Here is a 57,671-nt window from a genome sequence, read left to right as displayed (position 1 = left end):
TCCTTGGATACGCGAAGGATTTCGTCAGGGTCAAAGGGCTTGGTCATGTACATCATGGCTCCGAGCTCCAACCCCTGCTTGCGGTCGACCTCCTGTCCCTTGGCGGTGAGCAGGATGATCTTGGTGTCAACGAGTTCCTCGTCGTCCTTGACCACGCGGCACACCTCATACCCGTTCATCTTGGGCATCATGATATCGAGAAAGACCAAGTCAGGACGCTTGCTCCTGATGAATTCCAAACCTTCCTCACCGTCGGAAGCCGTGTACAGGACCACTTCAAATTCGTCCTCAAGCTCCTCGAGCGTCTGCTCGAGCAGCATCTTGATGTGAACTTCGTCATCCACGATGAGGATCTTCTTGGCCATTGGAAACTCCTTACCAATTCAATATCATACAGTTCGCCGTCGCAACGGCTGTCACATGCCATTCATGACACAAACGCATGGTCGCCGCAATTATTATAATGCGCTGATTTCCTTATTGACAACTATACACGGGCAGGATGACCACGGAAATGCCGGGCACTCGTATCAGCTGCCTCAAACGGACGTTCTCCACCTCTTCGGCCGGGATGAAAACCACGCCGAGGAATCCTTGGTCGAGGTGGTCCCAGACATCCTCGACCCCGGCGAATATCATCTCGCCCGTGCACAGGACCGACAGCCCGTCCAGATCGCACTTCTCCGGGGTGCCGAGCAGCATGCAGCCGGTCTTCACCGACCTCCTGCCGATCAGCGCCTTGGCCGATCGGACCAGGCTCTCCTCGTCCACGGGCTTGGCCAAAGCCATGTCGCCCCGCTCCGTTTCGTCGGTCAGCGCCGAAAGGACGAGGATGGGGATATCGCGGGTGGCAGGACTGGAACGCAGGCAGCCGATGGCCTCGTTGCCGTCCATGCCGGGCATCATGATGTCCATGGTGATCAGGTCCGGCTTCAGGACCTGGGCCCTGACGACCGCGTCGTGCCCGTTGTCGGCGACCTTGACCCGGAACCCCTGATCGCTGAAGACCTGGCTCAGATAGTTGGTCAGGGACGGGTCATCGTCCACCACCAGGACGAGCGGCGCCTCGAGCTGCTCAAGCTGCACGCCGGTATCGGCCTCCGGCTCGGGGCATTCGAACCGGGGGCCGCCGTCCGCGCCCTTCGCGCCGCGAGCCACAGGGATGGAAAAAGTGAACGTACTGCCATGGCCCGGCTTGCTCTCGACCCAGATGCTGCCGCCGTGCCGCTCCACGATCTGGCGGCAGATGGGCAGCCCAAGGCCGGTTCCGGCGGGCTTTGAGGTCAGGGTGTCCCCCGCCTGCTTGAACTTGTCGAACACGTGTCTCAGATCCTGTGACCTGATGCCCGCCCCCTTGTCCTCCACCGAGACCACGACCATGCCGTTCCCGGCCCGCGCCCGGCAGACGATGGGACTCGTCTCGGTGAACTTGACCGCATTGGAGATGAGGTTGACCACCACCTGGACCAGCCGGTCGAAGTCGCCGAACACGGGCGGCAGGTTCTCCTGGATGTCCACTTCCAGGGCAAGCCTGTTGTTCTTCCACAACCCCATGGTGGAGTTGCGCGAATGGGCGATCACGTCGGCCATGGAAATGCGCCTGTCGCGCCACTGGACCTTGCCCGCCTCCATCCTGGCGATGTCGAGCACGTCGTTGATCAAATCCGTCAGCCTTTCGGCCTCGGACACGATGATGTCCAGGTTGTTGCGCACCTGGGCGATGGGCCTGGCCGCCTCCTCACTGTCCGCCAGGGAGGGGAACACGCTGTTTTCCAGCTTCTTGCGGATGATCTTCGAAAATCCGAGCACCGAGGTCATGGGCGTGCGCAATTCGTGGGACACGGTGGAGATGAAATCGGTCTTGAGCCTGTCCAGTTCCTTCTCCCGGGTGATGTCCCGGACAAGGATGACCCCGCCGAGGCATTTCGGTGCCGCGTCCCCCGCCAGGATCGGCGAGGCCACGGCCTTGCCCGTCCGGTCCCGGGACAGGGCGATGTCCGCTGACAGTACACCCCGGGCGCACTGCCGGACCTCGGCCGCCAGGCCTGCGACCTCATCGGGGAAAACATCGCCCACCGGCACCCTTTCAACGGACTCGTCCCCGAGATCGAAAAACTCCCGCATGGCCGGATTGACGACCGATATCTGCCCCATGGGGTTGACCACGAGCAACCCGTCCACCAGGTTGTCGATGATGGACGACAGATAGGCCATGTGGTCGCGCAATTCCCCCGAGGCCTTGTTCACCTCGCTCTCCATCTCGGAAAAGAGCATGGCCAGCTCCCGGCCCATGGACCGCATTGCCCGCCCCAGCACCTCCATTTCATCGTTGGTGCGGATGTCGATGGTCGCGGAAAAGTCGTGGGCCTCCAATCTCCGGGCGTGCTCGGTGAGCTGGTGCAGCGGACGCGAAATGTGCCGCGTGACCAGATAGAGAATGCCCACGCAGGCCCAGAAACAGATGAAAAGCATGGTCTGCATCTTGATCACGGCTTCCCAGAAGTAATCCATGATCACGCCCTTATCCATGCCCACGTGGACGTATCCCGCCACCCCGGCGAGCACGGGCTTGCAGATGTCGATGACCTGCCCGATCTGCTCGACTTCCAGTTGGCAGACCCGGCTCGTCTTGTCCTGCTTCAGCTCCACCAGGGGCTTGGGCATTTCCGGCACAAAGGTATGGGAGACCACCAGCCTGTCGGCGTCCACGACGAATACGTAGGCCACGCCCTCGATGTCGAGATACTGGTCGACCATGGACTGGATGGTGGACACGTCGCGGGCCAGCAGGATTTCCTGGCTGCCCCGGGCGATGGAGGCGGCGATGGCCGAGCCCTTGCTGACGTATTCCTCGGTCATGCGGTTGTAGAGGGTCCAGGCCGCGAGACCGGAGGCCATGGCCGAGATGATCCCGAACAGGCAGAAAGCGAGCAGCCCCGTCTTCTGGAACAGGGACAATCCTCTTACTTTTGCCATGACCGCCAATGCTCCTCGTCGATGGGCACGAACTTGCCGCCCCGAACCGTGGTGAAATAGACGCGGTCGAGCCCCTGATGCCTGGACGGGTTGAGATTCACCGGCGCATCGATGCCGATATCCAGGTCCTTGACGGACTCGGCTGCCCTCCCCAGTCCCATGCCCGGATTCTTGCCATAAATCTCAAGAATATGGGCCATAACCTTGGCGTTGAGGTATCCCTCGAATCCGGTGAAACTATAGGGAAGCGGCCTATAGCCGGGATCGGCCATATCCGGCGGGGCCGGACGGATCGAATCCATGCGCTCCCGGTATTCCCGGACGGCGGGCAGGCTCAGGTCCTCGTAGCTGGGGACCACCTGGGTGTTGATGAGGTCGCGCGTGTAATCCCGGCCCTGCTCGCGCCCCGCCCCTTCCAGCAGGGCCAGCAGGTGCTCGCTGCCCACGAACGAGACATTGGCGATGGGCACGTCGAGCCCGAGATCACGGGCATCGCGGATGAAGGCGGCGCAGGCCGCATAGGAGCCGACGGACAGGATGACATCCGGTTCGGCCTGCTTGAGAATCTCCACCTGCCGGGCCATGGAATCCTCGAACCGGGCACCGCGCCGGTAGGTCGCTTCGCAGGCCAGCTTGGACCCCTTGGCCTCCAGGGCGCGTCGCGCTCCTTCCCATCCCCCGCGTCCATAGGCGTCGGCCTGATAGAAGACGGCCATCCGGGACCTGTTCAGGGACACGAACCGCTCCACCAGCCCGGCCAGCTCCTGCAGGTAGGAGGCCCGGAGGTTGAAAACGAACGGTTTGTAAGGCGGTTGGCGCTGCGGCTCGGCCCCGGTAAAGGGGAAGAAGAGGAGCTTCCGCCCCCCCTTGTACCCGTTGAGCAGCGGCAGGATACGGGTGACGGTGGGCGTGCCCACATAGTTGAACAGGCACCGGATGTCCTCGGCATTGAGGAACTCGATGGTATTCTCCACCACCGGATCGGGCTGGTAGCCGTCGTCCATGGTGACGATTTCCACGGTCCTCCCTCCGATGCCGCCATCGGCGTTCAGGGGGATGAAATAAGCCATGGAACCTCGGTACAGCTCGATGCCCAGGCCGCCGCTGGGACCGGTGAAGGCTGCGGACATGCCCAGAACATACCGGTCAGTTGCCCGGGCCGGGCTCGCGCACGACAGTGCGCAGGTCAGGACGAAGATAATAAGGATAATCCGGCGGCCGGGACCGCAATTGCCGTCTTTCACCGATACTCCTGCAGGTGGGTGATTTGCCATATCAATACCAACGATTGCCTCGACATTACCGCCATGTCAATGGTTTCTAAAGACACCCGTCTCCCCGGGGCATGCATTTCCCGACTGGTGCGCGGGGCTTGCCAAGGGCTGTCATGTGAAGTAATTCAACTACCGCGCGAACTATCCGAGGGGCCGGTTGAATCGGTCGCCCGGAGACGCGCCACACGAACACCCCCACCAGGAGCAATCAAGCGCCATGTGCGGCATCGCAAGCTTTCTCAGCAATACCAATTGGCAGACAATCCCGGACACCGACTGGCTCATCGAGCTTGAAGCCGGTTTCACCGACATCGCCGAAAGCGATCTGGCCAAGGCGGCAGGCCCGCTCAAGGACCTGGCCGACCGCTTCTACGACCTGATGTCCTTCGGCCTGCATATGCGGCTGGTGGCCGACCCGGCCGCCCGGGACGCGCTCACGTCCATCCGCGACACCGTGCGCTCCTTGCGCAATGCAGCCGCCGTGAAGTTGGAACAGGGCCCGCGAACGGACGAGCTGGAATCCCTGCGCGAGTCCCTGGACGACTACCTCTGGCAGATCGACCGGGAGGTCCTCGACAACGTGGACCGCACCCTGGCCGTCATGCCCGGCAACCTGCGCGGGGACACCGCTTCCCGCGACCGCCACTTTCTGGCCTGGGCAACGGAACAGGTGCTGGAGTCCATCGACAAGCTCGAAGTGCGCGGCCGCGACTCGGCCGGGGTGGCCGTGGCCTTCATCCTGCCTGCGGACCGCGACCCGGAACTCGCTCTTTCCGAAGCGCAGAAGGCGCAGCTGTGCGACCGCTGCTCCATCTCCAACGCCGACACCCGGCAGGTGCTGGTGCGCAAGCTGGACGACGGCCGCACCGCCTGCCGTTTCCTGTACAAGGTGGCGCAGCTGGTGGGCCAGCTCGGCGACAACGGTGCCGCCCTGCGCGCGTCCATCGTGAACGACGAGCTGCTCTGGTCCATGGCCGAAGGGCTGACCAGCCTGAACATCATGGCCCACACCCGCTGGGCTTCCAACGGCATCATCTCCGTGCCCAACTGCCACCCGGTGGACGGCCTGGTCGAGGGCGACATGTCCACGGGCCTGGAAAAGACCATGTTCGTGCTCAACGGCGACGTGGACAACTACCGGACCCTGGTGGAGGAGACCGTCTTGTCCAAGGGCGCGCACATCCCGCCCGCCATCTCCACCGACGCCAAGATTCTGCCCGTGCTCTTCCACCTGGGCGTGGACGAGGACGGCGGCGCCGAGGAGCGGTTCCGGTCCGTGCTCAAGCAGTGCGAGGGGTCCCTGGCCGTGGTCATGCAGAACCTGTCCGACTTCGACTCCCAGTTCCTGGCCCAGAAAGGGTCGGGCCAGTCCTTCTACATCGGCCTGACCGTTGACGGCTGGCTGGTGGCCAGCGAGGCTTACGGCATGGCCGCCCGCGCCCGCTCCTCCTACCCCATCGCGGTACACCGCCAGGGCGGCGTGTCCGTGGTCCTCAGGGAGTCCGACCCGGCGAACACAGCGCCCGTGGCCCGCTTCCTGGACACCGGGGAGACCGTGGAGCTGGCCGAGGAAAAGATAGAGATTTTCTCCCGCGACATCTTCCGCGGCAAGTACGCCCACTACATCGAAAAGGAAATCCACGAGGCGTCCGGCTCGGTGCGCAACACCCTGCACGGCAAATACGCCAAGAAATCCGGCAAGGTAACGTTCCTGCCCGAGGGCTTCGGCAACGGCCCGGCCCTGATCAAACGATTCCAGAACACCGGGACCCCCATAAAACGGATCATCTGCGTGGGCCAGGGCACCGCCGCCGTGGCCGCCATGGCCGTGGCCCAGTTGCTGCGCCGCACCCTGGCCCCCGTGCGCGGTTCAGGCGAACTGTCCATCGAGTCCTACACCGGCTCCGAGCTGATCGGCTTCATGGGCGACGAGCGCATGGACGACGTGTTCCTGATCCCGGTGTCGCAGTCGGGCACCACCACGGACACCAACCGGGTGGTGGACCTGTGCCGCGACCGGGGCGCGTGGGTCAACTGCATCGTCAACCGGCGCAACTCCCCGCTGGTCAAGAAGTCCGACTCCTACATCTATACCTCCAACGGTCGCGACGTGGAGATGGCCGTGGCCTCCACCAAGGCGTTCTACTCCCAGGTGGCCGCAGGCAAGCTGCTCTCCCTGTGGCTGGCCGACGTGCTCTCGACCATGAGCAGCGACGAAATCCTGACCGAGATCGAGGCCCTGGAGAACCTGCCGGGCATGATCGACAAGGTGCTGGAAGGCAAGGACGCCATCGCCGAGGTGGCCAGGAAGTACGCCCCCGTGCACCGCTACTGGGCGCTGGTGGGCAACGGGGCCAACTGCATCGCGGCCCAGGAGGTGCGCATCAAGCTGTCCGAGCTGTGCTACAAGTCCATCCCCTGCGACGTGACCGAGGACAAGAAGCACATCGACCTGTCCACCGAGCCGCTGACCCTGGTCATGGCCTCCGACCTCCCCGAAATGGTCGTCATGGACACGGTCAAGGAGACGACCATTTTCAAGGCCCACAACGGCTCGCCCATCGTGTTCTGCGCCGAGGACGAAACCCGCTTCGACTCCGTGGCCGAGGCCACCATCAAGGTGCCCCGCGTTGGCGGCGGCCTGGACTTTGTGCTGGAGACCGTGGCCGGTCACTGGTGGGGCGTCAGCGCGGCCCTGGCCATCGACTCCCACGCCGAGCCCTTCCGCAAGGCCCGCGTGCTCATCGGCGAGATGCTCGAGGACACGGCCCGCTGGGACCGCAAGAAGCTGCTGGAGGCCCTCAACGGCTGCATCGACCGCATAGCGTCCGGGGCCACGGACTCCGCCCTGCCTGCGCGGCTGGCCTCGCAGCTCGCCAACTACATGCTCTGGCTGGTCAACCAGTCCACTGAAATCTGCGCCACCGAGGCCCGGTTGGCCGACATCCTGACCACCCTGAACAAGGCCATCGAAGAGATGACCCGGCCCATCGACACCATCCGTCACCAGGCCAAGACGGTCACGGTCGGGATTAGCCGTCCGCAGGGGTAACAATCTGAAATTACGATCCATTGATTAGGCCCGCCGCATAATTTGCGGCGGGCCTTTTCTGTGGTGATTGAGGTGCTCTTCATGCAGCAAGCACCGCTGGTGGCGGAGGATTCAGGGCGTCAGGACTGCTGGTTGGATGTAAGTTAGATTTAGATAAAATATTCTCCAAATTTTCACATTATACTCAACAGATTTAAATTCACCAATCCTCTACACCACAAAATCGCTCACATCTGGCCCTTAATCTCTTCCAACAATTCTGATGGACTGAGCACTTTAACTGTTGGGATATTATTTTTTAACGATTTGATAACCTTAATTAGCTTATAGTCCATAGTAAGGAAATGATCGCATTGATTGTGTTCTGCGCACCAGATATGAAATGCATCTAGCAACTGATTAATGTTTTTCGGATTTTTACCTTGATAAGCTCCTGTTGCTTTTTGCAATTGTAAAAATCTTTTTTGATTTAAATTTAACAAAAATTTTTCTTGCAGTTCTTTGGCTGACGATCCGAACCCTACGACTATCCTTCCGTAAACAAAAGGAGCGTCTACCATACTCACAGGAGCACCATAAAACATTCCTGATTGACTATCCATTTTTGGAAGCCCCCAACTTTCAAAGATTATTTCATCCTGCATTACGATCTCAATCAGGCCGTCCTTCGCCATTTTTGCGATTTCAGGCAACGAATCTGCATCTTTTTTTTGCCGTAAATTATTGATTTTATCATTCGGATTTATTTCACGGAAATCATGAACAATGCATTCGTGGTTTATCCCTCCCCAATTTATTGTCTGATTTCTAGGAATTAAGCGGTTAAGGCTAGTTGCAGAGAATTTCAAAATACACGTGTCAATGTAGACCTTAATTAATTTCATTCTTTTCAGTCTCCCGTCACGCCTGATTAATTTATCCGAATATCTCCCAATTATGAAAACGAGGGGGCAAGTCTTGATAGATAGTAATATAAAGCCGTGGCCAAGTCTTGCTCTTGACCTCAGTCCGCGAGACTGGGAGATTAAGGGGACACCATACCTATTTTCCCTGAGCATAAGAAACAAGCCCCTTAATTCAGAAACGGTCGGCTTGACACGAACCACATATCTTCACTAAATCATCTGCATGGATTCGGTGCGGCCAATGGAGGGCCGACGCGGATCTGTATGGTTATGCCAGGCCAAAGGCCATCCCGACCTCAGTCGGGATGGCCTTTTTTATTAACCGCTACACAGGTGAAGCCCCATGATGATCAAAATTCTCGTTCTTGCCGCCTACATCGTCGCAGTGCTCGCGCTGGGAATGCTCATACGCGGGCGGGTCAAGGATTCCCCGAGCGAGTATTTCCTGGCCGGGAGAAAGCTCGGTTTCTTCGTTCTCTTCGGCTCCATGGCCGCCACCAATTTCAGCGCTTTCACCGTGTTCGGCGCGTCCGGGGCAGGCTACCTGCACGGGCTCTCCTTCTTTCCCATCATGGGATTCGGCACCGGGTTCATGGCCCTGACCTTCTGGCTCATCGGGTCGCGGGTGAACCGGCTGGGCAAACTCCACGGGCTGGTCACCCCTGCGGAGCTGATCCAAAACCTGTACAACAACCGATTCCTGTCCGGACTCTTCGCCCTGATCATGATCGTCTTCACCATCCCCTATCTCGCCCTGCAACCCATGGCGGGCGGATACGTGCTCAACCAGCTGATCGGCCTGCCCCAGGCGTGGGGCGCGGGCATCGTCACCCTGGTCATCCTGCTGTACACCCTGCGCGGCGGCATGCGCACTGTGGCCTGGACCGACACCCTGCAGGGGCTGATCATGGTCGTCATGCTGGTCCTCGCTCTGTCCATGGCCGTCTCGCACCACGGGGGATTCGGCGCGGCCATGTCCAAGGCGCTCCAGGCCGACCCCGCGCTCTTCTCCCGCCCCGGCCCCGCAGGCCGGTTCGGACCGGGAATCTGGCTCTCCTACATCCTGCTCTGGTTCTTCTGCGACCCCATGTTTCCCCAGCTGTTCCAGCGTTTCTACACGGCCAGGGACGAAAAATCGCTGGAGCGGACCATGCTCCTCTACCCCCTAACATGCACGGTGGTATTCGCCATCCCCGTGCTCCTCGGGGTCATCGGGCGGCTGGACTTCCCCGGCCTGACGGGCAAGGAGGCCGACGCCATCGTGCCCCTGCTCATGACCAGCATCGGCGGCGACTTCATGGGAGCCCTGGTCCTGGCCGCGGGGCTGGCCGCGCTCATGTCCACCATGGACTCGCAACTGCTCACCCTCTCCTCCATCTTCACCAGGGACGTGTACCCCCTCCTGCCCGGCAAAAAGACCGGAACAACAACGGTGGGCCGCATCTTCGTCTGCTGCCTGGCCCTGGCCGGATACGCCATGGCCGTGAACCCGCCCACGAGCATCCTGCAGATCGCCACCCAGACGTTCACCGGGCTGGCCGTGCTCTTCCCGGCCGTCTTCTTCGGGGTGTACCTGAAACGCCCCCGCCCCCGGCCCGCCATCGCCTCCATCCTCGCTGGCGAAGCCGTCATGCTGTATTTCGCCCTGGCCGCCCCGGCCATGCCCGTCCTGCCTGTGGTCCCGGTCATGGCCGCGACCATCGGCACCTACCTCCTGGTCCACCTGGCCTCGGGAGCGGGCTTCTCCCTGCTCCGGTCTTCGACCTCCCGCAAATGGTGGCCCGCCTTCGGGCTTCTGTTCCTGGCCGCCTACGATTTCTGGATGTGGGATGACGACCGGCCGTTCCTCCTTGGCCTGCCCCTGTGGGTCTGGTATTTCGTGGCCCTGAGCGGGGCGCAGACCGCCCTAATGTGGTTCATGAACCGATCGCGGCACGAGGAAAAGACACCGAGCGGAGCAACCCGGGCGACCAAAGGATAACCCAACGCCCCGGCCAAGGTCGGCCGGTCCGTTGACATCGCTATTGTTCAGCGGTCGCTTTTTTGTTAAAAGCACATATGCCTGCACGGCATGGATTGATAATTTACTTGTTTCGATATCCAATTGAAATAACGTGATATTGATTCATTTCACGCTAAAAATTCGACCCGGCCGCCCCACGGGAGGAGCCCCATGCAGATAACCACCACCACTCCCGCGCTGCTGTTTCCGGCGATCTCGCTGTTCATGCTCGCCTTCACCAACCGCTTCCTGTCCCTGGCCGGGCGCATCCGCAGTCTGCACGACCAGCACCGGGACGCCATGGACGATTCGGTCCGGGCCCAGATCGAAAACCTGCGCAGACGGGTCAACATGATCCGCTCCATGCAGGGCTACGGGGTCCTGTCCATGCTGGCCTGCATCTTCTCCATGATCGCCCTGTTCGAAGAGTTCCTGGTCGCCAGCCAGATCCTGTTCGGGTTCAGCCTGCTCTTCCTGGTCATCTCGCTCGTCTATTCGTTCATGGAAATCCGCATCTCCATCCAGGCCCTGGACATCCTGCTCAAGGACCTGGAGCAGAAATAAAAAAGCCCCGGATCGAAATCCGGGGCTTCTGTGTTCCGTTGCCTGGACGCTAGATGTAGAGCGTCTTGAAATTCTTCTTCACGTCCGGGAACTTCTGAAATTCCTCATACTCCGTGGCCGCCTTGCGCAGGTAGTCCACGAACTGGGCGACCAGCAGCTTCCGCTCGAGCTTGCGGCTCCAGGACTTGACCTCGAGGTTGCCGCTGGTCTTCAGGGACACGGCGAAAACCAGCACCGTATCGTCTTTGATTTCGTCAACGTGGCCGACCGCGTCCACGATCATGTCCACCTTGGTGAAGGTCTTCCTGTGGGAATTGACCACGTTGTTGATGGCCTGTATTTCCTGCTGGGAAAAATGAAGCTGCTCCAGGGAGACGGCGCCCCTGACGGAAACCAGGCCGGACACTCCCTCGGGCTTCTCGGCCACGACGTGCAGCAGGTCCGTCTTGAAATAGACCAGGCCGAACCCGGCAAGGAGAAATAGAATGACTGCCAACAGGCTGACCTTGGAATACCTGTTTGCTCGACTGCCTTGCTTCACCATTCAATTACCACCTAAAAAGTCAATATTCCCGAATAGAAAGAATGTGGAAAAATCCACAGCTGTGTTTCAGTTAATCCAATTGCCGCCGATTGGCAACGAAAAACAGGCGGTACGACACTTTCGGGATACCTTTTCATGAAAAAATCCAGATTTCAACTAGAACATTATGCGTTGCAGTGTCGCATATGCGGGACGCATGAATTCCTTATTAATCGAGAGGTTGCAAAAATCCGACCCTCCAAGGCTATTGTCGGCGGCCACTCGATGCTGTATGATGTTCTCCATGGCGAACAGCGACACGGCAGAATACCGCATTCAGGTTGACCAGCTCCGGCCCGGTGTTTTCATCAGGCTGGAAAGGACGAGCTGGTTCGACCACCCCTTCCTGTTCTCCAACTTCAAGATCAAGGACGATGAGCAGATCGCGCTCATCAAGAAGCTGGGCATCACCCACGTGGTCTGCATTCCCGAGAAGTGCGACGTGCTCCCCGCAAGCCCTGCGGAGACGAAGGACGAGGCCGAAAAGCAGCGCACCGACCCCGACAAGGAGCTCTCCCAGGAGGTCATTGACCATCTGTGGGAAATCAAGATGGAGCGCGCCAAGCGCCTTCGGGAGAAGAAGGACCACATCGCCCGCTGCGAGGAACGGTTCAACGCCTGCATCAAGATGTTCGACTCCATACTGAAGAACATTCTGGGCGGCAGCATCGAGTCCCTGGGCGAGGCCGTCGCCTTTGTGGACAGGCTGTCGGACTACTTCGTGGCCGACCGGGAATCGACCCTGCACCTGATGAACGTCATGGAAAAGGGCGAGGCCACCTATTCCCACCCCATGAACGTGGCCGTGCTGTCCATGATGGTGGGCCGCGAAGCCGGGATGTCCGCCGACGAGATGACCGCCCTCGGCCTGGGCGCGCTCTTCCACGACATCGGCAAGGAGCAGATCGACAAACGGCTGCTCAAGAAACGCGACCTGAACAAGACGGAGCTGGGGGTCGTCCGGCAGCATCCTGTGCTCGGCGCCAAGCTCCTCCTTGAGGTGGACGTTTTTCCCAAGACCGTGGCCCGCATCGTGGCCCAACACCATGAGCGCATGGACGGCTCCGGCTACCCGTCCGGACTCAAGGGCGACGCCATCGACAGGCTGGCCCGCATCGTGGCCGTGGCCGACGCCTACGACAACCACTGCAACCATGCGGACCCCATGGAGTCGCTGACCCCCTACCTGGCGCTCTCCTACATGTTCGGCCAGCAAAAAACCGTGTTCGACGTGGAGATACTGGCCCTGTTCATCCGGTGCCTGGGCGTCTATCCACCCGGCACCGTGGTCGAGCTCAGCAACGGCGAAGTGGGCATGGTCATGGCCGTGAACCCCAAGAACCAGCTCAATCCCAGCGTCATGCTCTACGACCCGGCGGTCCCCAAAAAGGAAGCCCTCATCGTGGACCTGGCCGACGAGCCCGACCTGCGCGTGGAAAAATCCATCCGCCTGGCCCAGCTCTCCAAAGAGGCCTACGACTACCTCTCGCCCCGGGCGCGGATCACCTACTACGTCGATCCCAGTTAGGCCTCCGGCGGCCCTCTCCTTTGTTGCTGTTGCGCTTCATTTTCCACACTTCAGAGCATGCTGGTTTAGGTGCTGAACACATTGATTGTCCTGTGTCGCCCTTCGTGGGAAATGAGGACTGGCAGTTATGCTTTAGATGTGGAGCGCATTCGCGTCATGCTTCTTTCGTTATCCCTTTTGAGTGTTCCGCCCCCCGGCGGCCCTATTTTTGGCTGGCGCCCCAAAAATAGGGGAAAAAGGTCGCTTTTGCGGGGTAGCTCGCGCTGACAGGCCCAAGAGCCTGTAGGCGACTTTGCTAACCGTCTGCAAACTTGCCGATGGCAAGGTCGACGGGCTGCGCAAGTCGCCCGGAACAGGCTCTAGGGTCTGCCAGCGAATTGTCTTCGGCAACCGCCCGTCTCTGCCATCTCCAACAGGCGCAGCTCAGGAAGCACGCCCGCTCGGACAATCATTGTATGCACCCGCCTTGATCGCGGCCTAGAAGTCGACAGCGAGGGACGGCGGCTCCCAAAGAGCGATACGCGCGCCCTATCAGGGCCAACACCTCCCCGCACAAGCAACGCCAGCCATCCCCCAAGGATGGGAGCCGTTCCGAGTTGATCGGATTCTCGCCACGATCTTGGGGCGGACGCGCTACCAAAGCGCACTTTTTGCTTACTTTTTGGGGCGCCAGCCACAAATCCGCAGGACAGCGGATTTGGAGCGCGCCTGGCAAGGCGCGACCCCGAAGGGGTGAGGGCCATGGACGGCCCGAATCAAAAAGTCAGCCGCTGTAAAAGCGGAACACAAAGCAGGGATAACGAAAGAAGTAAAACGCGAATGCGCGCTAAATTGAATAACGAGGCGATCAAACCCGCCTACGGCGGGGTTAGAGCCCACCATTCCCCCGATCAGGCCTTGACCAGCAACCGGCTGATGGACGCGACCAGGTCATGCTTCAAAATAGGCTTCATGATGAAATCGCCGATGCCCACGTCCCGCAAGCGGTCATAGGACACGGCATCGGAAAACCCGGTGCACAGGATGATGGGCATGTCGGGCCGGATCTTGAGAACCTCGCGAGCAAACTCCATGCCGGTCATGTTGGGCATGGTCTGGTCGGTGATGACCAGATCGAAGTCGGTCGCCCGGAACTTGAATGCTTCCAGGGCCTCCACCGACGAGGTGCGGGTGACCACCTCGAAACCGCAGGATTCGAGCATCTCCCGACCGATGTCCGTGAGCGGCTTCTCGTCGTCCACGAACAGGATGCGGCCCTGACGGAAGATCAGGTCGGCGGGGATGTCCGTTTCCGGGCGCTCCGTCTCCGAGGTCTTGGGCAGGAAGACATGAAAGGCCGCGCCCTGGCCGGGACGGTTTTCCAGTTCCAGGTAGCCGTCGTGCCGCTTGACGATGCCGTGGACCATGGCCAGCCCCATGCCCGTGCCCTCGCCCTGCGGCTTGGTGGTGAAGAAGGGATCGAACACCCGGTCCGCCACCTCCGGGTCGATGCCGGGGCCGGTGTCGGCCACGGTCAGGCGCACGAACCGTTCGGGCTTGCCCAGGTCCTCGGGCGGGACGACCGGGTCGTCGTTGCCCACGTCGGCCAGGGTCACGGTCAAGGTGCCGCCCGTCTCCTGCATGGCATGGGATGCGTTGCCGCACAGGTTGAGCATGATCTGATGCATCTGGGTGGGGTCGGCCATGACGCTGTCCCGGTCGGTCTCGATGCGGGAAATGATCTCCACATTGGCGGGCACCGAGGACCGCAACAGCTTGAGCGCCTCCTTGATGAGCGGCGCCATGGTCATGGCGTGCCGTTCCTGCGGGCCCTGGCGGGAGAAATTCAGTATCTGGGTGACCAGGTCCCTGGCCCGCCTGCCTGCCCGGGATATCTCCTTGATGCGCCGATCCAGGCCGGACTCGGGCTCCGCGCCCGACTCGATGATCTCGGCATAGCCGAGGATGACGCCGAGGATATTGTTGAAGTCGTGGGCGATGCCGCCGGCCAGGGTGCCCAGCGCCTCCATTTTCTGGGACTGGCGGAGCTGCTCCTCAAGCCGCTTGGGCTCGGAGATGTCGAAGATGTAGCCGCGCAGCTCCTCGACCGCGCCGTCGGCGTCGATCACGCTGTCGCAGCTCAGCAACAGGTGGCGGGTCACGAAACCACGGCGGATGGACACCTCGTGGTTGACCACCTTGCCCTCGCCGACAACGAGATCGCGCAGGGTGCCCGGGACGCCCGCCTTTTCCCAGAGGTCGAAGATGTTCACGCCGCGCGCGTCCCCGGGAGCGGGAAAATCAAACAACTCGGCAAAGGCCACGTTGCAGTCCAGGATCAGGCCGTCCCGATCGGCCGCGAAGTTGCCCGTGACGTCGCGCTCGAACAGGAGCCGATACCGCTGTTCCGACACCTGAAGCTCCCGCAGCACGGCGGCGCGCTTGACGATATCGCGGCGCAACCTCCGGTTGACCGTGTTCAGTTCGGCGGTCCGGGCCTCGACCTTCGAGGCCAGGGTCTCGTTGAGTTCGCGCAGCCGGTTCTCGGCATCCCACTTGGCTGCCAGCGAGGTGACGATCTGCTTGAGTTCCGGCGACCTGAAAGGCTTCTGGAGGAAAAGAAGCTTCTCGGGCGGCTGGACCCGCCTGTTGATCTCCTTGAGCGGCACGTCGTGCCGGGCCGACAGGAGCACGATTTCCACATTGGGGTCCAGGCCCCGAAGCTTTTCGGCCAGTTCGAGCCCGGCCCGGTTGGCCTCGGTGGCCGAGAGATGGATGTCCACCAGGGCCACTGAAAACGGTGCCCCCCGCTTCAGGGAACGCTTGACGGCGTCGAGCCCGTCCCTGCCTGAAGCGACGGGCTCGATGTCGAAGACCGGCCTGCTCTCGTCCTCGACGATCTCCTCCCTGGAAGGCAGGCGCGGCTTGTCGCCGAACAACGCCTCAAGGGATGACGGCTCCTCGCTTTCGAAGCAGAGGACGTCGCGGTACAGGGTGAGCATGTCCTCGTCATGGTCCACGGCGAGGACGCGAAAGCGCTTGGTTGTGTCTTGGGCCAAAAAGATTCTCTCCAGGGGAACCGTAGTGTGTCCGACAGACTTCGTATTGGAGGAAATATACGGAAATTCGAAAGAAAAGTGAAGGTCGCGTTCAAAGAAAGACACCCCGGAACCAGCGCGGGAAGGCTGGTTGTCCGGGGTGTCCTGTACGGTCTTCTTCACGATGCGGGCAACAGGGCGTGCGCCTTAGAGAAGGGACCCGTCGAGCCTGGGGTCGACCTTGCGGAAGATGGGCGCGCGGTCGAGTTCCAGGACGGCCAGCACGTCGGGGCGTCCGGCCTTGGCTTCCGCGATGGAGGCGAAATCGCCCACCAGGACGCGGTACCAGATGCCCTTCTCGCCGAGGTCGACCTGGTTGATCCAGGTTTCGAACCCCTGCCCGCGCAGCTTGGCGCAATGGTTGAAAGCCCATTCATGGTCACGCCAGGAGCTGACGTGCAGCCCGTAGGACTTGTCCTTCTCACTTATATCGACCGCCCCGGAACCCGGCTGCACGTAGGATATCTTCTGGACATCCGCAGGGGGGGATGGCGAGCCTACGGACGCGGGAGATGCCGTAGGCTCGCCGGGGTTCTGCTTCGCGTCGGGGAAAGACTGACGAAGCAGAGGGTTCGGGGTGGAACCACTCACTTTGGTTTCGGCCTTCTGAAAGCGTGCGGCCAGCTTGGCCCGCTTCAGGTTGTCGGCCGCCTTGACGTAGTAGCTGGGAGAAAGCTCGATGGCCTTCTCGAAATAGGGCACGGCTTCGGCGGGACGGTTGTCCGTCATGAGCACGTAGCCGAGGTTGTTGTACGCCTTGGCCTCGCCGCCCGCGTACTTGAAGGATTCGAGCGCCTCGTCCAGGCGTCCCAGCCGGGTCAGGGCCAGGCCGAGGTTGTTGTAGGTGCGGGAGGACACGCCGCCGCTCTTGAGCGCCAGGCGGAAGGATTCAAGGGCCTCGGAATATTCCTTGCGCGCGATGCGCACCACGCCGAGGTTGTTGTAAATCTCGTCCACGCCGCCGCCCTTGTGCAGCTCCAGGGCCAGGGAGAAGTGCTCTGCGGCCTTGTCGTAGCGGTGCTCGCGGTCATGGAGGATGCCCAGATAGTTGTGTGCCTTCCAGAGCAGCGGGTTGAGTTCTGCGGCGCGCTCGAGGTGAGCGGCGGCCTCGTCGTACAGCCCGGCGCGGAAGTAGACGCCGCCCGCCGCCTCGTTGGCGATGGCGTGGTCCGGGGCCGCCTTGAGCACGGCGTTGTATTCGGCCAGGGCCTGCTCTTCCAGTCCCTGGGAGACCAGCAGGTCGCCGCGCTTGACGCGGGCGTCCAGGTTGTTCTCGTCCAGGGTGATGGCCTTGTTGTAATGCATGAGCGCCATTTCAGGGTTGTTGCGGCGGACGTAGCCGTCGCCCACCTGCTCATGCTGTTCGCTGGAAAAATTGATAGGGGATTCGTCGCCGTAGGCGAACTCCTTGAAGGTCTGATCCTTATGGGTCATGCCCATGCAACCGGACAGCAAGACTCCCCCGACCAGGGCCATGGTGACAATCAACATCTTCTTGTACATCGTATTTTCTCCTTGGCCGAAGCCTACTTGCTCATCGCCGTGAACATATCCATGGACATGATTACCGCCGGGCCGAGAATGACCACGAACAGGGCCGGCAAAATGAACGCAACAAGGGGAAGAAGCAGCAGAACCGGCATCCGCGCGGCCTTTTCCTCGGCGCGCTGGGAGCGCTTGACGCGCATGGCGTCCGAGTAGACGCGCAGGGTGCGACCGACGCTGATGCCGAAGGCGTCGGCCTGTATGAGCAGGGAAGTCAGGCTGTTGAGGTCGTCCAGCCCGGCCCGTTCGGCCAGGGACCGAAGGGCCTCGGTGCGCGCCTTGCCTGCCCGGAGTTCCAGGGTGAGCAGCTTGAATTCGGAGCTGATGATGGGACCGGACGTCCGCAGCTCATGACAGACCCGGTCAACGGCCTGGTCGAGACCCATGCCCGCTTCCACGCAGACGACCAGCAGGTCGAGGGCGTCGGGCAGTTCGTCGCTCAGGGCCAGCTTGCGCTTGGCGACCTTCTTGGACAGCCAGTATTCCGGGCCGTACACGCCGACTGCGGCCAGGCCCACGAAGCCGAAGGCGGTGACCGCGATGGACATGTCGGTGAAGACGAGATAGCGCGCGGCCAGGAATCCGCCGGCCAGGAACAGGGCCAGGCAGCCCTTGAGGCCCTGGAAGACCTTGTAGGAGTCGGGCTTGCGCAGTCCGGCCTGGATCAGGCGGAGGCGGTTCTTGTCGATCTCCTCGGTCTCGGTGGGGCCGATCCTGGTGCCCAGGCGGCCGAAAAAGGCGAGCATGTTGCCGAAGGCCGAGGTCAGCGGCGCGGCCAGGGCTTCGGAACGCTTGATCGTGGTCCCGGACACCCGCTCCTTGAGACGCGCGGAGTCGCTGGCGCCGCCCAGGTAGCCCATCAGGCCGTATCCGGCCAGAAGCACGGAGACAAAACCGACGGCAGCGGCGATCAGGGGAATCATCTGTTCACTCATGTCCGCCTCCTAGACCTTGATCTTGATGATCTTGCGGATGACGATCCATCCGATGACCATGGAAAAGCCCGCGCTGTAGACCATGGACAGCCCAAGCTCCCTGGTCCACAGCAGACCGATGTAGTCGGGGTTGACCAGATACAGGATGACGCCCAGCAGGAACGGCAGGCCGATGAGGATGTAGGCGGACACGCGGCCCTCGGCGGACAGGACGCGGATCTTGCCGAACAGGGCGAACCGGTCCCGCACCAGGGTGGAAATCTTGGCGATGATCTCGGCCAGGTTGCCGCCGGTCTCGCGCTGGATGTTGATGGACACCACGAAGAACTTGAGGTCCGGGCATTCCACCCTTTCCTGAAGGTTCGCCAGCGCCCGGTCCACGTCCATGCCGTAGTTGATCTCGTCCAGGGTCTTGCCGAACTCGGGGCCGATGGGCTTGTCGAATTCGTCGGCCACCATGCGCATGCCGCCGCCGAAGGTGTGTCCGGCCTTGAGTGCGCGGGCCATGAGATCCAGGGCCTCGGGCAGCTGCTGCTGGAACTTGTCCATGCGCTTGCGCTGCTTGCCCCTGAGCCGCCAGATGGGGATATAGCCGAGCATGCCGCCGGTCAGGGCGATGACCCACAGCCGACCAGAGAAGCTGCCCGCATATGCGCCGATCACGCCCAGCACGGCGCAGGCCAGCAAATAGACGCCCGCCGATCCCTTTGCCTCGGCCTGGTAGATGAGCTTCTCCAGGCTGGCGGCCCAGCGCATGTTCTCGAGCAGGCGGTTGAACCACGGGACATCGCTCATGGAGTTTTCGCGCAGCACCAGATCGATGGCCTTCTCTTCGACGCCGGTCACGGCCATGGCCCGGAGGCGTTCCCTGACACGGCGCTCGGCCTTGTCCGAGCCGGACTGCATGAGCGAGCTGATGCCCATGAGGAGCAGGAAGACGACCAGAACGGCCACACCGGCGATGATGATGTTCATGATCATGCCCGCGCCTCCTTCCTGGAAATGGGAGAGACCTGGAACATGTCCGTCGGGAAGGGGCAGCCCATGCGTTCCAGCTTCTCGGCGAACTTCGGGCGGATGCCGCGGGCCGTGTGATAGCCCTCGACCTTGCCGTCGGAATCCACACCGGTCTGCTCGAAGGCGAAAATTTCCTGCATGGTGATCATCTCCCCTTCCATGCCGGTCACTTCCGAGATGGAGATGACCTTCCTGGTGCCGTCCACCAGACGGGTGGCCTGGATGATGACGTCGATGGCCGAGGAGATGTACCGCTTCATGGAAATAGGCGACAGGTTCAACCCGGCCATGGAGATCATGGTCTCCAGGCGCATCAGGGCGTCGCGCGGGGTGTTGGCGTGGATGGTGGTCAGGGAACCGTCATGGCCGGTGTTCATGGCCTGGAGCATGTCCAGGGCCTCGGAGGAACGGACCTCGCCGACGATGATGCGGTCAGGGCGCATGCGCAGGCAGTTCTTGACCAGATCGCGCATGGTGATCTCGCCCTTGCCCTCGATGTTGGCCGGGCGGGTCTCCAGCCGGACCACGTGGTCCTGCTTGAGCTGCAGCTCCGCGGCGTCCTCGATGGTCACGATGCGTTCGTCCTCGGGCACGTTGCGGGACAGGCAGTTCAGCAGCGTGGTCTTGCCCGAACCGGTACCGCCGGAGATGAGCACGTTGAGCTGCGAGCGCACGATGCCTTCCATGAGCTGGGCCATCTGGGGGGTCAGGGAGTTGAAGCCGATGAGGTCGGCCACTTCCAGCGGGTCCTTGGAAAACTTACGAATGGACAGCGACGGGCCGTCGATGGCCAGGGGCGGGATGACCGCGTTGACGCGCGAACCGTCCAGCAGGCGGGCGTCGCACAAGGGCTGGGATTCGTCGATGCGGCGGCCGACCATGGACACGATGCGGTCGATGATCTTGCGCAGGTGGTTGTCGTCCTTGAACCGGGCCGGGGTCAGTTCCAGGAGGCCGGACCGCTCCACGTAGACCTGCTTGTGGCCGTTGACCAGGATATCGTTGACCGAGGGGTCCTTGATGAAGGGTTCCAGCGGTCCCAGGCCGATGACCTCGTCCTGGATCTCGGACAACATGCGCTTGCGTTCGGCCATGTTCAGCGGCGCGTTCTGGAATTCCTCCCAGAGCAGCCCTTCCGCCACCTTGGCGATCTCGGTGCGCATCTCGGACTCGGACAGCTTGTCCAGGAGCGACAGGTCGATCATGTCGATGAGACGGCCGTGGATGCGGGTCTTGACGTCGAAATAGTGTTCCTGCGCCTCGTTCTGCGTCCTGGTGGGAACCGCCTTGACCTTGGCCTTGCCCGCAGAAGCGGGAGTACGCCTGGCCGCGCTCTTGTTCAGTCTTTCTGCGAGGTTCATAAGGTGGCTCCGGCGAGGCTGTCGTTACCGTCGGTTCCCTTGCCCTTCTTCCTGAACAGGGAGGAGAACGGCAGGGAAAGGCCCTTCCTGGCCTTGGCGGGCCGGGGAGCCAGATCCGAGACCAGGCCCATGATGGCCTTGGTCGCGGGCGACTTGGGGTAGGCCGTGACCAGGGGGGTTCCCTGATTGATGGCGGCCAGGGAGGAATCGGGGTCCTCGGGGATGACCCAGCGAATCTCGCGGTTCAGGACGTCGGCGGCTTCGCTCACGCCGATGGTGGAATTCTTGGCGACCCGGTTGGCGACCAGCTTCATGCGGCGGTCGGCGTCCGGGTCCTGGCTCCTGACGGCCTCCACCAGGCCGGAGGTCCGGGCCAGGCACGGCAGGGAGAGCTGCGTGGCGATGAGGATGGCGTCGGCAAGCTCGATCTCCTTGGGCAGGTCCTCGTCCAGGGGATGGGCGGTGTCCACGACCACGAAATCGTAGTTGTGCCGCAGCTGCTCGATGATCAGGAACAGGGCGTGGGGGTCGGGCCGGTCGCCGTTTGCCGGGCCGGGCAGGACATGCAGTCCGGAGGAGTGCTCGGCCATGGCGGAACGCAGGTAGGTGGCGTCCAGGCGGGAGATGTCGTCGGCCAGGTCGGCCCAGGTGTACTCAAAGGAGAGGTCCAGGAAATAGTGGCTTTCGCCGAAGGGGCGGCGCAGGTCCAGCAGCGCGGTCCTGCCGGGCTCGCGCTCGTTCAGGGCGCAGGCCATGTTGACGGCCAGGGTGGACGCGCCGAGACCGGACTTGGCCCCGAGCACGGTGAATATCTTGCCCTTCTCCCCTTCGTCCTCGCCCAGGCTCATGCGCATGGCCGTGCGCATGACGGCGGACCGGAAATCGTTTTCCTCGACCGGGTACTGGATGAATTCGCGGATGCCGCTGCGCATGGCCCGGATAAGGATGTCGGGATCGGCGTTGTTGCCGGCCAGGTAGACGTCCTCGGCCTGGCCCGTCTCCAGGGCCTGGATGATGTACGGGAGATCCTCGTCCACGTTCCGGCCGGGCTCGTAGATCAGCACGCCCATCTCGTCGGCCTCTTCCTCGGCCAGACGGACCATGGTGTTGGCCGTGATCATCCGCTCCAGACGCTTCTTCTGTTCCTTGTCGCTGACGACCAGCGTGATCGGAATGATTCTGTTGTTCATGGTTCCCCCTTATCCCCTTGTCTGCCTATTCGACCGTCATGACGGAGGGTGTTTCCCCACCGTTTTCCCCATACGGCCAAAGGCTTTCGAACAATGCCAGGTCGAGCAGCAGGACGGTCAGCATCAGGAGCACGAGTACCAGCTCGCGCCAGTATTCAAACCGTCCGAGGCCGCTCATAACTTCGTATCCACCACGCCGAACATGGACGGCCTGTTCCGTTCAGTCTTGTCCCTCGGGCCGTTGTTGTAATTCTCGGCGACCTTGGCGGCATACCGCCCGTCCAACCCGACCACGGGAGCGTCGTCCTGACCGGCTTCGGGAAAGGCGGTCTGGCTTTTCACGGCCATGCGCACGGAGCTGCCGAAAGGCGGCGTGGTCTCCACCGTCTCGGTGGACATGTTCAGGCTTTCCGGCAACAGGGAGGTACAGCCGCCTGCCTGGAGCATGATTGCCACCATCGCGAGATAAATCAGAATATTCTGCATGATTCCTCCTGTTGCTTAAGTGCTACTTGGGCCAGGAATGACCCAGTTCGCCGTCAAACCCGCTTTCGGGCCGGACCACGGTCGAGGGGCCGGCAGTGCTGCCGGTCGCGGCCGAAGCCTGGCTCGAAGTCTTGCCTTTGCCTTCCATCAAACCCATGAGATAGAATTCCATGTCGTCAGGTTCCTGGAAATCATCCGTGGGCAGGGTCTGGTTCTGCATGTCCACGGGCTTGGCCAGATGGGCGGTCACCAGGACGACCAGTTCGGTCTTCTTGGAAGCGAAATCCTTGGAACTGAACAGGCTTCCCAGGATGGGAACATCACCCAGGACCGGGAACTTGCTGACGTTTTCCTTCAGGGAGTCGCTGATCAAACCCGCGACGACAAAGCTCTGCCCGTCGCCCAGCTCGATCACGGTGTTGGCCCGGCGGGTGGTCAGGCTGGGAATTTCATACCCGCCGACACTCAGGACCTTGGAATAGTCCAACTCCGAGACCTCGGGATTGACCTGGAGATTGATGCGCCCGGAACCCATGACCGTGGCCGTGAACTTGAGGCCGACACCGAAGGGCTTGAAGACGATGCCCACGGTTCCCAGGGAGCCGGGCATGGGCAGCGGGATTTCACCACCGACCAGGAACTCGGCGGATTCGCCGGAAACGCAGGTCAGGTTCGGTTCGGCCAGCACGCGGACAAGGCCGTGCGCCTTGAGGGCGTCGATCATGCCCAGAACCGATGTCCCGCCCATGTTGAACGAGCCGGTGAGATTGATGTTGTCGGTCAACTCGTAGATGTTGTCGCTGGCATTGTACTGGGTCAGGTTGTTGATGATGGAGTAGATGGCGAAATTGGAACCGATGGCCGCGAAGTTGACGCCCAGCCGCTTGGTCACGGAGCGCGACATCTCGGCCACGCGGACCTCCAGCATGACCTGCTGGATGCCGTCCACGGTCAGGAGGTTGACCACCTTTTCCGGGGCTGCCGCTTCGGCCAGGGCGAGCACCGAAGACAGGTTCGCCGTATTGGACACATAGCCGGACAGGGTAATGGTATCGCCGGAGGTCAGGACCTTGATGTTCTTTTCATCGGGCATGAGCTCGTGGATCATCCGCTTGAGGCGGGAGGTGTCCGGATCGACTATGACGTCATAGATATCGGTGACTTCCTTGCCCGACCACAGGGTCAGGGTGGTGGAACCGATGGCGTTGCCGGTCAGGTATATCTGGCGGGGCGAGATGACCACGATGGCGGCCACGGTGTCGGATGCCAGGGAGATGCGGCTGACGTCGGCCTCGGTGTTGATGATGGTGGATTCGCCCACGATCATGCGGATGACGTCGGGCCTGCTGGCCTTCAGGATCTTGGCTTCCGCGACAGAGGCGAACAGGAGAATCAGGCACACTGTCAGCAGGATCACGGTTCCTTGTCTGGAGCGGGTATTCATCATGACCATACTCCTAGAACCTGACCGACGATCTGGACACGCCGGTAATGATTTCGATGTCGATCTTGCGGCTCTTGTGCACCGGCTTCTTCCGTGCGGGCTGGAGCGCTGCCAGGGTCTTGGGCACGTCCACGCCGGTGGTCAGGGTCTGCTCGTCGTCCTGCTCGTTGCGCAGTGCGAAATGCAGGGTCCCCTGGGTGGCCGCCAGGGCCAGCCGCTCGCTTTCCACGGGCGTGAGTTCCAGGGTGTAGACGTCCACGGAAGCGGTCTTGCCGTCCTCGTCGGGCGGAACCAGCTCGGTGCCGGTGGCGATGACCTTGACCCGTTCCAGGACCACCTTGGTCTTGGGGTCGTCGTTCTTGCCCACGGTCAGTGAGACGATGACGTCCACCTTGTCGCCGGGGCGGACAAAACCGGCCAGCCCCATGACGGCGTTGCCCTTGACGGCCATGGCCCGCTTGCCGGGCGTGATCAGGGCGGATACGCCGCCGCCGAGCACGGACTCGTCGGCCAGCTTGAGGCCGGTGACGGCCTCGTTGACGCCCACGGCCTGGTTCAGGACCCGGCCTTCGAGCTTGGAAATTTCGGAAAACGCTCCCGAGGGACGGGAGTCGGCGGTGAACTTGCGGACCTCGACCATCTCGGCGGTCAGCCTGACGCCGCGCTTCATGTCCACCTTGGCCACGACCACGGGCACCGTGTTGGCCACCTGGGCCACAGGGGCCTTCTTCACGCCGCTGGTCCAATTGAAAATCAGGACGCCGGCCACGATGGCCAGCAACAGGGACAATGTGATCTGGATGAGGGCTCTCTTGGACTTGCTCATGACATCCCTCCTTTAGTAGCCGCTGTACACGGAACCGGTCAGCCAGGCGTGCATGCCCATGGCTGCGGAGGTTCCCACGGCGATGGCCACGCCGTAGCAGAGCTTCGGCAGGGCCTTTTCCGTTGCAACGGGAGTGAAATTGAACTTTCGGGTAGCCATGAACACGGCAAAGGTGTTCCGGATATTGATCAGGACGCCCTTGAGCACCTTCGGGTCCAGGGCGAGCACGGCCAGGCCGTAGACGCCGCCCGCGATGCAGGTGAACAGGAAGGCGGTGAAGGTGGATTCGAGACCGAGCCATGCGCCGATGCCGGCCATGAGCTTGACATCGCCCGCGCCCATGACGCCCATGAAATACGGAATGACCATGACCACGAAGCCGAGGCCGAATCCGGAGGCGGCGAACTTCAACCCTTCCATGCCGCCGAAAACGGTGTGCGTGGCGAAACCCGCGATGATGAGCGGGAAGGTGAGCCAGTTGTAGATGCGCTGGTCCCTGAGGTCGGTGACCGAGGCCGTGACGAGTGCCACTGCGAGCGCTGTGGTGACGAGAATATCCATGGTTCCCCCGATGTGCCTTTGAGCCGACTTGGTTGTCTCCGCTTTCCCCCGAAGACAAAACCGGGGCTGGCGGGCCCATCCCGCGAGCCCCGGTTCGGCTGCTCTGGCTGCTTCCGTTAAACGGTTAGCTTTGCTTTCTTCCTGTCTAGGTGGCGGAGGTGGCGCCAGCCATTTCGTTGGTGATGTATTCGAAGGTGGAAACAACCTGCTCGCCCAGGGCGGTGGTTGCGGCCACGATACCGGCGGCGATCAGGGCGGCGATCAGGCCGTATTCGATAGCGGTTGCGCCTTCTTCATCACGGATCAAATTGATAAGCTTGGTCATTGTCTTTCTCCTTAGGTTTCCTAAAAATTTCAAAATTTGTTTTTTGCGTGTTCAGCACCAGCCACGACCAGCATAGAGCAACCCGTGTGCCACAACGAAAACCATTTTCTATTTTTTGTTTTTAATTTATTGAAATAACATGATAAAAAAAATGAAGTGAGCCGAAAGAACTCACCTCACCCAGATCTCGAACCAAGAAAAATCAATTATTAATAGACTAATTGTCGACCACTTTACTCTGGATTATCTAAAATTATACCGCAATTACAGTGTATTAAAGACATCTATTAAAAATGGACTTTTCATCGATCATCAAGAATTGGGATGGAAATGAACGATGACGGTGGGTGTTTTGCATGGAAACCGGGTCGCCGGGGACCACAAAAGATGGAATCCCCCCCCAAGGGGACGGCACGGAAAGGCTGCGGGGAACCGGAGAGGCTAGAGCTTGAAGGCTGCGGGGTCGATGCTGTGCTTTTTGAGCTTGTTCCAGAGGTTCTTGGCGGACACGCCCAGGGCCCGGGCCGCTTCGGTCTGGGTGCCGCCGCAAGCGCGCAGGGCATTTTCGATGAGCATCTTCTCATAGTCGATGAGCGCCTGCTTGAGCGGCAACCCCTCGCCCGTGGGCAGGGTCATCATGGCGTCGGCAGCAGGCCGGGTGTTGGAAAAGGCCTGGTCCACGTCCGCCGGGGAGATCGTGGTGGAGGTGCAGAAGATGGCGGCACGCTCGACGGCATTGGCGAACTGGCGCACGTTGCCCGGCCAATCGTAGTTGAAGAATATCTCCATGGCCGCAGCGGTCACCCCGACGATGTCCGTGCCCAGCCGCCGGTTGGCGCGATCCAGGAAGAACTCGGCCAGTTGCGGCAGATCGGACTTGCGCTCCCTCAGCGGCGGCAGGATCAGGGTGGCCACGTTCAGTCTATAGTATAGGTCGCTGCGGAACTGGCCCTCCTGCACCCGCTGCTCCAGCTCCTGGTTGGTGGCCGCGATGATGCGCACGTCGTACTTGATGGGCTTTGCCCCGCCCACGCGCTCGGCCTGCTTCTGTTCCACGGCGCGCAACAGCTTGGGCTGAAGGTGGAGCGGCATGTCGCCGATTTCGTCGAGCATGACCGAGCCGGTCTTGGCCAGCTCGAACTTGCCCTGCTTCATGGTGTTGGCGCCGGTGAAGGCCCCCTTCTCGTGGCCGAACAGCTCGGACTCGATGAGATTTTCGGGAATGGCCGCACAGTTGATCTTGACGAACGGGCCCTTGGCCCGGCCGCTCAGTGCATGGATGGTGTCGGAGACCAGCTCCTTGCCGGTGCCGGTCTCGCCCATGATCAAGACGTCGGTGTTCAGCCCGGCGATGCGGGCGATGCGCTCCTTCACGGCCATCATGGGCGCGGATTGCCCGATGATGTTGTTCAGCGGGCTCGCCCCGCCCCGCCGCTTGAGCTCCTGGAGCTCCACCTGCATGCGGCGCTTTTCCATGGCCCGGCGGACCACCACTTCCATCTCGCTCAGGGAAAACGGCTTGGTGAAGTAGTCGTAAGCCCCGCGCTGCATGGCCACCACGCCCGAATCCTTGGAGGCATAGCCGGTCATGACGATGACGTCCACGCCGGGCGCTGCGTCGGACAGGTGCGGCAGGGCGTCGAGCCCGGACATGCCGGGCAGCTTGATGTCGTGGAGAATGAGATCGAAATCCCCGGCCCCGGCCTTCTTGATGCCGTCCTCGGCCGTGGACGCGGTATCCACTTCGTACCCCTTGTCGGTCAACGCCTCTACCAGCATGCCCTGGAAGGCACGGTCATCGTCAACCACCAGAATTCGTTCAGCCACAGGTGTTCTCCTGCCAAGTGTTATTCCCGCGTTGGGCCACCCTACAGGAATCGGCTCCGGTTATCCACAAAAAATAGATATTTCCTGAGCGCCTGATCCTTACGAATCATTTCCCTATTTGGTCACAAACTTTTTTAATATTTTATTCCGAGTGGTTAAAAACAATTTCTAGACAACAAGAAAAATTTGGCACGCACGTTGCCTATACAACCACATATGGCTGGAAAGCCGATGAAAAATGGATATTCAAAGGAGATACGGGAATGAGAAACAGAGACAACAGCCGCAAGGGACTCGCCGCCGTCGAATTCGCCCTGACGCTGCCCGTCCTGGCCCTCCTGATCCTTCTGCTGGTGGAAGGGGCCAACGCCATGCATACGTATTCCGCCCTGGTCGAGGCCAGCCGCGAAGGCGCGCGCCACGTGCTCATGCAGGGCGACGACGCCAACGTGAATACGCTGGTGGCCGCCCTGGTCGCCGACCTGGACCAGCAGGAATTGTCCACGGACGTGGTCACCGATCCGGTCGCCAACACCGTCACCGTCAAGGTGGCCTACAACTACAAGCCCTTCGGAAGCAGCGGTGAAGAAGGCATGCTCGGAGACGACAATGAAGAAATTCAGTTCGTTGCGCAGACTACCATGCCGTTGCCGTAACCCCCGCAGGGGCTCGGCGAGTACCATGGTCGCCCTGCTTCTCCCGGTCCTCCTGGGAGTGGCGGGCATCGCCATTGACATGGGCAACATGTACATGACCCACACCCGTCTTCAGGCCGCCGTGGACGCCGGAGCGCTCGCGGGCAGCCTGGAACTCCCCTACGACCCCGACCTGTCCAAGGGCATCGTCGAGCAGGCCATCAACGACATGGTGGCGGCCAACATGGAAGCCGCCGAAGTCACGTCCGTCGAGGCCGGCACCGAGATCCGGAGCGTGGAGGTCACGGCACAGGCCGAGGTCAACCTCCTGCTCATGGGCATCCTGGGACTGGCCGACCAGACGGTCGAGGCGCACGCAGCCGCCGGGTTCAACAAGCTCGAAGTGGTGTTCGCAGTGGACAACTCCGGTTCCATGAAGGGCACGCCCATCGACATGGTCAAGGAGGCGTCCATCGCCCTGACCGACCTGCTCATCCCCGACGGCACCAGCCCCGACACCAAGGTCGGCCTGGTGGCCTTCAGGGGCAAGGTCCGCCTCGGCGACGACGCGGAAGGCTTTGATGCGGGCTGCTACAATGCGGACGGTTCCCGCAACGAGGGCATCCACGAAGATTTCATGGACGACTACTGGGCCCTGCCCTATTACTATAGAAGCAGGATCACCCTGGACACCTGTTCCGACCTGCCCGAGGCCCTGGCGCTCAGCAAGGACAAGGCCAGGATCATCGCCTCCATCAACACCCAGACCGCCACGGGCGCCTCGTCCGGCACGGTCATCCCGGAAGGCATCAAGTGGGCGCGGCACATCCTGACGCCCGAGGCCCCCTACACCCAGGGCGGCGACAAGGAAGACTTCCGCAAGATCATGATCCTGCTGACCGACGGCGACACCGAGGACGGTGAATGCGGCGGCCCGTATCGCGCCTATTACCGGCCCAACAACTACTGGACGAACGCCTACTTCGGCTCCGGCCGCAACGACGCCCACTGCGAGGACGCTGGCGTGCTCAACGCGGACATGCTCGCTGAGGCGCAGCTGGCAAAGGACGCGGGCATCGAGATCTTCACCATCCGGTTCGGAAGCTCGGACAACGTGGACATCGAGCTCATGAAGCAGGTCGCCTCGAGCAAGCCCGGCACCGACGACCACTACTTCGACGCGCCGTCGGTGTACGACATCCCGGACGTCTTCAAGCAGATAGGCAAGCAACTCGGCTGGCGCCTGTTGTAGGGAGGATATGGACATGCGAACCATCAGAAAGAGCTCCCGCAGAAACGGCATGGCCGCCGTGGAAATGGCCCTGATCATACCCATCATGCTCATGGTGGTCATGGCGGTCATCGAGGGCGGCAACGCCTTCTACTCCTGGCTGACCGTGCAGAAAGCCGCCCAAATCGGCGCGCGCTTCGCGGCCACTGGCCGGGGCGACGAGGAAGGCACCCGCCTGGCCCAGATCATCGCCGCCACCGAGGCGGGCCTGTCCACCCTGAACCAGGGCAGCATAGAGGTGTCCGTCCGCTCCTGGCCCGATCTCTCGGCTGCGGGCGACGGCATAGACAACGACCCCGGCGGCCCCTGCCAACTGGCCGAAGTGGCCGTGCTGTACCGATATGAACCTTTCACTCCGCTGGTGGCCTCGCTGCTGCCGGAAACCATCCCCCTGCACGGATACGACCGCAAGATCAACGAACCATGGAAGCCCTGTGACTGACGAGTCGGCACCGGCTCGAAACGCCATACTCCACACGAAAAGCCCCTCACGGGGCTTTTCTGCTGTCATACCGTTTCATGAAATGCGAAGAATTATTGATTTCCTTCCTGACGTCCGATATATTTCCATAAGTTGCGCCGTTATTCGGCCATCGACTCATGAGGAGAGACTGAAATTGAGCGAATACCCTGAAATACTCGGCGTTTACTCCCTGCGACTGGATGCTGATATCGGCACCGGCGGCACCACCGGCAAACATGACAACGTCACTTATTGGTACGCCCGCCAACTCTCTGACGAGGATTTCGAGATCCAGCCCCTCAACGCCCACCACGTTCCGTCCGGCGTGCGCTCCATTCTCAAGGACATGGACTTTCTCCGCCAATACACACCAGAGCCGACCTTTTACCGGCGGCACACCGTCCCGGCCCTGGAGACCCTGAACCGCAAGATACAGATGGGGCAGGACGCCTTTGCCGACGGGGACCTGGACGAGGCCGAGCGGCAGTTCATCAAGGCGCTCATGATCGACGACCTCAACGTCGAGGCCAACTACGGTCTGGGCGAGGTCTATTCAGAGAAAAAGGACTTTGAAAAACTGAAGAAGGTACTGGACACCCTGCTCGGCATCGACGAGGCGTTCACCTACCAGTTCCGGCAGAAATTCAATACGTTCGGCATTTCGCTGCGCAAGAACGGCCACTATGACGAGTCCATCCGCTACTACGAGAAATCCCTGGAGATAGTGAACACCGACGAGAACGTCTACTTCAACCTGGCCCGGGTCTACTTCGAAAAGGGACTCAACGACCAGACCATCTCCAACCTGGAACGCGCCCTGTCCATCAACCCGGAATTCGTGGAAGCCCAGAAGTTCCTCAATTACTGCCAGAAACACGCCTAGCCGTCGCCCACGCCCGGCCTTCACTCCCTGCCCCTTCCATAAATCATGTGACTCTTTTTTTCCCTTCTTCCCTTGCCAATCCATTTTCAGTGCATAATATATGTGTATTCATTCATTGGTTAGCAGAACCGGAGCCCCGCCAGCGGCCCGGACATTCGATACACAAACCCGGGAGGCGACTATGCCCAACATGGATTACCCCGGACCGTGCCTCTCCTGCATCGACCACAGCTGCGGCTTGTGGGATGAGAACCTGTCGGAGAGCAAGGACGAAAAGAGTGAAGGCAAGTCAAACGAAGACAACAGGTAACCACAACGCATTTGCAAGGAATAAAGGCCCGGACAATCTGTCCGGGCCTTTTCTGTTGTGCCTTGGGGTTCGCCTACTCCTTCACCGACCCCGCCAGCAGGCCGCGGATGAAGTAGCGGCCGAGGAAGATGTAGATGGCCAGCACCGGTACGGCGGCCATGATGGAGCCGGCCATGGGCAGGTTCCAGGAGACCGCCTGTCCGCCTGCCAGTTGGGCCAGCCCCACGGTGATGGGATTGTCCGCGTGCCGGGTCAGGCAGATGCCCCACAGGAATTCGTTCCATATCTGGGTGAACTGCCAGAGCGAGGTGACCACGAATCCGGGGATGGAGAGGGGGAACACGATGCGCAGGTAGATGGAGAAGAAGCCCGCGCCGTCCAGCCGTGCGGACTCGATGAGCGCCGTGGGAATCTGGGCGTAGAAGTTGCGGAAGATGAGCGAGGTGATGGGCAGCCCGTAGACGATGTGGGCCAGGATCAGGCCGGGCAGCCCGCCGTACAGGTTCATGGCCCGCAGGGTCTGGAAGAGCGGGATCAGGATGACCTGGTACGGGATGAACATGCCGAACAGGAACAGGGTGAACACGACCTCCGAACCGGCGAACTTCCACTTGGAAAAGACATAGCCGTTCAGTGAACCGAGCACGGTGGACCCGATGGTGGCCGTTATGGTCAGGATGATGGAATTGATGAAGTTGGGTTTCAGCAGCTCGATGGCCTCGGAAAAGCTCGCCCAGTTGAAAACGGGCGGCAGTTCCCACGACGTGGGCAGGGAGATGTCCTGGGGCAGCTTCAGGGCGGTCACGACGGCCATGTAGGCGGGCATGAGGAAGAAGAGCGCCAGCACGGTCAACGTGCCGTAGAGCAGGATGGTGCCGGGGGTGATGGTGCGGGTTTTCATCTCAGCGCCTCCCCCTTTCGCGGTACTGGCTGATCAGATACGGCACGATGAAGGTGGCCGCGATCAGGAACAGCACGATGGCGATGGCCGCGCCGGTGGCGAATTCGTTTCCGCGGAACGTGGTCAGGTACATGTTCAGGGCGGGATGTCCGGTTTGGCCGTTGTCCGGGCCGGTCATGGCGAAGATCAGGTCGAACATCTTCAACGAGATGTGCGACAGGATGATGACCGCCGAAATGGTGATGGGCTTGAGCATGGGGATGGCGACGTGCCGGTAGTACCCCGTGGTGGACGCCCCGTCGAGCATGGCAGCGTCGCGAAGGTCCTGGGAAATGCCGTTGAACCCGGCCAGGTACAGGGCCATGGTGTAGCCCGAGTACTGCCAGATGGTGGCCATGATGATGCCTATGGTGGCCAGGTTGAAGCCGTGCTCCTCCTCCATCATGTAGGCGTCGGGGACAAGGTCCCCGAACACCCAGACGAAGAGGCCTGCGGCGATGCCCGGCACGAGCCACTTGAACGCCTTGCGCGTATCCTTCCTGAGCTTTGCCAGGCCGATGAGGATCAGGACCAGGGATGCGGCGTAGAGCAGGATGCGCAGGATGTCCTGCCAGTTGAAGACCAGGATTGCGGACTGGCTGGACAGCCAGTCGAAGGTCATCGGCTCGAGGCCCGCGTAGGTGGGCAGGATGTTGACCCCGCCCCGGGGCGCGAGCAGCCAGCGCCAGATGGTGCCGGACACGATGAAGGACAGGGACATGGGATACAGGAAGATGGTCCGCAACACGTCCTCGCCCTTGGGCTTCTGGTCCAGCAGGATGGCGATGAACATGCCCAGCCCCACCGCGCCCGCGAGCAGCATGACGGAATAGTAGACCGCGTTGACCAGATCCTGGCGGAAACCGCCGCCCAGGAACCCGGTGAACAGGTTGATGTAGTTGTCCAGGCCGATGAAGTTCTTCTCCGGCTCGAGCGCCAGCGCGCCCATGCCGCCCCAGTCGGTCATGGATGTCCAGATGGTGTTGCCGATGAACCCGTAGACGAAAATGCCTATGAGGATCATGGACGGCAACAGCGTCAGGAACGCCTTGATTCTGTCTCGTGATGCTTCCCGCATGCCTTCCTACCCGAAAATCGATGGGGGCGGTGCCGGGGGCACACGCCCCCGGCACGAAACAACGCCCCGTTGATGCCTAGATGCCCGCTTTCGCGGCAAGCTGGGCGCACGCCTTGGCGGCGGCGTCCGCGTTCTTGGACTTCATGAACATCTCCATGACGGAAGCGAAGCCGTTCTTGAAGGTGTCGTTTGCGGCCACGCCGTGGGCCAGGGAACCGACCACGCGGTCCTTGCCGAAATCGGCAGCGGCGGACTGCAGGTAACCGTTGTACTTGTTCAGGTCGGAGTCGGTGCGGGCCGAGATGGAACCCTTGAGCGGGTTGAACGCATCCGAGCCTTCCTTGGAACCGAGGACTTTGAGCCAGGCCACGGCGGCGTCACGGTTGGGAGCGCCCTTGGGCAGACCGAAGGAGTCGGCCAGGAACATGAACGAGCCACCGGTGCCGGGAGAGGCCACCCAGCCGTAGCCGGTGCCGGGCTCCAGCTTCTTGGTGGTGGTCATGTAGCCGGCGGCCCAATCGCCCATGACGTTGAAGGCGGCGCGACCGTCGATGACCATGTCGGTCGCCTGCTGCCAGGACAGGGAGGAGGCGTCGGCATTGGTGTATGCCAGGACCTTGCCGAACAGTTCCCAGGCCTTCACGCCTTCGGCGGAGTCAAAGGGAAGCTTGCCGGCCCACAGGGCGTCCCAGTTGTCGGCGCCCATGGCGGCCAGGGCAACGGATTCCCACAGGTGGTTGGCGGTCCAGTTCTGGGCCAGGGCCAGGGGCGTCACGCCCATGCCTTTGAGCTTGTCGGCGGCGGCAAAGAAGTCGTCCCAGGTCTTGGGAGCCTCGACGCCCCACTTCTCGAGGTTGGCGGGCACATACCACATCACGTTGGAGCGGTGGATGTTCACCGGCACGGACCAGATGCCGTCCTCGGTGCCGATCAGCTTGATCAGCCCTTCGGGGAAGACTTCCATCCAGCCCATTTCCTTGAACAGGGGAGTCAGGTCTTCCATGCGGTCGGCCTTGACCCAGGTGCCGATCAGTTCCTGACCAGCGTGGACCTGGAAGGAATCCGGCGGCTCGCCGCCCAGCATGCGGGTCTTCAGGACGGCCTGGGCGTTGACGCCGGAACCGCCGGTGACCGTGGCGTTGATGACGTTCACGCCGGGATTCTGTTCCTTGTAGATTTCAATCAGGGCTTCCAGGGCCGGACCTTCGTCGCCGGCCCACCAGGAGAAGATCTCAAGGTCATTGCCCTTGGCCGGGGCAGGTTCCGGAGCAGGCGCTTCAGCCTTGGGAGCCGGAGCAGGCGCTTCCTTTTTCTCCGGCGCCTCGCCACAACCGACCAGAAGCAGCATGAGCGCTGCCAACATCGTCAAACCCAATAATACTTTTTTCATACATACCTCCATAACTTTTAGAAACGAAGTAGCTAACCAATATACTGTTAAAACAAGCGGGTACAGACCCGCAAAATCAACGAATTGCGTTCGTGGTCTCCGGATCGAACAGGATCATGCGGTCGAACTCGAACCCGATGGGCACCACCTCGCCCGGATGGGCGACCACGCGGCCCTCCACCTCGGCGATGAGTTTGTTCTCGCCGTCCACCCTGATCTCGAGGTGGGACTGGCCGCCAAGTATCTCGGACAGCACGACCTCGCCCCGGCACAACCACTCCTCGGGCAGTTTCTCCACCCGGTCGCCCATCTTGATGGCGTCAGGCCGGATGCCCACGAGCACGGGCGCGCCGTCGGTCAGGGACTCGGCCTTGCCGTCCACAACGGGGAAGCAGGACTTGCCGACCACGGCGCACCGCTTGCCGTCCTGCACCCGGAAGACGCCCTTGAGGATGTTCATGGGCGGGTTGCCGATGAACCGGCCCACGAACACGTTGTCCGGGTCCTCGAAGACCTCGATGGGCGTGCCCACCTGCTTGATGTAGCCGTCTTTCAGGATGACGATGCGGTCGGCCAGGGTCATGGCCTCGGTCTGGTCGTGGGTGACGTAGATGGTGGTCGTGGCCAGCCGCATGTGCATCTTCCGCAGCTCCATGCGCATCTGGGTGCGGAGCTGGGCGTCCAGGTTGGACAGCGGCTCGTCGAAGAGAAAAACGTCCGCCTTGCGGACAATGGCCCGGCCCATGGCCACGCGCTGACGCTGGCCGCCGGACAGTTCGGACGGCTTGCGGCCCAGGTAGGGCTCCAGCTCCAGGATATGGGCGGCCTCGCGCACCTTTTCCTCGATGTCGCTCCTGTCGAAGCCGCGCATCTTCAAGGAAAAGGCCATGTTGTCGTGCACCGACATATGCGGGTACAGGGCATAGTTCTGGAAAACCATGGCCACGTTGCGGTCCTTGGGCGAGACCTGGTTGACCACCTCTCCGTCGATGAGGACCTCGCCCGCGCTGATGGGCTCCAGCCCGGCGATCATGCGCAGGACGGTGGATTTGCCGCAACCGGACGGACCGACCAGGACGATGAACTCGTTGTCCCTGATCTCGAGATCGATCCCGTGGACGACCTCCACGTCGCCGAACCGTTTGACCACTTTCTTCAATTCAACAGTTGCCATATCTGACCGTCTCTCCTGATTTGCTGGAAGTATACGCTACTTCGCAGAGAACTTGTATATTATTGTGTGATGCATTGTTTCGCCGGGCAAAAGCGTCACGGACGGGAATCCGGGATGGTTGGGCGCGTCCACGTAGCCGTGTGCCTCCAGGCAGAACCCGCACCGGGGTGCGTACCGCGCACCGTCGCGGCCCGGCAGCCCCTCGGGGATATGGTTCCCCGAATAGAACTGGACACCCGGATGGGTGGTCCAAACCTCCATGGTCCGCCCGGACGCCGGGTCGTATACCGTGGCTGCGGTCTTCAACCGATCGGAGCCGTCGTCCAGCACGAAATAATGGTCATACCCCCGGCCCACGGACAGGGGGGCGCTCTCTTCCATGATCCGCGCGCCCACAGCCTCGCCGGACCGGAAATCAAAGGGGGTGCCCGCCACCCCGGCCAGCCCGCCCGTGGGGATCAGGGCGGTGTCGGTCTCGAGGATGCGCCCGGCGGGGATGGACAGCCTGTGATCGAGACAACTCGACCCGGCCCGGCCCGAAAGATTGAAATAACTGTGGTTGGTCATGTTGACCGGGGTGGGCTTGTCCGTTTCGGCCACAAAGTCGAGCCGCAGCCCGTCTCGCAGCAACGTGTAGTCCACCCGCGCCTCGACGGTGCCGGGATAGCCCTGCTCACCGTCCGGGCTGGTGCGCGTCAACCGCAGTCGCGGCCCGTCCGGGGTCTCCTCCGCCTGTGCGTTCCAGACCCGGGCATGGAACCCCCTGGCCCCGCCGTGCAGTTGGTGGTCGCCGTGATTCCGGTCAAGGGCGTGTTCCGCGCCGTCCAGGGTGAACCGGGCATGGCCGATGCGGTTGGCAACGCGGCCAACTATGCACCCGAAATAACAGGAATCATTGATGTACCCGTCCACCGAATCATAGCCCAGAGTGACGTTGGCAGTGTTGCCGACGCCGTCCGGGACCATCATCCGGACGATCACGCCGCCATAGGTGGCCACGGAGACCTCCAGGCCGTTGGCGGCAAGGGTGTACAGGTGCACGGGCCTGCCTCCGGCCTCGCCCCATGCTTCGCGGCGGATGGTCATGACTGCCTCCTCGGTCCGCTTGATCCCCGCACCAGCAGCTCGGTGGGCAGGGTCACGGTCTCGGGCATGAAATCCTCCCCCGCCTCGAACTGCTTGAGAAGCAGGGACACGGCGGTGCGGCCCATCTCCAGGGCGGGCTGGAAGACCGTGGTCAGGGGCGGCTCGATGAGGGCTGCGGCGGGCGTGTCGGAAAAGCCCACCAGGGCCACGTCGTCCGGAATGCGCACTCCTGCCTCCTTGAACCGCGCGAACAACCCCACGGCCACGGGGTCGTTGATGGCCAGGATGGCCTCTGGCAGTTCGTCCAGGGCCAGATAGCGGTCGGCACCCCGACGACCGTCCTCCTCTCTGTAGCCGCCGTTGAGATGAAACTTCTCCTCCAGTTCGAGGCCGTTGTCCCGCAGGGCGTCGCGGTATCCCTCGAACCGGGCCCGGTTCAGGGCGATGCCCTCCTGCCCGGCCATGTGCCCTATGCGCCGGTAACCGGCCTCGGCCAGATGGGTCACCGCCCCGTAGGCGGCGGCGTAATCGTCCACCACCACCTTGCTCGTGGGCAGCTCCTCCACCACCCGGTCGAACTGGACCAGGGGCACGCCGTGCCGGATGGCCGTGGACAGGTGCTCGAAACGGGTGGTCTCGGACGAGATGGCGATGAGCAGCCCGGCCACCCGATTGGCGAGCATGGCCTGGGTGTTGAGAATCTCGCGGTCCAGGGTCTCGCCCGACTGGCAGACCATGATGGTGAAGCCGTGCTCGTAGGCGATCTCCTCGATGCCGCTGATCACGGTGGAAAAGAAGTCGTGGCGGATCTCCGGCACGATGACGCCGATGGTGGAGCTGCGCTTCTTCTGCAGGGACTGGGCGAGCTGGTTGGGCTGGTAGTGATACTTTTCGGCGGCCTCGGCCACGCGCCGTTTGGTGGCCGGGCTGATGTCCGGGTGGTCGCGCAGGGCGCGGGATACCGTGGACGGCGAAACCCCGAGCTTGCGGGCCAGGTCCTTGATGGTCAGCGGGCTCATGCCCCCCCTCCCGGGCGGATGACGTCGATGCCGGGCTTGCGGATGCGAAGCGGCAGCACGGAACCGGAGCCGAACACGGTCTCCATGAACCCCGCGTACCCCGCCACCCGGTCCACCGGCACATAGGCCTGGATGGTCCCGGCAAAGCCGCCGCCCTGGATGCGCCATGCCCCATCGTCCTTCAGGAACCGCCGGGTCAGGACCAGGGCCACCGGTATGGGCTGGTCCAGGTAATCCTTGGTGGAGATGCAGTTCTGGTTGAGCCGCCAACAGGAATCGCCGGACTGCCGCACCAGGTCGAGATAACCGGCCATGTCGCCGCGCCTGAGGGCCTCGGCCTGGGCCAGGGCGCGGTCCGATTCCTCGATGAAGTGAATGAGCCGCAGAAGCGGCCGGTCCCCGGCCTCACGCCGGATGCGGGCGGCGTTGTCCAGGACCTGGCCCATGGTCAGGCCGCGCGCCTTGTCCTGGCCGAGCACCCGGGCCGCCTTCTCCATCTCCGCCGGGATGGCCGCGTATTCCGGGGTCAGGTCGGCGTGGCTGCCGCCGGTATCCACCACCACGAGCTGATACCCGGTGGCCGCGAAGTCGAAGTCCACGGGCGTGACCAGGGGCGCGTCCGGGCTGCCGAAGTCGATGGACAGGATGCCCTGGGCCGCGCAGGCGAGCTGATCCATGAGCCCGCACGGCTTGCCGAAATAGGTGTTCTCCGCCTCGCGCCCGACAACGGCCAGTTCCACGGGCGTGCGCCGCCCGTCGTTGTACAGCCGGTTCAGGACCTGGCCCATGCAGACCTCGAAGGCCGCCGAGGAGGAAAGCCCGACACCCAGCGGCACCTCGCCGTCCACCCAGGCGTCGAAGCCGCCCACGTCCCAGCCGCGGGCCTTGAACCCGGCGGCCACGCCGCGCACCAGGGCGGTGGTGGTGTTCTCCTCTTCCGCCCGGTATTCGAGATCGCCCACGGCCACCTCCACGATCTCGGAAAAACCGCGCGAACGGACCCGGATGACCCCGGAGCCGGTAGGCGCGGCTGCGGCCAGGATGTCGAAATCCACGCCGGCGGCCAGGACCACGCCGTGGTTGTGGTCGGTGTGGTTGCCGCCCAGTTCGGTGCGGCCCGGCGTGGTCACCAGCAGGCAGTCGCGGTCGCCGCCCCACTCCTCCATGCGCGCGAGCAGGGAACGATACCGCTCCTGCTGGGCCGTAATCCGGTCCCCGCCGTAGAGCGCGGCCAGGGTCGCGTCCAGCTGCCCGCTCGTCACGGCGCGCAGGATGGCGGACACGGAATCCATCACAGGCCCTCCATGTAGTGGACCTCGGACTGCTCGCGGATGCGGGCGGCGGCGGCCTCGGCCGTCAGGTCGCGCTGGGGCATGGCCATCATCTCGTAGCCGACCATGAATTTCTTGACCGACCGGGAGCGCAGCAGCGGCGGATAGTAGTGAAGATGGAAATGCCAGTGGGGATGGTCGCCGCCGTCGGTGGGGGCCTGGTGAATGCCCATGGAATAGGGGAACGAGGTCTGGAAGATGTTGTCGTAGCGAACGTTCAGGCGGACCATGGCGTCGGCCAGGTCACGCTGCTGGGCGTCCGTCATGTCGAGGATGGTCCCCATGTGGACCTTGGGCAGGATCATGGCCTCGAAGGGCCACAGCGCCCAGTAGGGCACCAGGGCGACGAAGGTGTCGTTCTCGAACAGGACGCGCTCGCCGAGCCGCAGCTCGACGTCGAGGTAGCCGCACAGCAGGCAGCCGCCCTTTTCCCGCAGGTGACCGGCCTGGCGACGGTCCTCGGCGGCGGGGTACATGGGCACGGACCTTGTCGCCCATATCTGGCCGTGAGGGTGGGGATTGGAACAGCCCATGACGGCTCCCCGGTTCTCGAAAATCTGGACGTAGCCGATGTCCTCGCGCCCGCCGAGGGAGGCGAACTCGTCGCACCACAGGGCCACCACTGCGGCCGCCCGGTCCACGCCCAGGCGGGCCATGGTCAGGTCGTGGCGCGGGGAATAGCAGATGACCCGGCAGATGCCCGATTCCGGCTCGGCCACCAGCAGGTCCTCGCCGGTCTCGATGGGCCCGGCGGGCGTATCCGGCAACAGGGCCGCGAAATCGTTGGTGAAGACAAAGGTGTCGGTGTAGTCGGGGTTGACCGCGCCGCCCGCGCGCACGTTGCCGGGGCACAGATAGCATCGGGCGTCATGGGGGGGCAGGGTCGCCGTGTCCGGCGCCTCCTCCTGTCCCTGCCAGGGCCGCTTGGTTCTGTGCGGGGAGACCAGCACCCACTCGCCGGTCAGTTGGTTCAGCCGCCTGTACGGATGGTCGTCGAAATTCATGGCTTCCCCGTCCACGGAATCTCCCGATGCACTGTGCAAAACACACCCAGCCACGCCCTTTCAGGCCGTTGCCGCAAACGTTACCGCAAACGTTTGCGTAACGGCACAAAAAAAGCACATTCAGGTCACCCTGTCAATGAGGGGACGCGGAAAAAGCCGTTCAATGAACCGGTATTCAGTTCCCTTCGCCGCCCAGTACGACGCCGTACCGCCCGCTCTCCTTCAACCGGCGCAATCCCGCGTTGAACCGGGCCATTACGGCCTCGGCGTCGCGCAGCCGCCGGGAAATGATCAGGTGATTCGTCTCCTCGAAGATGGAACGGGGATGGTAGGTGATCAGCGCCGCCTCACCGGTGCGGAGCTGGTGTTTGAGCACGTGCAGGCCCACGTCCAGATTGCAGGCGTAGATGTCCACCCGCCCGGCCGCCAGCTTGCGCATGCCCGAGGCGTAGGACTGGGCGATGTCCACCTTGCCTCCGCCCGAGGACAGTATGTCGTCAAAGGGGAATTCGTCGGCGCTGCCCAGCGTCACGGCCACGCGCATGTCCTTGATGTCGGCCAGCGTCTGCCAGTCGAACGCGTGGTCGCGGCGGTGAAAGAAGACCCGCCTTGAGGTGAAGATCGGGTCGCTGAACAGGAAGAACTGCTCCCGTTCCGGCGTCCTGAGCCATCCCGAGGACCCGATGGCCGGGCCGTAGCGGGCCGTCTGCATGGCGCGAATCCAGGGCTGGTATAGGAATTCAACGGACAGGCCGACCAGCTTGAAACTCTCGGCCACGACCCGATTGCCCATCCCCCCGCCGGGCAGGGACTCGGAAAAAAAGGGAGGCCATTCCCCGCTCGTCAGGAGAACGGAATCCCCTGCCCGGGCCGGGACGACCGGGAGCGTGATCAACAGAAGCAGTCCGAACAGGAAGCCCATGTTGATTTTCGACACCCTTTTCACCTCCGTGCGAACGGTCGGACCGACCTCCGTCCCGACAATGCATTACCCTATGAACATTCTAGCCGCTCGGCACCTGGGACAGGACCTGGCCCACCACTGCCGCCGTGGGCACGGAAAAACACAGCCGGGCCGAGGTTTCGCCGAAGAACACGTCCATGAACACGGTCTCGCCGTGCTGAAAGCTTTCCCCTGCGGCTGCGGTCACCAGCGGCAGTTCCGTGGTCTCGGACAGGTCGAAATCCAGGGGGATCATGCCCTCCCGCTCCGGGCCCATGTCCGCCGTGGACAGGTTGGACAACGCGTCCGCCAGGGGGTTGCACGCGGGGACGGCCACCGGCAGGTAGAGCCGGTCGAATTGGAAGAGGCAGACGTCGTGCTCATCCAGGAGCGTGGCCTGCGGATCCACGTCAAGCGTCTGGAAAAGATAGGGGCCCTTGTCGCCGAACTCGATTCTCCGGCCTTGATCGCTCATGAACGGCCCCCTAGTCCACGTAGGAACAGCAGTAGTCGGTGACGGACGCGACCCTGAGCTTGAATTTCGAATCGCCCTTCACCTCGAAGGTCTGGCCGCCGGAAAAGGAAACCCATTCTTCGGAACCGGGCAGGAGCACGCTCAACTCCCCGGACAGAATCTCCATTACTTCGGGCTTGGCGGTGCCGAACTCGTACTCGCCGGGCAGCATGATGCCGAGCGTCTTCACGCTTCCGTCCGCAAAAGTGACGGCCCGGCTGGTGACTTTGCCGTCAAAATAGACGTTGGCGGCCTTGGTGACCGTGACATTGGTGAATTCGGACATGACGTTTTCTCCGCTTGGACGTTATTTGCAGACAGGATGTCTCCCACTTGCGCGGGCGCGAATAACAGATATACTGAGTCGTACCAGCCACCGTCAACCTATGAGGGAACAACACATGAAAAAGATACGCTTCGGCATCCTGTCCACTGCCAAGATAGGCAGGACCAAGGTCGTCCCCGCCATCCAGCACTCCGAGCTGTGCCGGGTGGACGCCATCAGCTCCCGGACCATGGAATCCGCCCGGGCTGCGGCGGACGCGCTGTCCATCCCCAAGGCGTATGATTCCTACGAGGCGCTTTTGGCCGACCCGGACATCGACGCCGTGTACATTCCCCTGCCCAACCACCTGCACGTGGCCTGGGCCATCAAGGGGCTGGAGGCGGGAAAGCACGTGCTCTGCGAAAAGCCCATCGGCCTGAACACCAGCGAGGCCAACGAGCTGATCAACGCGGAGGGAAGGCACCCCGACCTCAAGATCATGGAGGCGTTCATGTACCGGCATCACCCGCAGTGGGTCGAGGCCAAGCGGCTGGTGGACGTTGGGGAGATCGGAGAACTCAAGACCATCCAGTCCTTCTTCTCCTATTACAACGCCGACCCGGACAACATCCGCAACAAGGCGGACATCGGCGGCGGGGCCATGATGGACATCGGCTGCTACAACATCTCCCTGTCCCGCTTCATCTTCGACGCCGAACCCAGCCGGGGCATCGGCTTCATGGAGCGCGACCCGGAATTCGGCACGGACCGTCTCTTCTCCGGCATGCTCGACTTCAAGGGCAGGGTGTCCTCGTTCACCTGCTCCACCCAGCTGGCCGACTACCAGCGGGTGAACATCTTCGGCACCACCGGGCGCATCGAGATACTGATCCCCTTCAACGCGCCCCCGGACAGGCCGTGCGCCCTGATCCTGCAGCGGGACAACGTCCCGGAGGACGAACAGCTCAGGACCATCACCTTCGACATCTGCGACCAGTACTCCATCCAGGCCGACGTGTTCGCCAGGGCGATCCTCGACGACACGCGCGTGCCCGTCACCCTGAACGACGCCTACGCCAACATGCAGACCCTCGAGCGGCTCATGAAGAGCGCCGAGGACGGGACCTGGGTGCGCTGCTAGGGACAGGGCGGAAAGAAAAGGACAGCGCCGAGAGGCGGCCTATCCGCTCAGTGAAGCGAAACTGACGAGCTTGTGCCGTTCCTCGTCCCACAGGTTCAGCTTCAGCGATCCCATGCTTTTCAGCAGGGTCAGCGGCGGGACCGTCTGCATCGCCGGGGTGGCGTCATAGCTCTCCTGGAGCCGGTAATTCGGGATTCTCGGCAGCACATGATGCACGTGATGCTGACCGATGTTGCCCGTGAACCACTGCAGGACCTTGGGGAGCTTGTAATAGGAACTGCCGTCCAGGGCTGCCTTCACGGGGTCCCAGTCGTCCTGGTGCGCCCAGTACACCCCCTCGAACTGGTGCTGCACGTAGAACAGCCACACGCCCACCGCCCCGGCGATGAGCATGATCGGGACCTGGATCATCAGGTAGATCCTGAAGCCCATGGTCAGACCGGCCAGGGCGATCAGCAGCACGATGGCCACGTTGGTGAGCATGATGCTGAAGCGTTCGCGTTTCCCGTCCCCCTTGTGCGAGAAGCGCTGGGTGACCAGAAACGAGTACCCCGGGCCGACCCCCAGGAACACGAACGGGTTGCGGTAGAGCCGATAGGCCAGGCGCTTGGCCGGAGAGAGCGCCCGGTACTCGTTCACCGTCAGCGTCCACAGGTCGCCCACTCCCCGTTTGTCCAGATTGGCGTAGGAGCCGTGATGAACGAGGTGGGTCCGCTGCCAGTAGGCGAACGGGGTGAACGTCAAGAAGCCCGAGACATAGCCCAGGATCGTGTTGGCCCGATGCGAGGCGAAGAATGAACTGTGCGCGCAATCGTGAAAGATGATGAAGATGCGTACCAGCAGCAGGGCTGCCGGGATGAACAGCGGAAAGACCAGGTAATAGGGCACTGCGCTCTTCAACAGATATATGAGCAGTCCCCAAAGTCCGAAATAGGGCAGGAAGGTGTTCGCGATCTGCCATACGGCCGGGCCAAGTTCCGGCTTTGCGAACGGTTTCAACGAGGTCCGCAAAGCCTGTATCGAGAGTTTGCCGGTATCATTCATATCCATACTCCCAAGTTGCCCCCCTGACGAAGCAGGGGGAAGCCCTGTCCATAAACCAAACATAGACAAATTGAACACCTGCATCAAGAGGGGGGGGCGCTGTTTGTTCGGTGCGCCGGGTCCGGGGAAACGATCCCGCAACGGACCAGGCCCCCGGCGCATTCGCGCCAGAGGCCTGATATTCCTGTTCTCTTCAGCCTGAACGCGCACTCGCGCGATCAGGCCCGTGAATTCACTTCGGGCGCATTTTGTTCGGATCGGCAGCAGGGCGACGGGAAAAACCGGCCGTCACCGCCCGCTGCGCCGCTTCTTCACTGCGACGCGCAGGGCTCGCAGGATGTCGTCGCCCTCCACCGGCTTGGGAACGTATCCGTCCATGCCGCATTCCAGAAACCGTTCCCGGTCCCCGGCCATGGTATAGGCCGTCAGGGCGAAGATGGGGATGTCCCTGTTCTCCTCGCCGGCCAGGCCTGCGCGGATGTGCCGGGTGGCCTCCACGCCGTCCATGTCCGGCATCTGCACGTCCATGAACACCGCTGCGAATTTTTCCCGGCGCAACGCGTCCAGGGCAAGGGCGCCGTTGCCCACGGCCTCGACCGAGCACCCCGCCCTTTCCAGCATCCGCTGCCCGACCATGGAATTCACCCGGTCGTCCTCGGCAAGAAGCACCCGGAGCTGCACGGCCACGCCGGCGGAGTCGCTCGCCTCCTCCGCCCGGATATCCGCCGCGGCCAGGTCCTGATCGAACGGGATGGACGCATAAAAGGTGCTCCCCCTGCCCGGCTCGCTCTCCACGGCCAGGGTCCCGCCCATCAACGTCACCAGCCGCCTGCAGATGGAGAGCCCCAGGCCCGCTCCCTGATACTTCCGCGTATACCCCCGGCTGCCCTGGATGAAGGGCTCGAACAGGGATTGCAGGACATCCTCTTCGATGCCTATGCCGGTGTCGGACACGCTGAAAAGAACGCGGTGCACGCCGGGACGATGGGCCTCCACCCGGACAGCATCCAGCCTGACACCTCCCTTGTCGGTGTATTTGAGCCCGTTGCCCACGAGGTTGGTGAGGACCTGATGGAGCCGGGCGCTGTCGCCGATGACGTACTCCGGCACGTCGGACGCCACGGAGCAGGCAAGGGTCAGCCCCTTCTCGTCGAACAGCGGGCGGAAGAGGCCTTCCAGTTGGCGAAGAAGGGTCGGCAGGTTGAACATCTCCATTTCCAGGGTCAACTTGCCCGCCTCCACGCGGGACAGGTCGAGGATATCCGACAGGAGCCGGTTCAGCCGGGTCGCGGAATCGATCCCGGCCTGCGCGTACTCCGCCTGGACGTCGTCGAGCGGCGTCATCTTCATCAGGGAGAGCATGCCCTTGATGCCGTTGAGGGGGGTGCGGATTTCGTGGCTCATGTTGGCCAGAAACTCGGACTTGGCCCTGTTGGCCGCCTCGGCCTCTTCCTTGGCCCTGACCAGCCGGTTGTGGATGCGCTTGATCTCGGCCAGGCCCACGTCCACGCAATACATGAACTTTTCGCCCCGGGAAGTGTCCTGCATGACGTGGGACGAGTACACCGGGACCGGGCTGCCGTCCTTGTGCACCAGCTCCAGTTCGCCGGGCGGGATGGGCGGACCGCCCCTGACCCACTCCCGATGCATGGCCTTGACCATGTCGCGCATGGGTTCGGGGATGATCAGTTCCTCCAGCAGCTTTCCCATGGCCTCGTCGCGCGTATAGCCGTAGAGCTCCTCGCTGGCCGGGTTCCAGTAGACCACGCGGCGGTCCCGATCGTATCCCTGCACCGCGATCATGGTCACATCCTCGAAGATGTTCCTGAACCGCTGCTCGCTCTCCCGGATGGCCTCCTCGACCCGCTTGCGGTCCGTGATGTCCATGGCCACGAAGGTAGCCCCATCGAACGGGTTATCGGGGTTCAGGAAGGTGATGGTGACCAGAACATCCAGAACCGTGCCGTCCTTGCGCCGCCACTGCGTTTCCAAGGCCACCGTCTTGTCGCCGCTCATGGCTCCGTAGGCTTCCTGCCCGGCCTTTTGATAGGCCTCCTCCGTGGCGTATACCTTCCGGCTCCCGCTTCCGAGCAGTTCCTCCTTGGAATAGCCGAGCATGTCGAAGAAATGATCGTTGGCCTGGGTGATGACGCGATCCTTGACCACGCCGATGCCCACCCGGGTGGCCCGGAAGATGCTGTTCAGCTCGGCCTCCCTCTTTCTGAGGGCCTGCATGGATTTGCGCTGTCCGGTCACGTCCATGACGTGGCAGAGAACCCGGTCCACCTCGCCGTCGGGGCCGGGCAGCGGCACCGTGGTCAGGACAAAGGTCCGGTCGCTGTCCTCGAGATATGTTTCCGTGGTGCAGACTTCGCCCGAGCTCATGGTTTCCAGGGCCGGGCAGCCCGGGCACCGGCGGGAGCTGTTCATCAGAAACCGGTAGCAGGAAGCGCCGATCGGTTCCCGGTCCGGGAACATGCTGCGCAGATGGTCGTTGACCCACTCGATGGACAGGTCGCGGGCCAAAAGCATCAGCCCGACCTTGAGCGCAGACAGTATCTGGTCCAGCTTGTCCCGCTCGGCCAGGACTGCAGCCTGCAGCTTCATGCGCTCCGTGGTGTCCCTGGCGATGAGAAAGACCCCGGTCACCTCGCCGGAATCATCCCGGCGCGGCGTGTACCTGACGTCCATGTGCCGCAGCCCCGCCCCCGGGAAATCCTGCCACCGCTCGAACACCACATCGTGGCCCTCCAGGCACCGGGCCAGATACCTGCGGACACCCGCGTCCATGGACCCGCCGACCACGGTCGGCAGATCGGTCGCAAGCAGCCGGTCGCGCCGCTCGCCCCAGTAACGGCAATATTGAAGATTGGCTGCTTCATAGCGCAAATCCCTGTCCACCAGGGCAACGATATCCTGGGACTGATCGAAAAATTCCTGAAGCTCACGTATATTCATAATCGCTCACCCCGATTGACGGACTTGTACCGGAGAGTTGAATTTACATGTTATACTGATTGATTTTTTCGGCAAAAGCAAAACCTCACTTCATTTTTCCGATCGGCATCTCGACGAGCGGTGCCGGAACGGGTAAACTGGACTGATCCGGTCGGGCAATCCACTTTCGACCGATAAGACATGGAGATACGCATGCGATTCAAAAAATATACTACTCAGGCGGAGCTGGCCGCCTTTCTCAGGGAGTTGGCCGAGGCCGTGGAAAACGGCGGCACAGGCGAATTCGAATGCGTCGACGCCTTCAGCAAGATGAAGATCGGCGTACGCAACGAGTACGGCCGCCTGCGCCTCAAGGTCAGGGTCGAGACCCCGGCCACCTGCACGCCCGGATACGAAGGGACCGAAGCCCGGCCCGACTACGAGACACTCAAGAAACGGATGAAGTCCAGCTTCAGGATGCTGGTGTCCATGATCCACGACGGGCAGACCCCACCGGCCGAGGCCGTGGAATCCTTCCTGGCCGACTCCGGCCTCATGGTCACCTATCCGGGATATGGCGACGAGTTTTACGAGAGCTACTCCCGATGCTGCGCGGCGTTCAAGGAGGCCTTCGAATCCGGCGACGTGGCCAGGATGCACGAGGCCGTCGACAATCTGGTCCACGAGAAGGGCCGCTGCCACGCCAAATACGCATGATCTGTGGAAACCATTGATTTCGGCGGGCTTTCGAACGTATGGACATACGCATGGAACACACGGACCAAAGACGGCAGGGACAAAACCAAAGCGGGCCCGAACGGGGGCCGCGCATCCTGTTCTTCAGCGGCGGGACCGCCCTGCGCGACACGTCCGGGGAGTTGATCCGCTCGACGCACAACTCCATCCACCTGGTCACCCCGTTCGACTCGGGCGGCAGTTCCGCCGTGATCAGGCGGGCCTTCCACATGCCCGCCGTGGGCGACATCCGCAACCGCCTCATGGCCCTGGCCGACCAGACGGCCCCGGGCGGGCCGGAAATCTTCGCCCTCTTCACCCACCGCCTCGCAAAGGACCGGGACCAGGCCGAGCTGCTCCGCGAACTCGAAAGCATGGCCGAGGGCGAACATCCGCTGATCCGGCACATCCCCGACCCCATGCGCACCATCATCCTCGTCCATTTCCATCGCTTTCTCGCCGCCATGCCGCCGGACTTCGATCTCAAGGGAGCGAGCCTCGGCAACCTGGTGCTGACCGCCGGATATCTCTCCAACCGACGGCGGATCGACCCGGCCATCGAGATCTTTTCAAGGCTGGCCCGGGTCCGCGGCGTGGTTCGGCCCATCCTGGGCCAGGACCTGCACCTGGCGGCCAGGCTCGAGGACGGCCGGGTGGTGGTGGGCCAGCACCTGCTGACCGGCAAGGAGGCCGACCCGCTCGCCTCGCCCGTCCAAGACGTCTGGCTGACCGCATCACAGGACAGCCCGGAGCCGGTGACGCCGTCCATCAGCGCCGAGACCGAAAAGCTGATCGCCGGGGCGGACCTCATCTGCTTCCCGCCGGGCAGCTTCTACACGAGCATCGTCGCCAACCTGCTCCCCCGGGGCGTGGGCAGGGCCGTGGCCGCCGCCCCCTGCCCCAAGGTGTTCGTTCCCAACACCGCCGCTGATCCGGAAAATCTCGACCTCGGCGTGGCCGCCCAGGCCCGCGTTCTCGCCGAGACGCTGCGCCGAAGCGGCGCGCCCGCCGACCGGGCCGTCCTCACCGCCGTGCTCATCGACTCGAAAAACGGGCCCTACCCCAACGCCGTCGATCAAGCCGCCCTTGTCGACCAGGGCCTCGAAGTCGTGGACCGCCCCCTGGTCAGCCCGGAGAGCGCCCCGCTGGCCGACCCCCGGCTCCTGGCCGAAGCCCTCCTCTCCCTGAGTTGATCCCCGGGCGGACGGCCCGCCATCACGAGCCGCGCGCAGCCGGAAAGGCAAAAGAAAAGGGCCCGCAAATGCGGGCCCCTCGATTGTGTGTCGTGTCTGCCGGAACTACTTGATGAAGAGCATTTCCTGATAGCTGGGCAGGGGCCAGAGGTCGTCGGCGACCACGCCTTCCAGCGCGTCGGCCACTTCGCGGATGGCGAGCATGGCGGGCAGGACCTTGGTGCACTTGTACTTGGCTTCCTCTTCCACGGACTTGAAGGAGTCCTTGGCCACCAGCTTTTCCAGGGCAACGATGCTTGCCTGCAGATCACGCAGCAGGTCGGTGACTTCCTGCAACAGGGTGGTGCGCGGCTTGATGCCTGCGGCCTTGATGGCGGCGGCGGTTTCGGCCAGCTCGCCCTGGTAGCGGATGGCGGCGGGCAGGATGATGGTCTTGGCGACCTTCACGGTCATCAGGGACTCGGTCAGGATATGCTGGTTGTACTGCTCGTGGTAGACTTCGCAGCGGGAGTGCAGTTCGTCCTTGGACAGGACCTCGTACTTCTCGAAGACCTTGACGACTTCCTTGTCCACAATGGCGGGCAGGGCGTCGGGCGTGGTCTTGAGGTTGGGCAGTCCGCGCTTCTTGGCTTCCTTCTGCCATGCATCGGCATAGCCGTCGCCGTTGAAGATGACGTGGCCGTGCTTTTTCATGATGCCCTGGATGACCTTCTGGCAGGCCTCGTTCAGGGAGGTCTTCTTCTTGAGCAGCTTCTCGATCTCGTCGGAGATGTAGTCCAGGGACTCGGAGAGGATGGTGTTCAGGGCAACCTGGGCACCGGCGATGGACTGGTTGGAGCCCACGGCGCGGAACTCGAAGCGGTTGCCGGTGAAGGCGAACGGGGAGGTGCGGTTGCGGTCGCCGGAATCCATGGGCAGGGCGGGCAGGGTGTCCACGCCGACCTGCAGGCAGCCCTTGGACTTGCAGCCCTTGAGGTCGCCCAGTTCGATCTGGTTGAAGATCTCGGCCAGCTCTTCACCGAGGAAGATGGAGATGATGGCCGGGGGCGCTTCGTTGGCGCCCAGGCGATGGTCGTTGCCTGCGGTGGCGACAACGGCGCGCAGCAGCTTGGAATATTTTTCCACGGCGCGGATGGTGGCGGCGGTCACGGCCAGGAACTGCATGTTCTCGTGCGGGGTGTCGCCCGGGGAGTACAGGGAACCCTGGGAGGCGGTGGAGATGGAGTAGTTCAGGTGCTTGCCGGAGCCGTTGATTCCCGCGAAGGGCTTCTCGTGCAGCAGGCAGGCCATGCCGTGTTTCTTGGCCACGGATTTCAGCGTGGTCATGACCATCTGGTTGTGGTCGGTGGCCAGGTTGGACTGCTCGTAGACCGGGGCGATCTCGAACTGGCCGGGGGCCACTTCGTTGTGGCGGGTCTTGACCGGCACGCCCAGCTTGTAGAGTTCACGCTCCACTTCCATCATGAAGGAGAGCACGCGGCGCGGGATGGCGCCGAAGTAGTGGTCGTCCAGCTCCTGGCCCTTGGCGGGCTTGGCGCCGAACAGGGTGCGCCCGCAGACCATCAGGTCCGGGCGGGCAAAATAGAAGTTGCGGTCCAGGAGGAAGTATTCCTGCTCGGGGCCGGCGTTGGAAACGATCATTTCGCCGTCATCGTGACCGAAGAGGGCCAGGAAGCGGCGACCGGCCTTGTTCAGGGCCTGGTTGGCGCGCAGCAGCGGGGTCTTCTTGTCCAGTGCGTGGCCTTTCCAGGAGACGAAGGCGGTGGGGATGCACAGGAATGTGCCGTTGGGATTTTCCAGGATGTAGGCCGGGTTGGTCACGTCCCAGGCGGTGTAGCCGCGGGCTTCGAAGGTGGCGCGCAGGCCGCCGGACGGGAAGGAGGAAGCGTCGGGCTCGCCCTGGATCAGGAGCTTGCCGTCGAACTCGGCGATGGCGCCGCCGTCGCCGTCGGGGGACAGGAAACCGTCATGCTTCTCAGCGGTCAGGCCGGTCAGCGGGTAGAAAACGTGGGTGTAATGGGTGGCACCCTTGGAAATGGCCCATTCCTTCATGGCGGCCGCAACCGGACCGGCGATGGAGGGATCCAGTTTCTGGGCGGCCTTCTTGGTGGCCATCAGGGATTTGTACACTTCCTTGGGAAGCATGTTCTTCATGACGCTGTCATTGAAGACGTTGGACCCGAAGATCTCCGTGGGAGTGGTCTCGGCAAAGTTCAGGGTCTCCACTTTCGGAGTGTAGTTGGTGACCGCGTTGATCGCGTTCTGACGAGTCTGGTATCCGCTCATGTAAATGCTCCTTCCAGGCTATTGAAATGTATTTTCCGGTTCTCCCGGAATGGCAAGGGCGCCTGACCCTTTATGGTCTAGGCGTTCCTCTTACCAAGGTCCGTGCCAAACATTATAAAGTCAATAATAGCAGATAGATAAAAATTGACGGCCGTCACCGAAAATCGACAAAGCTACGAAAATGTATTTTCAGGCGGTTTTTTGCGGTTATTTTTTTACATTTTTATCAAAAACAAAATCGACCAGTTTAAAACACCTTGTTTTACTTGGTTTTTTAGATGACATAAATGCGAATATCCGCAGTTCACAAAAAAGGCGTACCGGATAGAGCCGCGCAAAACGCCCTAAAAGGGGGCGGGAGCATGAAATTCCATGGGCTGCCGTGTGGCGGGGTGGCGGAACCTGAGGGTGCATGCGTGGAGCTTGAGCTGACCCGGCCCGGTGCCGGTTCCGTAGAGCCGATCGCCCACGATGGGCACGCCGAGCCCCTTCTCGTGGGCCGAGTGCAGCCGGAGCTGGTGGGTGCGCCCGGTAAGGGGCATGAACTCCACGCGCGTGCGGCCGTTTTCCACACCGAGCCTGCGCCACCGGGTCACGCCCTGCTTGCCCTTGTCCGGATCGTAAACCTGGTAGGGACGGTTGTCCGGGTCCAGGCGGAACTTGAGGTCGATGACGCCGGACTCCCCGTCCACGAGGCCGTCGAGCAACGCGATGTACCGCTTGCCCACCAGCTTTTCCATGAACTGGATGGACAGGGTGCGGTGGGCCGATTCGGTCAGGGCCAGGAGGAGCAGCCCGGAGGTGTCCTGGTCGAGGCGGTGCACGGACGGCTGGTCGATGCAGCCCGGGTACAATTCCTTGACCCGCGCGGCCGCGCAGTCCTGGTTGGCCTCGCCCTTGCCCGGCACGGACAGCAGCCCGCTCGGCTTGTTCACCACCACGATGTGCTTGTCTTCAAAGACGACGTCGAGTCCGGGGGGAATATGCATCACGCCTCCATCCCGCAGAGCATGAACCCGAGGATGCGGCCGCACTTGTCCAGGCAGGAGGGATAGAACTTCCCGTGCTCCCTGGAGCCGGACCGGTTGGTGCGGCCGAAGTAGAATTCGGCCATTCCCAGGGGGGTCAGCCCGTGCAGGGCGGCGTAGCCGAGCAGCTTGGGCGCGCAGCAGTCGCCGGTGCCCGTGGGCACGCCGGTCTCGCCGTGCACGGCCAGGGGCAGCGGGAGTTGCTCCCCGCGAAAATTGGGCAGCCGGAACATGGCGTGGATCGCCCCCATGAGCACCTGGGACGCTTTCTTGCGCTTGTAGATCAGCACCCGCCGCACCGGGGAGTCCGAGGGCAGCCCGGCGATCTCCCGGCCCATGGCCTTGATGCGCTGCTCGCCCTCGAAGGTGTCCGCCCGGAACCGCTTCACATCGAGGAGCGGGGGGACCCAGCCGTCCACCTCCCAGACGGAATTGTACTGGCCGGAAAAGGCCTTGAGCACGCCGGTGCGCCCCTTTCCGTCCCGCACCGCGAGCACGCCGAACATCTGTCCGCGGGCCTCGCCGAACAGGTAGCCGGTGGAGAAGCGCGGGTCAGGCTCTCCACTGTCGAAATCGATGCGCCCTTCCCGCTCCATGCGCGCAAACAGGGCCAGGGCGGGTTCCCGCGCCGGCCCCACGGGCAGGACGTGCTCCCCCCCGCACCGGGCGCACGCCCCCCGGCAGGCTATGGTCGGGTCGTGTTCCCCGGGAAGATCGATCAATTCCATCATCATAATAAGAAACCCCGTCGCGGGTTGCGCGCGACGGGGCGAGTGTACACGGTCCGGCCGCGATGCGCTATTTGATCTTGAGGCCGTCGGAACCCAGGAACTTGACGGACAGGATCTCGTACTCGATCCGGCCGCGGGGGGCGTCGACGATGATCTCGTCGCCCTCTTCCTTGCCGATAAGGGCCTGGCCCATGGGCGAGAGGACGGAGATGGAGCCGTTCTTGTGGTCCGCGTCGTCGGGGCCGAGCAGGGTGAACGTCTTCACTTCCTCGGTATCAATGTCCTCGACCTCCACGGTGGAGCCGAAAATGGCCCTGTCGCTGGACAGGGAGTCCAGGTCCAACACGTCGAACAGGGGCATGCGGGAATTGATGTAGGTTATGCGGGCTTCAAGCATGCCCTGGCGTTCGCGGGCGGCGTCGTAGCCCGCGTTCTCGGACAGATCGCCCTCTTCGCGCGCTTCCTTGATGGCCTGGATGATGGCCGGGCGCTGCGCCTTGAGGTCGGTCAATTCCTGGGATATCTTCTCAAAGCCCTGCTTGGAAATAGGGATGCGATCCATGTTTCAAAACCTCACTGACTGATTTCTGGCGAAAAAAGTAAAAAAAAGATGCATGCCGCGCTGCTCCCGTTTGAAAAGCTGCGCGGCTGCACTCACGTCATTCACTCTTGACAAGCCCTTGGTTAGCCCATCCGGCTCCGCTGGTCAAGTCCACCCGGATCGGCCCCCTGCGGGCGGGGAGGAATCCCGCAGGCGGGAAAAGCCAGGAATCGGTTGACACGACCCCGGATTACGGTCCAAAAATAGACTTTTCGGCAGGTGTTTCTGCCGTTGTCGGTATTGAAAAAAACCCGGAGGGAACCCCGTTCCCGAGGAAACCATTTCGGAGGATGAGGATGTTTAAGATTCGTACCCTGGCAGCGTTTGCGCTGAGCATCTGCCTGCTCGCGGCTCTGGGCTGTTCGTCCGAGCCCAAAAAGGAAGAGGCCAAGACCGAAGCCCCGGCGCCCGCCGCCGAAGTGAAAAAGGATGAGGCCAAGCCCCTGACCATCGGCCTGATCCTTGTCGGCCCATACAACGACAAGGGCTACAGCCAGGCCCAGTATGAAGGCTGCAAATACGTGGAAGCCAAGATGGGCGCCAAGCTCGTCTACCTGGACAAGGTCAACCCGGCTGATCGCCCCGGCCTGACCATCCCCCAGGTGGCCGACGACCTGATCGAGAAGGGCGCCGACCTGATCATCGCCGGTTCCGACGACATGAAGGACGGCATCCTGGAAGCCGCTGCCCAGCACCCCGACAAGACCTTTGTCCACGTCTCCGGCGACGCCGTCTGGACCGGCAAGGCCCCGGCCAACCTCGGCAACCTGTTCGCCAAGATGGAATACTCCAAGATGATGGCCGGTTTCACCGCCGCCATGACCACCCAGACCGGCAAGATCGGCGTGGTCGGCCCCCTGGTCAATGAAGAGACCCGCCGCCTCATGTCCGCCGCCTACCTCGGCGCCGCCTACGCCTGGACCGAAGTCCGGGGCAAGGACCTCAAGGACCTGTCCTTCAACGTCAAGTGGATCGGCTTCTGGTTCAACATCCCCGGCGTGACCTCCGACCCGACCCAGGTGGCCGGTTCCCTGATCGACGCGGGTTACGACGTGCTCATCTCCGGCATCGACACCCCCGAGGCCGTGACCGTGGCCAAGCAGCGCGCCGCTGCCGGCAAGAACGTCTGGGCCCTGCCCTACGACTTCGAGAAGGCCTGCGAGGGCCAGGGCAATGTCTGCCTCGGCGTGCCCTACTTCAACTGGGGCCCGGGCTTCCTGCGCATCGCCAAGCAGGTGGCCGACGGCTCCTACAAGCCCGGCTTCGAGTGGGATGGTCCCTACTGGGCCAACTACAACGACCCCGACCTGTCCCCGGTGGGCTTCGCCCGCGGCGAAGGCATGACCGAGGGGACCAGGGACGCCCTGGACACGTTCATCGCCAAGCTCGGCTCCGGCGAGGTCAACCTGTTCACCGGCCCGCTGAACTACCAGGACGGCACCCCGTTCCTGAATGAAGGCGAGACCGCCACGGACAAGCAGATCTGGTACATGCACCAGTTGCTGCAGGGCATGGAAGGACTCTCCAGCGCCGAATAGCCTCCGTATCGGATACACATGATCGTATTAGACGACATACATAAGCATTACGGCCGGGTTCGGGCCAACGACGGCATCAGCCTGACACTCGAGCCCGGCCGCATCTATGCCCTTGTCGGGGAAAACGGCGCAGGCAAGTCCACGCTCATGCGCGTGCTGGCCGGGCACACCCGGCCCACGTCCGGCACCCTGACCTTCAAGGGCGAACCCCTGACCTTTCTCACGCCCACCCTGGCCCGTGAAAAGGGCGTGGGCATGCTCTACCAGGACCCCCTGGACTTTCCGGCCATGCCGGTCTGGGAGAACTTCCAGCTCGGCGCGCCCAAACGGTCCAAGTCCGAGGTGGTGGACATCATCGGCGAGCTGTCCTTCCGGCTGGACGCCTGCTTCCTGCCCGACGAGCCCGTGTCCTCCCTGACCGTGGGCGAGCGCCAGCTCCTGGAACTGCTCCGGCTCCTCGACCTGGGGGCCACCACCCTGATCCTGGACGAGCCCACCACGGGCATCACCCCGGAACAGAAGCGGGACCTCTTCGACCTGCTCATGAAGCTGGCCCGCGAAGAGGGGCACACCATCATCCTGGTCACGCACAAGCTGTCCGAGGCTTTCGAGATGGCGGACTCCATCTTCGTCATGCGCCAGGGCGCGCTGGTGGGCACCCTCGAGCCCCCCTACGACGAGAAGAAGCTGGTCCACCTGATGTTCGGCGACGCCGCCGACGGGGTCGAGGACGGGTTGCCCGACCTGGTCGCCGACGCACCCCCGCGCCTGATCATGCGCGACACCCTGTTCGCGGGACCGAAGTACTCCATGGGCGGACTGAATTTCGAAGCCGGGCCCGGCGAATGCATCGGCCTGGCCGGGCTGGACGGCTCGGGCCAGGAGCTGTTCCTGCGCGGGCTGTGCGGCCTGGACCGCATGCCCGGCGGGTCCCTGACTCTCGACGGCGTCACCTACCGCTCCAACGACTTCCCCACCCTGCGCAGGGCGGGCGTCCAATTCGTGCCGGCGGACCGGCTGCAGATGGCCCTGTTCCCGGCGCTGAACCTCATGGAGCACATCACCCTGGCCTTCCCGGACCGCAAGGACGGCCTGGACGAATTCTACCGCGACCAGTGCGTGGACAAGTTCAACCTCCAGGCCCACCCCGACACCCAGGCCGTCGAGCTGTCCGGCGGCAACCAGCAGCGGCTCCTGCTCTCGCTCATGCCCGACGCGGTCAGGCTCCTGCTCATGGAGCACCCTACGCGCGGCCTGGACGCGGGCTCGGCCAAGCAGGTCTGGAACCACCTCAAGGGGCGGTGTGCGGACGGGGCCACCCTGATCTTCTTTTCCCCGGACCTGGACGAGGTCCTGGAGCACAGCCACCGGGTCGTGGTCTTCTATGACCGGGCCCTGGCCGCAGTGGTCGAGGGCGACGACATCAACATGGAAACCGTGGGCGCGCTCATGGCCGGCAAGACCTGGGAAGACATCCGGGAGGCGCGCTCATGAACCGCGAATCCCTCCTGGCGCAGACCGGCTGGTTCCTGGCCGCCCTGGCACTGGCCCTGCTGCTGACCGTCATCGTCTGCCTGCCCCTGGGCGCGCCGCCGCTGGAGACCATCTACGTGCTCTTCAAGGGCGGCCTGGGCTCCCTGTCCAAGTTCGGCCGGGTGCTGGCGGGCTGGGTGCCGCTGACCCTGTGCGCCGTGGGGCTGCTCATCCCGTTCACGGCCCGGCTGTGGAACATCGGCGTGGAAGGCCAGGTCATCATGGGGGCCATCTTCTGCACCGCCGCCCTGCGCCCCTTTGACGACGGCGGGGCCCTGCACATCGGGCTGGCCCTTTGCGCCGCCATGGTCGGCGGCGCGTTCTGGGCGCTGTTGTCCGGGCTGCTGCGCGTGTTCGGCCGGGTGCATGAAATCTTTTCCGGCCTGGGGCTCAACTTCGTGGCCCTGGGCGTGACCCTCTGGCTCATCTTCGGCCCGTGGAAACGGCCCGGCGTGGCCTCCATGTCCGGCACCGAGCCCCTGGACATCTCCCTGTGGCTGCCCCGGCTGGGCGCCCTGTCCGTGAGCTGGGTCGGCCTGGTCCTGGCATTCGCCGCCATCCTGGCGGTCTACGTCCTGCTCCACCGCTCCCGGTGGGGGCTCAAGATGCGCGCCGTGGGCGAAAACCCCAAGGCCGCCACCCTGTTCGCCCTGGGGCCGCGCCGCCGGTTGCTCCAGGCCTTCATGCTCTGCGGCGCACTGGCCGGGCTGGCCGGCGCCACCCAGGTGCTGGGCGTCTACCACCGGCTGCTCCCGTCCATCTCCTCCAGTTACGGGTACACCGCCCTGATGGTCGGCATGATGGCCTCGTTCCGGCTCCCCCTGGTGCCCTTCATCTGCCTGTTCTTCGCCGTGCTCAACGTGGGCTCCATCCAGCTGCCCCTCCAGATGGGACTCGACTCCTCCCTGTCCGGCGTCATCCAGGGCGTCATGGTCCTGTCCCTGTTCATCATCCAGGGGTTGCGGCTGTGGCTCAAACAGAGAAAGGGGGCCGACTGATGGAAACATTCGCATTCACCGTGGCCGCGGTTCTCATGGCGGGCGCGCCCCTGGTCCTGGCGACGCTGGGTGAAACGCTCACCGAGAAGGCGGGCATCATCA

Annotated in this window: 51 protein-coding genes (2 of these 51 cut by a window edge); 16 read left to right on the top strand and 35 right to left on the bottom strand. The window is 62.6% G+C overall.

Translation table 11 applies throughout. The features are described from left to right. The 3 genes from OO730_RS12480 to OO730_RS12470 form a co-directional block, all read right to left on the bottom strand. A protein-coding gene (locus tag OO730_RS12480) for a response regulator transcription factor (RefSeq protein ID WP_264981799.1) crosses the window boundary here: on the bottom strand, positions 1-365 show its 5' portion. 16 nt of this gene lie to the left of the window's left edge; only the first 365 of its 381 coding nucleotides appear in the window; its start codon is at positions 363-365; its stop codon lies beyond the left edge, outside the window. A gap of 112 nt (positions 366-477) precedes the next feature. Beyond that, positions 478-2,976, bottom strand: coding sequence for an ATP-binding protein (locus tag OO730_RS12475; protein ID WP_264981798.1), 2,499 nt, complete (start codon positions 2,974-2,976; stop codon positions 478-480). Beyond that, positions 2,964-4,220 (bottom strand): ABC transporter substrate-binding protein, encoded by a 1,257-nt coding sequence (locus OO730_RS12470; RefSeq protein WP_264981797.1) that lies wholly within the window; start codon positions 4,218-4,220, stop codon positions 2,964-2,966. Before OO730_RS12470 ends, OO730_RS12475 begins: the two co-directional genes overlap by 13 nt. Positions 4,221-4,467: 247 nt before the next feature. Here OO730_RS12470 and OO730_RS12465 point away from each other — a divergent pair, with 247 nt between their 5' ends. Beyond that, entirely contained in the window at positions 4,468-7,302 is a 2,835-nt protein-coding gene (locus tag OO730_RS12465) for an SIS domain-containing protein (protein WP_264981796.1), read from the top strand. A 227-nt stretch (positions 7,303-7,529) separates the two neighbouring features. Here the strand turns inward: OO730_RS12465 and OO730_RS12460 are convergent, their stop codons facing one another. Continuing rightward, complete coding sequence (locus OO730_RS12460; RefSeq protein ID WP_264981795.1) at positions 7,530-8,186, bottom strand: hypothetical protein; 657 nt, start codon at positions 8,184-8,186, stop codon at positions 7,530-7,532. 364 nt (positions 8,187-8,550) lie between these two features. On the opposite strand from OO730_RS12460, the gene OO730_RS12455 reads away from it, so the two are divergent. Beyond that, positions 8,551-10,188, top strand: a complete 1,638-nt coding sequence (locus OO730_RS12455; RefSeq protein WP_264981794.1) for a sodium:solute symporter family protein — start codon at positions 8,551-8,553, stop codon at positions 10,186-10,188. Positions 10,189-10,380: 192 nt separating this feature from the next. Then, positions 10,381-10,773 (top strand): DUF2721 domain-containing protein, encoded by a 393-nt coding sequence (locus OO730_RS12450; protein ID WP_264981793.1) that lies wholly within the window; start codon positions 10,381-10,383, stop codon positions 10,771-10,773. 49 nt (positions 10,774-10,822) lie between these two features. On the opposite strand, the gene OO730_RS12445 is transcribed toward OO730_RS12450, so the two are convergent. Continuing rightward, on the bottom strand, positions 10,823-11,317 hold the full coding sequence (locus OO730_RS12445; RefSeq protein WP_264981792.1) for a hypothetical protein: 495 nt from the start codon (positions 11,315-11,317) through the stop codon (positions 10,823-10,825). 283 nt (positions 11,318-11,600) lie between these two features. Between OO730_RS12445 and OO730_RS12440 the strand changes: the two genes are divergently transcribed. Beyond that, entirely contained in the window at positions 11,601-12,884 is a 1,284-nt protein-coding gene (locus OO730_RS12440) for an HD-GYP domain-containing protein (RefSeq protein ID WP_264981791.1), read from the top strand. An 890-nt stretch (positions 12,885-13,774) separates the two neighbouring features. On the opposite strand, the gene OO730_RS12435 is transcribed toward OO730_RS12440, so the two are convergent. The 13 genes from OO730_RS12435 to OO730_RS12375 form a co-directional block, all read right to left on the bottom strand. Continuing rightward, positions 13,775-15,865, bottom strand: a complete 2,091-nt coding sequence (locus tag OO730_RS12435; protein ID WP_407681924.1) for an ATP-binding response regulator — start codon at positions 15,863-15,865, stop codon at positions 13,775-13,777. Positions 15,866-16,108: 243 nt separating this feature from the next. Further along, complete coding sequence (locus OO730_RS12430) at positions 16,109-17,464, bottom strand: SPOR domain-containing protein (RefSeq protein ID WP_264981789.1); 1,356 nt, start codon at positions 17,462-17,464, stop codon at positions 16,109-16,111. Between the two features lie 23 nt (positions 17,465-17,487). After that, entirely contained in the window at positions 17,488-18,441 is a 954-nt protein-coding gene (locus OO730_RS12425; protein ID WP_264981788.1) for a type II secretion system F family protein, read from the bottom strand. Between the two features lie 9 nt (positions 18,442-18,450). After that, complete coding sequence (locus OO730_RS12420) at positions 18,451-19,422, bottom strand: type II secretion system F family protein (RefSeq protein WP_264981787.1); 972 nt, start codon at positions 19,420-19,422, stop codon at positions 18,451-18,453. After that, complete coding sequence (locus tag OO730_RS12415; RefSeq protein WP_264981786.1) at positions 19,419-20,819, bottom strand: CpaF family protein; 1,401 nt, start codon at positions 20,817-20,819, stop codon at positions 19,419-19,421. The genes OO730_RS12420 and OO730_RS12415 overlap by 4 nt, the downstream gene beginning before the upstream one ends. Beyond that, positions 20,816-22,009: an AAA family ATPase gene (locus OO730_RS12410; protein ID WP_264981785.1), complete on the bottom strand. Its 1,194-nt coding sequence runs from the start codon at positions 22,007-22,009 to the stop codon at positions 20,816-20,818. The genes OO730_RS12415 and OO730_RS12410 overlap by 4 nt, the downstream gene beginning before the upstream one ends. Positions 22,010-22,034: 25 nt before the next feature. Then, complete coding sequence (locus OO730_RS12405) at positions 22,035-22,187, bottom strand: hypothetical protein (protein ID WP_264981784.1); 153 nt, start codon at positions 22,185-22,187, stop codon at positions 22,035-22,037. Continuing rightward, positions 22,184-22,495, bottom strand: coding sequence for a hypothetical protein (locus tag OO730_RS12400; protein ID WP_264981783.1), 312 nt, complete (start codon positions 22,493-22,495; stop codon positions 22,184-22,186). The genes OO730_RS12405 and OO730_RS12400 overlap by 4 nt, the downstream gene beginning before the upstream one ends. Before the next feature lie 22 nt (positions 22,496-22,517). Further along, on the bottom strand, positions 22,518-23,942 hold the full coding sequence (locus OO730_RS12395; RefSeq protein ID WP_264981782.1) for a type II and III secretion system protein family protein: 1,425 nt from the start codon (positions 23,940-23,942) through the stop codon (positions 22,518-22,520). 10 nt (positions 23,943-23,952) lie between these two features. Further along, positions 23,953-24,765 (bottom strand): Flp pilus assembly protein CpaB, encoded by an 813-nt coding sequence (gene cpaB, locus OO730_RS12390; RefSeq protein ID WP_264981781.1) that lies wholly within the window; start codon positions 24,763-24,765, stop codon positions 23,953-23,955. Positions 24,766-24,777: 12 nt separating this feature from the next. After that, entirely contained in the window at positions 24,778-25,326 is a 549-nt protein-coding gene (locus OO730_RS12385) for an A24 family peptidase (protein WP_264981780.1), read from the bottom strand. 145 nt (positions 25,327-25,471) lie between these two features. Continuing rightward, complete coding sequence (locus OO730_RS12380; RefSeq protein WP_264981778.1) at positions 25,472-25,651, bottom strand: Flp family type IVb pilin; 180 nt, start codon at positions 25,649-25,651, stop codon at positions 25,472-25,474. 441 nt (positions 25,652-26,092) lie between these two features. After that, a complete protein-coding gene (locus OO730_RS12375) occupies positions 26,093-27,478 on the bottom strand; it encodes a sigma-54-dependent transcriptional regulator (RefSeq protein WP_264981777.1) in 1,386 nt (461 codons plus the stop codon). Positions 27,479-27,741: 263 nt separating this feature from the next. Here OO730_RS12375 and OO730_RS12370 point away from each other — a divergent pair, with 263 nt between their 5' ends. The 5 genes from OO730_RS12370 to OO730_RS12350 all read left to right on the top strand — a co-directional run bounded on the left by OO730_RS12370 (position 27,742) and on the right by OO730_RS12350 (position 31,060). Beyond that, on the top strand, positions 27,742-28,134 hold the full coding sequence (locus OO730_RS12370) for a TadE family protein (RefSeq protein ID WP_264981776.1): 393 nt from the start codon (positions 27,742-27,744) through the stop codon (positions 28,132-28,134). Next, entirely contained in the window at positions 28,088-29,365 is a 1,278-nt protein-coding gene (locus tag OO730_RS12365) for a vWA domain-containing protein (RefSeq protein ID WP_264981775.1), read from the top strand. Before OO730_RS12370 ends, OO730_RS12365 begins: the two co-directional genes overlap by 47 nt. Positions 29,366-29,378: 13 nt before the next feature. Then, entirely contained in the window at positions 29,379-29,846 is a 468-nt protein-coding gene (locus OO730_RS12360) for a TadE/TadG family type IV pilus assembly protein (RefSeq protein WP_264981774.1), read from the top strand. A gap of 175 nt (positions 29,847-30,021) precedes the next feature. Further along, positions 30,022-30,750, top strand: a complete 729-nt coding sequence (locus OO730_RS12355) for a tetratricopeptide repeat protein (protein WP_264981772.1) — start codon at positions 30,022-30,024, stop codon at positions 30,748-30,750. 181 nt (positions 30,751-30,931) lie between these two features. Continuing rightward, on the top strand, positions 30,932-31,060 hold the full coding sequence (locus tag OO730_RS12350; protein WP_264981771.1) for a hypothetical protein: 129 nt from the start codon (positions 30,932-30,934) through the stop codon (positions 31,058-31,060). 73 nt (positions 31,061-31,133) lie between these two features. Here the strand turns inward: OO730_RS12350 and OO730_RS12345 are convergent, their stop codons facing one another. From OO730_RS12345 to ppnP, 11 genes are all read right to left on the bottom strand, one after another. After that, on the bottom strand, positions 31,134-31,961 hold the full coding sequence (locus OO730_RS12345) for a carbohydrate ABC transporter permease (protein WP_264981770.1): 828 nt from the start codon (positions 31,959-31,961) through the stop codon (positions 31,134-31,136). A 1-nt stretch (position 31,962) separates the two neighbouring features. After that, a complete protein-coding gene (locus OO730_RS12340; protein WP_264981769.1) occupies positions 31,963-33,078 on the bottom strand; it encodes a carbohydrate ABC transporter permease in 1,116 nt (371 codons plus the stop codon). Positions 33,079-33,154: 76 nt separating this feature from the next. Then, a complete protein-coding gene (locus OO730_RS12335) occupies positions 33,155-34,468 on the bottom strand; it encodes an ABC transporter substrate-binding protein (RefSeq protein WP_264981768.1) in 1,314 nt (437 codons plus the stop codon). A gap of 76 nt (positions 34,469-34,544) precedes the next feature. Continuing rightward, complete coding sequence (locus tag OO730_RS12330) at positions 34,545-35,642, bottom strand: ABC transporter ATP-binding protein (RefSeq protein WP_264981767.1); 1,098 nt, start codon at positions 35,640-35,642, stop codon at positions 34,545-34,547. Between the two features lie 36 nt (positions 35,643-35,678). Further along, positions 35,679-36,728, bottom strand: a complete 1,050-nt coding sequence (locus OO730_RS12325) for an aldose epimerase family protein (protein WP_264981765.1) — start codon at positions 36,726-36,728, stop codon at positions 35,679-35,681. After that, entirely contained in the window at positions 36,725-37,747 is a 1,023-nt protein-coding gene (locus OO730_RS12320; RefSeq protein WP_264981764.1) for a LacI family DNA-binding transcriptional regulator, read from the bottom strand. Before OO730_RS12320 ends, OO730_RS12325 begins: the two co-directional genes overlap by 4 nt. Next, positions 37,744-39,039 (bottom strand): galactokinase, encoded by a 1,296-nt coding sequence (locus OO730_RS12315; protein ID WP_264981763.1) that lies wholly within the window; start codon positions 39,037-39,039, stop codon positions 37,744-37,746. Before OO730_RS12315 ends, OO730_RS12320 begins: the two co-directional genes overlap by 4 nt. After that, the gene (locus OO730_RS12310; RefSeq protein ID WP_264981762.1) at positions 39,039-40,082 is read right to left on the bottom strand and encodes a UDP-glucose--hexose-1-phosphate uridylyltransferase; all 1,044 of its coding nucleotides are present in this window, start codon (positions 40,080-40,082) and stop codon (positions 39,039-39,041) included. Before OO730_RS12310 ends, OO730_RS12315 begins: the two co-directional genes overlap by 1 nt. 175 nt (positions 40,083-40,257) lie before the next feature. After that, on the bottom strand, positions 40,258-41,019 hold the full coding sequence (locus tag OO730_RS12305; RefSeq protein WP_264981761.1) for a substrate-binding periplasmic protein: 762 nt from the start codon (positions 41,017-41,019) through the stop codon (positions 40,258-40,260). A 67-nt stretch (positions 41,020-41,086) separates the two neighbouring features. Further along, on the bottom strand, positions 41,087-41,500 hold the full coding sequence (locus tag OO730_RS12300) for a hypothetical protein (protein WP_264981760.1): 414 nt from the start codon (positions 41,498-41,500) through the stop codon (positions 41,087-41,089). Positions 41,501-41,510: 10 nt separating this feature from the next. After that, positions 41,511-41,825: a pyrimidine/purine nucleoside phosphorylase gene (gene ppnP, locus OO730_RS12295; protein ID WP_264981759.1), complete on the bottom strand. Its 315-nt coding sequence runs from the start codon at positions 41,823-41,825 to the stop codon at positions 41,511-41,513. Between the two features lie 115 nt (positions 41,826-41,940). Between ppnP and OO730_RS12290 the strand changes: the two genes are divergently transcribed. Continuing rightward, positions 41,941-42,945 carry a Gfo/Idh/MocA family protein gene (locus OO730_RS12290; protein ID WP_264981758.1) on the top strand — a complete coding sequence of 335 codons (1,005 nt, stop codon included), beginning with the start codon at positions 41,941-41,943 and terminating at the stop codon, positions 42,943-42,945. A 39-nt stretch (positions 42,946-42,984) separates the two neighbouring features. Here the strand turns inward: OO730_RS12290 and OO730_RS12285 are convergent, their stop codons facing one another. Then, positions 42,985-43,989, bottom strand: coding sequence for a fatty acid desaturase (locus tag OO730_RS12285; RefSeq protein ID WP_264981757.1), 1,005 nt, complete (start codon positions 43,987-43,989; stop codon positions 42,985-42,987). Between the two features lie 288 nt (positions 43,990-44,277). Next, positions 44,278-46,947, bottom strand: a complete 2,670-nt coding sequence (locus OO730_RS12280; protein WP_264981756.1) for a PAS domain-containing hybrid sensor histidine kinase/response regulator — start codon at positions 46,945-46,947, stop codon at positions 44,278-44,280. Positions 46,948-47,139: 192 nt separating this feature from the next. Between OO730_RS12280 and OO730_RS12275 the strand changes: the two genes are divergently transcribed. Both OO730_RS12275 and OO730_RS12270 read left to right on the top strand, forming a co-directional pair. Continuing rightward, positions 47,140-47,643, top strand: a complete 504-nt coding sequence (locus tag OO730_RS12275; RefSeq protein ID WP_264981755.1) for a GAK system XXXCH domain-containing protein — start codon at positions 47,140-47,142, stop codon at positions 47,641-47,643. A 50-nt stretch (positions 47,644-47,693) separates the two neighbouring features. Then, on the top strand, positions 47,694-48,854 hold the full coding sequence (locus OO730_RS12270; RefSeq protein ID WP_264981753.1) for a GAK system CofD-like protein: 1,161 nt from the start codon (positions 47,694-47,696) through the stop codon (positions 48,852-48,854). A gap of 105 nt (positions 48,855-48,959) precedes the next feature. Here OO730_RS12270 and OO730_RS12265 read toward each other — a convergent pair whose 3' ends face one another. The 4 genes from OO730_RS12265 to greA all read right to left on the bottom strand — a co-directional run bounded on the left by OO730_RS12265 (position 48,960) and on the right by greA (position 53,461). After that, positions 48,960-51,140 carry a glutamine synthetase III family protein gene (locus OO730_RS12265; RefSeq protein ID WP_264981752.1) on the bottom strand — a complete coding sequence of 727 codons (2,181 nt, stop codon included), beginning with the start codon at positions 51,138-51,140 and terminating at the stop codon, positions 48,960-48,962. A 344-nt stretch (positions 51,141-51,484) separates the two neighbouring features. After that, positions 51,485-52,129 carry an RluA family pseudouridine synthase gene (locus tag OO730_RS12260; RefSeq protein WP_264981751.1) on the bottom strand — a complete coding sequence of 215 codons (645 nt, stop codon included), beginning with the start codon at positions 52,127-52,129 and terminating at the stop codon, positions 51,485-51,487. Beyond that, positions 52,129-52,902: a hypothetical protein gene (locus OO730_RS12255; RefSeq protein WP_264981750.1), complete on the bottom strand. Its 774-nt coding sequence runs from the start codon at positions 52,900-52,902 to the stop codon at positions 52,129-52,131. The genes OO730_RS12260 and OO730_RS12255 overlap by 1 nt, the downstream gene beginning before the upstream one ends. A 64-nt stretch (positions 52,903-52,966) precedes the next feature. After that, positions 52,967-53,461, bottom strand: a complete 495-nt coding sequence (gene greA / locus OO730_RS12250) for a transcription elongation factor GreA (RefSeq protein ID WP_264981749.1) — start codon at positions 53,459-53,461, stop codon at positions 52,967-52,969. Between the two features lie 335 nt (positions 53,462-53,796). On the opposite strand from greA, the gene OO730_RS12245 reads away from it, so the two are divergent. The 4 genes in view from OO730_RS12245 to OO730_RS12230 are tightly spaced (at most 18 nt apart) and all read left to right on the top strand, a layout consistent with a single transcriptional unit that may run on beyond the window. Next, the gene (locus OO730_RS12245) at positions 53,797-55,038 is read left to right on the top strand and encodes a BMP family lipoprotein (RefSeq protein WP_264981748.1); all 1,242 of its coding nucleotides are present in this window, start codon (positions 53,797-53,799) and stop codon (positions 55,036-55,038) included. An 18-nt stretch (positions 55,039-55,056) separates the two neighbouring features. After that, on the top strand, positions 55,057-56,532 hold the full coding sequence (locus OO730_RS12240; protein WP_264981747.1) for an ATP-binding cassette domain-containing protein: 1,476 nt from the start codon (positions 55,057-55,059) through the stop codon (positions 56,530-56,532). Continuing rightward, positions 56,529-57,569, top strand: coding sequence for an ABC transporter permease (locus tag OO730_RS12235; RefSeq protein WP_264981746.1), 1,041 nt, complete (start codon positions 56,529-56,531; stop codon positions 57,567-57,569). Before OO730_RS12240 ends, OO730_RS12235 begins: the two co-directional genes overlap by 4 nt. Next, positions 57,569-57,671 carry the beginning of an ABC transporter permease gene (locus OO730_RS12230; protein WP_264981745.1) on the top strand. 881 nt of this gene lie beyond the right edge of the window, so 103 of the gene's 984 nt are visible here — the first part of the coding sequence; it begins with the start codon at positions 57,569-57,571; the stop codon falls past the right edge of the window. Before OO730_RS12235 ends, OO730_RS12230 begins: the two co-directional genes overlap by 1 nt.

It is taken from the genome of Pseudodesulfovibrio portus (assembly GCF_026000375.1).
Lineage (GTDB): Bacteria > Desulfobacterota > Desulfovibrionia > Desulfovibrionales > Desulfovibrionaceae > Pseudodesulfovibrio > Pseudodesulfovibrio portus.
Note: the sequence above shows the minus strand (reverse complement) of the source record. Positions and strands in the feature narration are given on the sequence as shown.

Excerpts from the sequence above, each read along its gene's own strand:
- OO730_RS12475 (WP_264981798.1), bottom strand. The coding sequence starts at position 2,976 with ATGGCAAAAGTAAGAGGATTGTCCCTGTTCCAGAAGACGGGGCTGCTC.
- OO730_RS12465 (WP_264981796.1), top strand. The coding sequence starts at position 4,468 with ATGTGCGGCATCGCAAGCTTTCTCAGCAATACCAATTGGCAGACAATC.
- OO730_RS12460 (WP_264981795.1), bottom strand. The coding sequence starts at position 8,186 with ATGAAATTAATTAAGGTCTACATTGACACGTGTATTTTGAAATTCTCT.
- OO730_RS12455 (WP_264981794.1), top strand. The coding sequence starts at position 8,551 with ATGATGATCAAAATTCTCGTTCTTGCCGCCTACATCGTCGCAGTGCTC.
- OO730_RS12450 (WP_264981793.1), top strand. The coding sequence starts at position 10,381 with ATGCAGATAACCACCACCACTCCCGCGCTGCTGTTTCCGGCGATCTCG.
- OO730_RS12445 (WP_264981792.1), bottom strand. The coding sequence starts at position 11,317 with ATGGTGAAGCAAGGCAGTCGAGCAAACAGGTATTCCAAGGTCAGCCTG.
- OO730_RS12440 (WP_264981791.1), top strand. The coding sequence starts at position 11,601 with ATGGCGAACAGCGACACGGCAGAATACCGCATTCAGGTTGACCAGCTC.
- OO730_RS12435 (WP_407681924.1), bottom strand. The coding sequence starts at position 15,865 with ATGCTCACCCTGTACCGCGACGTCCTCTGCTTCGAAAGCGAGGAGCCG.
- OO730_RS12430 (WP_264981789.1), bottom strand. The coding sequence starts at position 17,464 with ATGTACAAGAAGATGTTGATTGTCACCATGGCCCTGGTCGGGGGAGTC.
- OO730_RS12425 (WP_264981788.1), bottom strand. The coding sequence starts at position 18,441 with ATGAGTGAACAGATGATTCCCCTGATCGCCGCTGCCGTCGGTTTTGTC.
- OO730_RS12420 (WP_264981787.1), bottom strand. The coding sequence starts at position 19,422 with ATGATCATGAACATCATCATCGCCGGTGTGGCCGTTCTGGTCGTCTTC.
- OO730_RS12415 (WP_264981786.1), bottom strand. The coding sequence starts at position 20,819 with ATGAACCTCGCAGAAAGACTGAACAAGAGCGCGGCCAGGCGTACTCCC.
- OO730_RS12410 (WP_264981785.1), bottom strand. The coding sequence starts at position 22,009 with ATGAACAACAGAATCATTCCGATCACGCTGGTCGTCAGCGACAAGGAA.
- OO730_RS12405 (WP_264981784.1), bottom strand. The coding sequence starts at position 22,187 with ATGAGCGGCCTCGGACGGTTTGAATACTGGCGCGAGCTGGTACTCGTG.
- OO730_RS12400 (WP_264981783.1), bottom strand. The coding sequence starts at position 22,495 with ATGCAGAATATTCTGATTTATCTCGCGATGGTGGCAATCATGCTCCAG.
- OO730_RS12395 (WP_264981782.1), bottom strand. The coding sequence starts at position 23,942 with ATGATGAATACCCGCTCCAGACAAGGAACCGTGATCCTGCTGACAGTG.
- cpaB (WP_264981781.1), bottom strand. The coding sequence starts at position 24,765 with ATGAGCAAGTCCAAGAGAGCCCTCATCCAGATCACATTGTCCCTGTTG.
- OO730_RS12385 (WP_264981780.1), bottom strand. The coding sequence starts at position 25,326 with ATGGATATTCTCGTCACCACAGCGCTCGCAGTGGCACTCGTCACGGCC.
- OO730_RS12380 (WP_264981778.1), bottom strand. The coding sequence starts at position 25,651 with ATGACCAAGCTTATCAATTTGATCCGTGATGAAGAAGGCGCAACCGCT.
- OO730_RS12370 (WP_264981776.1), top strand. The coding sequence starts at position 27,742 with ATGAGAAACAGAGACAACAGCCGCAAGGGACTCGCCGCCGTCGAATTC.
- OO730_RS12365 (WP_264981775.1), top strand. The coding sequence starts at position 28,088 with ATGAAGAAATTCAGTTCGTTGCGCAGACTACCATGCCGTTGCCGTAAC.
- OO730_RS12360 (WP_264981774.1), top strand. The coding sequence starts at position 29,379 with ATGCGAACCATCAGAAAGAGCTCCCGCAGAAACGGCATGGCCGCCGTG.
- OO730_RS12350 (WP_264981771.1), top strand. The coding sequence starts at position 30,932 with ATGCCCAACATGGATTACCCCGGACCGTGCCTCTCCTGCATCGACCAC.
- OO730_RS12345 (WP_264981770.1), bottom strand. The coding sequence starts at position 31,961 with ATGAAAACCCGCACCATCACCCCCGGCACCATCCTGCTCTACGGCACG.
- OO730_RS12340 (WP_264981769.1), bottom strand. The coding sequence starts at position 33,078 with ATGCGGGAAGCATCACGAGACAGAATCAAGGCGTTCCTGACGCTGTTG.
- OO730_RS12335 (WP_264981768.1), bottom strand. The coding sequence starts at position 34,468 with ATGAAAAAAGTATTATTGGGTTTGACGATGTTGGCAGCGCTCATGCTG.
- OO730_RS12330 (WP_264981767.1), bottom strand. The coding sequence starts at position 35,642 with ATGGCAACTGTTGAATTGAAGAAAGTGGTCAAACGGTTCGGCGACGTG.
- OO730_RS12325 (WP_264981765.1), bottom strand. The coding sequence starts at position 36,728 with ATGACCATCCGCCGCGAAGCATGGGGCGAGGCCGGAGGCAGGCCCGTG.
- OO730_RS12320 (WP_264981764.1), bottom strand. The coding sequence starts at position 37,747 with ATGAGCCCGCTGACCATCAAGGACCTGGCCCGCAAGCTCGGGGTTTCG.
- OO730_RS12315 (WP_264981763.1), bottom strand. The coding sequence starts at position 39,039 with ATGGATTCCGTGTCCGCCATCCTGCGCGCCGTGACGAGCGGGCAGCTG.
- OO730_RS12310 (WP_264981762.1), bottom strand. The coding sequence starts at position 40,082 with ATGAATTTCGACGACCATCCGTACAGGCGGCTGAACCAACTGACCGGC.
- OO730_RS12300 (WP_264981760.1), bottom strand. The coding sequence starts at position 41,500 with ATGAGCGATCAAGGCCGGAGAATCGAGTTCGGCGACAAGGGCCCCTAT.
- ppnP (WP_264981759.1), bottom strand. The coding sequence starts at position 41,825 with ATGTCCGAATTCACCAATGTCACGGTCACCAAGGCCGCCAACGTCTAT.
- OO730_RS12290 (WP_264981758.1), top strand. The coding sequence starts at position 41,941 with ATGAAAAAGATACGCTTCGGCATCCTGTCCACTGCCAAGATAGGCAGG.
- OO730_RS12285 (WP_264981757.1), bottom strand. The coding sequence starts at position 43,989 with ATGAATGATACCGGCAAACTCTCGATACAGGCTTTGCGGACCTCGTTG.
- OO730_RS12280 (WP_264981756.1), bottom strand. The coding sequence starts at position 46,947 with ATGAATATACGTGAGCTTCAGGAATTTTTCGATCAGTCCCAGGATATC.
- OO730_RS12275 (WP_264981755.1), top strand. The coding sequence starts at position 47,140 with ATGCGATTCAAAAAATATACTACTCAGGCGGAGCTGGCCGCCTTTCTC.
- OO730_RS12270 (WP_264981753.1), top strand. The coding sequence starts at position 47,694 with ATGGAACACACGGACCAAAGACGGCAGGGACAAAACCAAAGCGGGCCC.
- OO730_RS12265 (WP_264981752.1), bottom strand. The coding sequence starts at position 51,140 with ATGAGCGGATACCAGACTCGTCAGAACGCGATCAACGCGGTCACCAAC.
- OO730_RS12260 (WP_264981751.1), bottom strand. The coding sequence starts at position 52,129 with ATGCATATTCCCCCCGGACTCGACGTCGTCTTTGAAGACAAGCACATC.
- OO730_RS12255 (WP_264981750.1), bottom strand. The coding sequence starts at position 52,902 with ATGATGATGGAATTGATCGATCTTCCCGGGGAACACGACCCGACCATA.
- greA (WP_264981749.1), bottom strand. The coding sequence starts at position 53,461 with ATGGATCGCATCCCTATTTCCAAGCAGGGCTTTGAGAAGATATCCCAG.
- OO730_RS12245 (WP_264981748.1), top strand. The coding sequence starts at position 53,797 with ATGTTTAAGATTCGTACCCTGGCAGCGTTTGCGCTGAGCATCTGCCTG.
- OO730_RS12240 (WP_264981747.1), top strand. The coding sequence starts at position 55,057 with ATGATCGTATTAGACGACATACATAAGCATTACGGCCGGGTTCGGGCC.
- OO730_RS12235 (WP_264981746.1), top strand. The coding sequence starts at position 56,529 with ATGAACCGCGAATCCCTCCTGGCGCAGACCGGCTGGTTCCTGGCCGCC.